Origin of the sequence: Micromonospora sp. NPDC049301 (assembly GCF_040678715.1) — a bacterium.
In the GTDB taxonomy this organism is placed as follows: domain Bacteria; phylum Actinomycetota; class Actinomycetes; order Mycobacteriales; family Micromonosporaceae; genus Micromonospora.
The window spans coordinates 1-57,671 of sequence record NZ_JBFAQO010000004.1; the positions used below are offsets into that span (position 1 = coordinate 1).

The 57,671-nt window shown below is 71.2% G+C and carries 46 protein-coding genes and 1 tRNA gene (1 of these 47 running past the window's edge); 24 read left to right on the forward strand and 23 right to left on the reverse strand.

Features of this window, described 5'->3' with window-relative positions:
• Positions 1–500 precede the first annotated feature (500 nt).
• Positions 501–1,445 (forward strand): diacylglycerol kinase family protein, encoded by a 945-nt coding sequence (locus AB0K07_RS13055; protein ID WP_363754352.1) that lies wholly within the window; start codon positions 501–503, stop codon positions 1,443–1,445.
• A 16-nt stretch (positions 1,446–1,461) separates the two neighbouring features.
• Here the strand turns inward: AB0K07_RS13055 and AB0K07_RS13060 are convergent, their stop codons facing one another.
• Both AB0K07_RS13060 and AB0K07_RS13065 read right to left on the reverse strand, forming a co-directional pair.
• Positions 1,462–1,893 carry a hypothetical protein gene (locus tag AB0K07_RS13060; protein ID WP_363754354.1) on the reverse strand — a complete coding sequence of 144 codons (432 nt, stop codon included), beginning with the start codon at positions 1,891–1,893 and terminating at the stop codon, positions 1,462–1,464.
• Between the two features lie 176 nt (positions 1,894–2,069).
• A complete protein-coding gene (locus AB0K07_RS13065; RefSeq protein WP_363754357.1) occupies positions 2,070–3,950 on the reverse strand; it encodes a Xaa-Pro dipeptidyl-peptidase in 1,881 nt (626 codons plus the stop codon).
• A 70-nt stretch (positions 3,951–4,020) separates the two neighbouring features.
• On the opposite strand from AB0K07_RS13065, the gene AB0K07_RS13070 reads away from it, so the two are divergent.
• Entirely contained in the window at positions 4,021–4,350 is a 330-nt protein-coding gene (locus AB0K07_RS13070) for a hypothetical protein (RefSeq protein ID WP_363754360.1), read from the forward strand.
• Positions 4,326–4,766 carry a DUF1801 domain-containing protein gene (locus tag AB0K07_RS13075; RefSeq protein ID WP_363754363.1) on the forward strand — a complete coding sequence of 147 codons (441 nt, stop codon included), beginning with the start codon at positions 4,326–4,328 and terminating at the stop codon, positions 4,764–4,766. The genes AB0K07_RS13070 and AB0K07_RS13075 overlap by 25 nt, the downstream gene beginning before the upstream one ends.
• A gap of 28 nt (positions 4,767–4,794) precedes the next feature.
• Here the strand turns inward: AB0K07_RS13075 and AB0K07_RS13080 are convergent, their stop codons facing one another.
• The 6 genes from AB0K07_RS13080 to AB0K07_RS13105 all read right to left on the reverse strand — a co-directional run bounded on the left by AB0K07_RS13080 (position 4,795) and on the right by AB0K07_RS13105 (position 13,465).
• Positions 4,795–5,289 (reverse strand): DUF2231 domain-containing protein, encoded by a 495-nt coding sequence (locus AB0K07_RS13080; RefSeq protein WP_363754365.1) that lies wholly within the window; start codon positions 5,287–5,289, stop codon positions 4,795–4,797.
• A gap of 182 nt (positions 5,290–5,471) precedes the next feature.
• Complete coding sequence (locus tag AB0K07_RS13085; protein ID WP_363754367.1) at positions 5,472–6,710, reverse strand: SGNH/GDSL hydrolase family protein; 1,239 nt, start codon at positions 6,708–6,710, stop codon at positions 5,472–5,474.
• 29 nt (positions 6,711–6,739) lie between these two features.
• The gene (locus AB0K07_RS13090; RefSeq protein WP_363754368.1) at positions 6,740–9,154 is read right to left on the reverse strand and encodes a glycoside hydrolase N-terminal domain-containing protein; all 2,415 of its coding nucleotides are present in this window, start codon (positions 9,152–9,154) and stop codon (positions 6,740–6,742) included.
• 86 nt (positions 9,155–9,240) lie between these two features.
• The gene (locus AB0K07_RS13095) at positions 9,241–11,091 is read right to left on the reverse strand and encodes a carbohydrate-binding protein (protein ID WP_363754369.1); all 1,851 of its coding nucleotides are present in this window, start codon (positions 11,089–11,091) and stop codon (positions 9,241–9,243) included.
• Positions 11,092–11,164: 73 nt separating this feature from the next.
• Positions 11,165–12,331, reverse strand: a complete 1,167-nt coding sequence (locus AB0K07_RS13100) for an ROK family protein (protein ID WP_363754370.1) — start codon at positions 12,329–12,331, stop codon at positions 11,165–11,167.
• An 84-nt stretch (positions 12,332–12,415) separates the two neighbouring features.
• Positions 12,416–13,465: an SEC-C domain-containing protein gene (locus tag AB0K07_RS13105; protein WP_363754373.1), complete on the reverse strand. Its 1,050-nt coding sequence runs from the start codon at positions 13,463–13,465 to the stop codon at positions 12,416–12,418.
• A gap of 184 nt (positions 13,466–13,649) precedes the next feature.
• On the opposite strand from AB0K07_RS13105, the gene AB0K07_RS13110 reads away from it, so the two are divergent.
• Positions 13,650–15,719 carry a phosphocholine-specific phospholipase C gene (locus AB0K07_RS13110; RefSeq protein WP_363754375.1) on the forward strand — a complete coding sequence of 690 codons (2,070 nt, stop codon included), beginning with the start codon at positions 13,650–13,652 and terminating at the stop codon, positions 15,717–15,719.
• A 171-nt stretch (positions 15,720–15,890) separates the two neighbouring features.
• Complete coding sequence (locus AB0K07_RS13115; protein ID WP_363754378.1) at positions 15,891–18,419, forward strand: alkaline phosphatase D family protein; 2,529 nt, start codon at positions 15,891–15,893, stop codon at positions 18,417–18,419.
• Between the two features lie 144 nt (positions 18,420–18,563).
• On the opposite strand, the gene AB0K07_RS13120 is transcribed toward AB0K07_RS13115, so the two are convergent.
• A complete protein-coding gene (locus tag AB0K07_RS13120; protein WP_363754380.1) occupies positions 18,564–19,400 on the reverse strand; it encodes an aldo/keto reductase in 837 nt (278 codons plus the stop codon).
• Positions 19,401–19,625: 225 nt separating this feature from the next.
• On the opposite strand from AB0K07_RS13120, the gene AB0K07_RS13125 reads away from it, so the two are divergent.
• The 6 genes from AB0K07_RS13125 to AB0K07_RS13150 all read left to right on the forward strand — a co-directional run bounded on the left by AB0K07_RS13125 (position 19,626) and on the right by AB0K07_RS13150 (position 27,331).
• Positions 19,626–19,955, forward strand: coding sequence for a YbaB/EbfC family DNA-binding protein (locus AB0K07_RS13125; protein WP_363754382.1), 330 nt, complete (start codon positions 19,626–19,628; stop codon positions 19,953–19,955).
• Complete coding sequence (locus AB0K07_RS13130) at positions 19,952–20,263, forward strand: WXG100 family type VII secretion target (RefSeq protein ID WP_363754384.1); 312 nt, start codon at positions 19,952–19,954, stop codon at positions 20,261–20,263. Before AB0K07_RS13125 ends, AB0K07_RS13130 begins: the two co-directional genes overlap by 4 nt.
• Positions 20,264–20,267: 4 nt before the next feature.
• Positions 20,268–20,435, forward strand: coding sequence for a hypothetical protein (locus AB0K07_RS13135; protein WP_363754387.1), 168 nt, complete (start codon positions 20,268–20,270; stop codon positions 20,433–20,435).
• A 64-nt stretch (positions 20,436–20,499) separates the two neighbouring features.
• Positions 20,500–20,964 (forward strand): hypothetical protein, encoded by a 465-nt coding sequence (locus AB0K07_RS13140; RefSeq protein WP_363754390.1) that lies wholly within the window; start codon positions 20,500–20,502, stop codon positions 20,962–20,964.
• 241 nt (positions 20,965–21,205) lie between these two features.
• On the forward strand, positions 21,206–23,143 hold the full coding sequence (nhaA, locus tag AB0K07_RS13145) for a Na+/H+ antiporter NhaA (protein ID WP_363754393.1): 1,938 nt from the start codon (positions 21,206–21,208) through the stop codon (positions 23,141–23,143).
• A 165-nt stretch (positions 23,144–23,308) separates the two neighbouring features.
• On the forward strand, positions 23,309–27,331 hold the full coding sequence (locus AB0K07_RS13150; protein WP_363754396.1) for a discoidin domain-containing protein: 4,023 nt from the start codon (positions 23,309–23,311) through the stop codon (positions 27,329–27,331).
• A 282-nt stretch (positions 27,332–27,613) separates the two neighbouring features.
• On the opposite strand, the gene AB0K07_RS13155 is transcribed toward AB0K07_RS13150, so the two are convergent.
• A complete protein-coding gene (locus AB0K07_RS13155; RefSeq protein ID WP_363754399.1) occupies positions 27,614–28,309 on the reverse strand; it encodes an NAD(P)H-binding protein in 696 nt (231 codons plus the stop codon).
• Positions 28,310–28,375: 66 nt separating this feature from the next.
• On the opposite strand from AB0K07_RS13155, the gene AB0K07_RS13160 reads away from it, so the two are divergent.
• From AB0K07_RS13160 to AB0K07_RS13195, 8 genes are all read left to right on the forward strand, one after another.
• Positions 28,376–28,960, forward strand: coding sequence for a TetR family transcriptional regulator (locus AB0K07_RS13160; RefSeq protein WP_363754401.1), 585 nt, complete (start codon positions 28,376–28,378; stop codon positions 28,958–28,960).
• Positions 28,961–29,109: 149 nt separating this feature from the next.
• Positions 29,110–30,327 (forward strand): MFS transporter, encoded by a 1,218-nt coding sequence (locus AB0K07_RS13165; protein WP_363754403.1) that lies wholly within the window; start codon positions 29,110–29,112, stop codon positions 30,325–30,327.
• Positions 30,328–30,412: 85 nt separating this feature from the next.
• Entirely contained in the window at positions 30,413–32,089 is a 1,677-nt protein-coding gene (locus tag AB0K07_RS13170) for an ABC transporter substrate-binding protein (RefSeq protein ID WP_363754405.1), read from the forward strand.
• Between the two features lie 6 nt (positions 32,090–32,095).
• A complete protein-coding gene (locus AB0K07_RS13175; RefSeq protein ID WP_363754407.1) occupies positions 32,096–33,052 on the forward strand; it encodes an ABC transporter permease in 957 nt (318 codons plus the stop codon).
• Complete coding sequence (locus AB0K07_RS13180) at positions 33,049–33,936, forward strand: ABC transporter permease (RefSeq protein WP_363754409.1); 888 nt, start codon at positions 33,049–33,051, stop codon at positions 33,934–33,936. The genes AB0K07_RS13175 and AB0K07_RS13180 overlap by 4 nt, the downstream gene beginning before the upstream one ends.
• On the forward strand, positions 33,933–34,982 hold the full coding sequence (locus AB0K07_RS13185) for an ABC transporter ATP-binding protein (protein WP_363754411.1): 1,050 nt from the start codon (positions 33,933–33,935) through the stop codon (positions 34,980–34,982). The genes AB0K07_RS13180 and AB0K07_RS13185 overlap by 4 nt, the downstream gene beginning before the upstream one ends.
• Complete coding sequence (locus tag AB0K07_RS13190; RefSeq protein ID WP_363754413.1) at positions 34,979–35,980, forward strand: oligopeptide/dipeptide ABC transporter ATP-binding protein; 1,002 nt, start codon at positions 34,979–34,981, stop codon at positions 35,978–35,980. The genes AB0K07_RS13185 and AB0K07_RS13190 overlap by 4 nt, the downstream gene beginning before the upstream one ends.
• The gene (locus AB0K07_RS13195) at positions 35,977–37,764 is read left to right on the forward strand and encodes a gamma-glutamyltransferase family protein (protein ID WP_363754416.1); all 1,788 of its coding nucleotides are present in this window, start codon (positions 35,977–35,979) and stop codon (positions 37,762–37,764) included. Before AB0K07_RS13190 ends, AB0K07_RS13195 begins: the two co-directional genes overlap by 4 nt.
• Here the strand turns inward: AB0K07_RS13195 and AB0K07_RS13200 are convergent.
• On the reverse strand, positions 37,746–38,441 hold the full coding sequence (locus AB0K07_RS13200; protein WP_363754418.1) for a GntR family transcriptional regulator: 696 nt from the start codon (positions 38,439–38,441) through the stop codon (positions 37,746–37,748). The two genes, AB0K07_RS13195 and AB0K07_RS13200, sit on opposite strands and share 19 nt — an antisense overlap.
• 71 nt (positions 38,442–38,512) lie before the next feature.
• On the opposite strand from AB0K07_RS13200, the gene AB0K07_RS13205 reads away from it, so the two are divergent.
• The gene (locus AB0K07_RS13205; protein ID WP_363754421.1) at positions 38,513–39,229 is read left to right on the forward strand and encodes a YoaK family protein; all 717 of its coding nucleotides are present in this window, start codon (positions 38,513–38,515) and stop codon (positions 39,227–39,229) included.
• A 30-nt stretch (positions 39,230–39,259) separates the two neighbouring features.
• Here the strand turns inward: AB0K07_RS13205 and AB0K07_RS13210 are convergent, their stop codons facing one another.
• Genes AB0K07_RS13210 through AB0K07_RS13225 form a run of 4 tightly spaced genes read right to left on the reverse strand, consistent with a single transcriptional unit; the run spans position 39,260 to position 42,526 of the window.
• The gene (locus AB0K07_RS13210; RefSeq protein WP_363754423.1) at positions 39,260–39,886 is read right to left on the reverse strand and encodes a response regulator transcription factor; all 627 of its coding nucleotides are present in this window, start codon (positions 39,884–39,886) and stop codon (positions 39,260–39,262) included.
• Entirely contained in the window at positions 39,883–41,139 is a 1,257-nt protein-coding gene (locus AB0K07_RS13215; RefSeq protein WP_363754425.1) for a histidine kinase, read from the reverse strand. The genes AB0K07_RS13210 and AB0K07_RS13215 overlap by 4 nt, the downstream gene beginning before the upstream one ends.
• A gap of 5 nt (positions 41,140–41,144) precedes the next feature.
• A complete protein-coding gene (locus AB0K07_RS13220) occupies positions 41,145–41,600 on the reverse strand; it encodes an ABA4-like family protein (protein WP_363754428.1) in 456 nt (151 codons plus the stop codon).
• The gene (locus AB0K07_RS13225; RefSeq protein ID WP_363754430.1) at positions 41,597–42,526 is read right to left on the reverse strand and encodes a hypothetical protein; all 930 of its coding nucleotides are present in this window, start codon (positions 42,524–42,526) and stop codon (positions 41,597–41,599) included. The genes AB0K07_RS13220 and AB0K07_RS13225 overlap by 4 nt, the downstream gene beginning before the upstream one ends.
• A gap of 166 nt (positions 42,527–42,692) precedes the next feature.
• Here AB0K07_RS13225 and AB0K07_RS13230 point away from each other — a divergent pair, with 166 nt between their 5' ends.
• Complete coding sequence (locus AB0K07_RS13230) at positions 42,693–43,442, forward strand: glyoxalase (RefSeq protein ID WP_363754433.1); 750 nt, start codon at positions 42,693–42,695, stop codon at positions 43,440–43,442.
• 89 nt (positions 43,443–43,531) lie between these two features.
• On the opposite strand, the gene AB0K07_RS13235 is transcribed toward AB0K07_RS13230, so the two are convergent.
• From AB0K07_RS13235 to AB0K07_RS13245, 3 genes are all read right to left on the reverse strand, one after another.
• The gene (locus tag AB0K07_RS13235; RefSeq protein WP_363754435.1) at positions 43,532–44,236 is read right to left on the reverse strand and encodes a permease-like cell division protein FtsX; all 705 of its coding nucleotides are present in this window, start codon (positions 44,234–44,236) and stop codon (positions 43,532–43,534) included.
• Positions 44,237–44,492: 256 nt separating this feature from the next.
• Positions 44,493–46,022 (reverse strand): TROVE domain-containing protein, encoded by a 1,530-nt coding sequence (locus tag AB0K07_RS13240; protein ID WP_363754437.1) that lies wholly within the window; start codon positions 46,020–46,022, stop codon positions 44,493–44,495.
• 484 nt (positions 46,023–46,506) lie between these two features.
• Positions 46,507–46,569, reverse strand: a tRNA-OTHER gene (locus tag AB0K07_RS13245).
• Positions 46,570–47,013: 444 nt separating this feature from the next.
• Between AB0K07_RS13245 and fdh the strand changes: the two genes are divergently transcribed.
• The 3 genes from fdh to nrfD are packed head-to-tail and all read left to right on the forward strand — an operon-like array spanning position 47,014 to position 52,403.
• Positions 47,014–50,289: a formate dehydrogenase gene (fdh, locus tag AB0K07_RS13250; protein WP_363754439.1), complete on the forward strand. Its 3,276-nt coding sequence runs from the start codon at positions 47,014–47,016 to the stop codon at positions 50,287–50,289.
• A gap of 3 nt (positions 50,290–50,292) precedes the next feature.
• Complete coding sequence (locus AB0K07_RS13255; protein ID WP_363754441.1) at positions 50,293–51,336, forward strand: 4Fe-4S dicluster domain-containing protein; 1,044 nt, start codon at positions 50,293–50,295, stop codon at positions 51,334–51,336.
• A complete protein-coding gene (nrfD, locus tag AB0K07_RS13260) occupies positions 51,333–52,403 on the forward strand; it encodes an NrfD/PsrC family molybdoenzyme membrane anchor subunit (RefSeq protein ID WP_363754443.1) in 1,071 nt (356 codons plus the stop codon). The genes AB0K07_RS13255 and nrfD overlap by 4 nt, the downstream gene beginning before the upstream one ends.
• A gap of 27 nt (positions 52,404–52,430) precedes the next feature.
• On the opposite strand, the gene AB0K07_RS13265 is transcribed toward nrfD, so the two are convergent.
• The 5 genes from AB0K07_RS13265 to AB0K07_RS13285 all read right to left on the reverse strand — a co-directional run.
• Entirely contained in the window at positions 52,431–53,987 is a 1,557-nt protein-coding gene (locus AB0K07_RS13265) for an OFA family MFS transporter (protein WP_363754446.1), read from the reverse strand.
• Positions 53,988–54,406: 419 nt separating this feature from the next.
• Complete coding sequence (locus AB0K07_RS13270) at positions 54,407–55,987, reverse strand: MDR family MFS transporter (protein ID WP_363754448.1); 1,581 nt, start codon at positions 55,985–55,987, stop codon at positions 54,407–54,409.
• A 74-nt stretch (positions 55,988–56,061) separates the two neighbouring features.
• Positions 56,062–56,670, reverse strand: a complete 609-nt coding sequence (locus tag AB0K07_RS13275) for a TetR family transcriptional regulator (RefSeq protein WP_363754451.1) — start codon at positions 56,668–56,670, stop codon at positions 56,062–56,064.
• 41 nt (positions 56,671–56,711) lie between these two features.
• The gene (locus AB0K07_RS13280; protein ID WP_363754454.1) at positions 56,712–57,554 is read right to left on the reverse strand and encodes an alpha/beta fold hydrolase; all 843 of its coding nucleotides are present in this window, start codon (positions 57,552–57,554) and stop codon (positions 56,712–56,714) included.
• A gap of 29 nt (positions 57,555–57,583) precedes the next feature.
• A protein-coding gene (locus tag AB0K07_RS13285; protein WP_363754456.1) for a DUF4873 domain-containing protein crosses the window boundary here: on the reverse strand, positions 57,584–57,671 show its 3' portion. Its footprint extends 185 nt past the window's final position; the window shows 88 of its 273 coding nt (coding positions 186–273); its start codon lies beyond the right edge, outside the window — the gene reads right to left on this strand; its stop codon occupies positions 57,584–57,586.

Here is a 57,671-nt window from a genome sequence, read left to right on the forward strand (position 1 = left end):
GTCCCGGGGATGTAACGTGGCGGCCCGCGGGGTGTTCCCCGGGGCTGCCGCACCGCGCCGGTCAAGCCGCGGTGATCTGCCAGGTATAACGACCCCGGCCGGCCCCCGATTCCACGCTGACGGTGGCCCCGCCCACCCCACACCGGCGCCGAAACCGGACACCACACCCACTGTGGCCGTCCGTGAACCGGACATCGGGCCACTCGCGTCCCTGGACGGTCTGTCACGGGTCAGCAGATCCGCATCACGCCACGCGACTCGCCCGTCAGTAGGCGGACGGCCGCCGGCAGCCGTCCGCCGGCGGTCGACCAGTTGGCCGAAGCCGGATATACCTCAGAGCGCTATACCTCAGAGGCATAAGTATGCCTCTGAGGTATAGGGCTTTCTGGTGCTGCTGCCGCCCGTGACCGATTTCCGCACAGCGACTTCAGTCAGGCGGCCAGCCCCGGGGCGGTGCCCCGGGGCGTAGCGAATCGGCCGGTTGGGTAACACCAGCGGCCATGAGCACGAGCGCCGCACCCTCCGCCGCACCTCCCGGCACGCCCGTGGCCGCCGCCCGGCTGGGCACGGTCGCGGTGGTCGCCCACCGCCGCAAGAGTCTCGGTGGCGGCCTCGACGAGCTGCGGGCGACCCTCGCCAGCGCTGGGGTCGACGACCTGCTCTGGTACGACGTGCCGAAGAGCCGCAAGGCGCCGAAGAAGGTCCGCAAGGCGCTGAAGAAGGGCGCCGGGCTGGTGTTCGTGTGGGGTGGGGACGGCATGGTGCAGCGCTGCGCGGACACCCTCGCCAACTCGGGGACCCCGATGGCCATCCTGCCCGCCGGCACCGCGAACCTCTTCGCCGCCAACCTCGGCATCCCGGAGGATCTCCAGGAGGCGGTGCGCATCGGACTGCACGGCCGACGACGCCGGCTGGACCTGGGCCGTCTCAACGGCGAGCATTTCGCGGTGATGGCCGGCGCCGGGTTCGACGGTGAACTGATCCGCGCGGCCGATCGGGACCTCAAGGGCCGGCTCGGCCGGCTGGCGTACGTCTGGACGGGGTTGCGGCACGTTCGGGGGGAGCTGGTGCACACGCGCATCCGGGTGGACGGGGTCACCTGGTTCGACGGCGAGGCCAGCTGCGTGCTCTTCGGCAACGTCGGCACGATCACCGGTGGCATCCCGGCCTTCGACGACGCCCGGCCGGACGACGGCTGCCTGGAGGTGGGTGTGTCGACCGCGAGCGGGGCGATCGACTGGGCCCGCACCCTCGGCCGGATGGCCGCGGGCCGCTCGACGGACTCGCCCTTCGTCCGGATCACCCGGGGCCGCCGGGTGCGGGTTCGCTTCGCCAACCCGCGGATGTACGAGCTCGACGGTGGCGCGCGTACCGCTGTACGGAAGCTCAAGGTGCGTTCGGTGCCCGGCGCGCTCACCGTCTGCTGCCCCGACCCGCCCGCCTGACCGACGCTGAGCGGTATCAGGCCTTCCGGGCCGTACGCCGGTTGCCGAACGACTCCATGGTGCTCGCCTTCTTGGCCGGCGCCCTGGTGGCGGACGTGGTGCGGGCCCGGGTCGCCGCGGCCTTCTTCGCGGGTGCCTTCTTGGCGGCGGCCTTCGTCGCGGGCGCCTTCTTCGGCGGAGCGTTCTTGGCGGTGGCCGCCTTCGCCGTCGGCCTGCGGGTGGGCGTGGCCGTGGTGGCGGACGTGTCCTTCTTCCGCGCGACGCGGGGCGTGGTCGGTGTGGGCTTCTCCCCGGCCGCCTTGGCCGCGGTCGCGCCGGCGGCCCGCTTCGTGGCGGTGGCGACCTTCTTCGCCGCGACCTTCCGGCTCGGCGGCATCTTCTTCGCCTCGGTGGCCTTGGCCGGCCCGGCCGACCTGCGCGCCGGGGTGATCGTCCTGCGTGGGCTCATCGTCACTCCTTCTCGGGTAACGCCGGCGTCGCCGGCACTGGCGGGCGACAGGTGTCGGCGGGCCGCCCGGCCCGATCGGCGACGTCTTCCCGCGCCCCGGCCCGCCAAACGCCGGACGAAAGGCGGATGGGGCAGCCCGACGCGTCGGACTGCCCCACCCGTTCGGGAAAACCGGTTCAGAACCCGAGTACGGCCCGACCCCCGACCACGGGCAGCCGCAGCTCGCTGTCGTTCGGCGCGACCCGCAGCTCGGTGCCGCCCAGCGGCAGCAGCGTGTACTCCTGGTCGCTGGAGAAGACGACCACCCCGATCCGGTGGCCCGCCGGGAAGATGTAGTCCTTCGGCTCCAGGGTCCACCGGTAGTCGTACAGCTTGCCCTGCTTCACCGGCTCGGTGCGGGCCGGACCCTTGCGGTTCTGCGGGTCCATCCAGCCCCGGGTCACCACGGTCGGCGCGGCGGTCGAGCCGGCCGGGCCGTAGTCGACCAGGTACGCGGTGAGGTTCGCGTCCGGCTTGTTGTCGATCGCCATCCGCAGCCGCATCTCCGGGCGTCCGGAGATACGGACGTTCTGGGTCAGCACGGGGGAGCGGTAGGCGAGTCGGTTGGGGCTGGCGGTGTCCGGGTTGGCGACCAGGGTGTCCGGGTGGATGGTCCGGCCCTCGTCGACGAAGCCCTGCTCGACCCGGGCCTTCGGCGGCTTGCCGGAGGTGAGCGCACCCGGGGCGGTCGCGTCGGTGGCGGCGAGGTTCACGCCGACGGTACGGGCCGCGGGGTCGGGCCAGTTGGCGTACGTGGTGTAGGCCCGGTCCTCCCGCTGGAGCACGGCGGTCGGCTCGTCCATGATCCCGTTGCGGACGTTCCACAGCCAGAAGTCGAACCAGCGGTTCTCGGTCTGCTTGTACGTCCACGTCCGCCCGTCGGGCAGGGTCACCGACGCGCTGCTGCCCGGGCCGCCGTGCCCGCCCTGGTGCAGCCAGATCTTGCGCGGCACGTCGCGCTTGGCGAGCTCGTCCCACCAACCGGCGAAGTGCTCGGTCTTCACGTTCCAGTCGTTGAGGCCGTGCACGACGAAGACGCTGGCCCGCACGTCCCGGGCGTCGAGGTAGTCGCGGTCCTGCCAGAACGTCGAGTAGTCGCCGGTGACCCGGTCCTGCTCCTCGGTGATCTTCGCGATCTCGTCGGCGCACTGCCCCTCGGCCCGTGCCTGCCCAGCGGTGTACTGGGCCAGGATGTCGGTGTCCTCACCCTGGAACGTCCCGGGGGCCACGACCAGGCCGTTGGCCCGGTAGTAGTCGTACCAGCTGCTAATCGCGGAGACCGGCACGATGGTCTTGAGGCCCTTGACCCCGGTGGTGGCCACCTGGTTGGGCAGCGTCCCGTTGTAGGAGACGCCGGTCATGCCGACCGCGCCGGTGGTCCAGCCGGCGGTGACCGGGGCGCCGTTCGCGTCGTACCCCTTCGCCCGGCCGTTCAGCCAGTCGATGACCGCCTTGGTGCCGAGCGTCTCGGCCTGGTCGCCGCTGGTCGGGCAGCCGTCCGAGTCGCCGGTGCCGACGCTCTGACCAAGCACCACCGCGTACCCCCGCGGTACGTAGTAGTCGTCCAGCGAGCCGGGCAGGTTGGCCTTCGCCTGGGCCCGCTGGGCTGCCGCGTCGCGCGCCCGCAGCCCGGAACGGTCGGTCAGACCGTTCTGCGGCAGGTCGTCGACCAGCACGCTCGGGTACGGCACGTCGCCCCAGGTGCCCTTGCGGTACGGGCTGTGCTCGAAGATGACCGGCACCTTGAAGCCCTGGGTGGCGGTCTCCCGGGGCCGGGAGATGTCGATCGCCACCCGGTCGAGGCGGCCGTCGTGGTCGGTGTCCACGGGGGTCTGGACGAACACCCGCTCCTCGATCGCGTCGGCGAGTGAGAACACCGGCTGGGTCATGCCGTCACTGACCACGATGCCGGTCGGCGTGGGTGCCGCGGGCGGGGTCGCCGCCGCGGCAGGGGCTGCGCTCAACAGCAGTGCGCCGGACACACCGACGCCGAGTAGTGCCAAGGGGGGTCGACGCACGCGCGTTTCCCTTCGGTCGGGCTGGTTGCCGGGGGTCGGCCGAGCTGGATCCCGAAGATCCATTCAGCTCATGCTAGGTCCGGGTTGGCGTCCCGTCGATCCCTTCAGGTCGGGTCGCGTCCACAGTCGATCCGGCCGTGCCTCGTTCGTCGTCGGAGTCCTCTTCCCCGCCCTGTCGTTCGGGCAGGCGTTCACCCGCAGCGGGTTCGACCTGCGCCGCCACGCCCTGAGCTCGCTCACCCTCGGCGACCTCGGCTTCGCCGTCGGAGCGGTGATCATCTCGGGCTGGCTCGTCGCCCTCTCCCGCCGGGCGCGCGAGGAGGTGGGCGAGCCGCGTGGCGGTGTCTCGTCGTACCGGCGTGCGAGCATCCCGTCATGGCGACATCGAAAGAGCCGGTGACGGTCCCGACCGAGGTCAGCGTGGACGATTTCCTGGCCGCGGTTCCCGATGAGCGTAGGCGGGCCGACGCGGGGCGGCTCCGCGCGCTCATGGGCGAGGTGACCGGCGAGCCGGCGGTGATGTGGGGGCCGAGCATCGTCGGCTTCGGCAGCTACCACTACACCTACGACAGCGGGCGTTCCGGCGACGCGCCACTGGTGGGTTTCTCACCGCGCAGACCACACCTCGTCGTCTACCTGGTGGGCGGTTTCGAGGATCGTTACGGCCAGATTCTGGAACGGCTCGGCCCACACCGCACCGGAAAGGGCTGCCTCTACCTGAAGCGGCTCGACAGCGTCGACGAGAGCGCGCTACGCGAGCTGATCGACCGCACCGCGCGGGTGCATCGGGGCGTCGACCGGGCCAGCGGACGCTGACGCTCGGTCGCTGCCCGGCCCGGCCAGGTCACTGACCCGTCCAGACCGCCTTCGCACCGGAGTCGCCGGTGCGGACCACGTAGTACACGGCGACGCCCGCGGCCACCACCGACAGCACCTGCAACGACAGGGTCAGCGCCCGGCCGCTGCCACCGGTCGCGCCCGCCTCGGCGGTGCGCGGCGGGACGAACCAGACCAGTGCCAGCGTCACGACCGCCAGCCCGATGGTGACCCAGAGCGTGATGTCGCCGAACTCCTGGTGCGCCTCCAGCTTGGGGAGGAACTCGGGGGTGACCCGGTTGGCCGAGCGCATGCGCTCGAAGAAGGCGTCACCGGAGAGCTTCGCCAACAGCGCGGAGACCGGCGCGCCCACGGCGAGCAGCGCCAGGACCCAGCGGGTGTGCGGCCGGACCGGCGCGACGAGCGCGTACGCGACCGCCAGGAGGGCCAGCAGCGGCACGAACACGACCGCGGCGTGCAGCACGAGAGGGTGGGCGGGGATGCCCATGAACTCCTCGAACACTGGCGTCTCCTCCGGTGGTGGCGGTCGGGCCTCTGATCGTTCCGGAAGCGACGCTATCGGTACCCGCCCGGTGTGTCAGCCCCCGATCCACGAGCGCTCGGACGGCCAGCGGCGACGGGCAGGGTGCGACGACAACGGCACATCCGGCCGGCCACCACCGTGGCCGGCCGGATGCGGTGTGCTCAGCGGTCGCAGCGCAGCGCCGACAGGTCGACGGCGTCGGCCATCGCCTGCATGCCCTTGTCGTTCGGATGCAGGTGGTCTCCGCCGTCGAAGAACGGCAGGAGCGCCTGCGGGTCGTACGGGCTGCGCGTGATCCGGTCCAGGTCGACGACGGCGTCGAACGCCCCGGCGTTGCGGATCCAGTCGTTGACGCCCTGACGCACCGCCTCACCGTCGGCGTCGTACTCGGACCAGCCCTTGTACGGCATGACCGTGGCGCCGACGACGCACTTGCCGGCCGCGTGGATCCGGTCGGCCAGGTCGCGGTAGCCGGCCACCAGGTCGTCGACCGTGACGCCGCTGTGCGCCTTGAGGTCGTTGATGCCCTCCAGCACCACCACCGTGCTGACCCCGGGATGGGAGAGCACGTCACGGTCCAGCCGGCGCAGCGCCGCCTGCCCCGCGCCGTCGGCGAGCACCTTGTTGCCCGAGATGCCCTCGTTGGCCACGCCCTTCACCGGGCTGTCCGGCGCGGCCTGGAGCCGTCGGGACAGGTAGTCGGGCCAGCGACGGTTGACGTCGGAGGTGGAGGCCCACCCGTCGGTGATGGAGTCGCCGAGGGCCACCACCGAGCTGATCGCCGTGGACGTCTCCACGCTGACGGCGTCCAACCAGTACCAGGAGCCGATCGGGTCGGTCCAGTTCGTCGCCGTCTCCTCGGCGGCGTGGTCGCCGGCGGTCGCGTAGGACGTCTGCATGGCCATGCCGTGACCGGTCGTCGGGCCCTGGGCGCCGGTGACGTACAGGCTGACGACCAGGTTGCTCTGGGCGGCCAGCTTCCCGGGCAGCGGGTCGCTGAGGATCGTCTCGCCGGCCGGAACGGTGACCGAGGGCTGCCCGCCGAACGTGAGGCGCCGGTTGCTGCCCCGGATCAGCTCGGCGCCCTGCCGCTGCAACCCGGCGTAGGCGTTGGCGAAGGTGACCGGGTGGTCGCCGAAGGCGTTGCTCAGGCGGATGCGCAGGGCACTTCCACCGACGCTGGTGCGTACCACCAGTCGGTAGCTGCGGTCGGCGGGCCCGGCGCCCTGCCGGTCGGCGCTGGCGGCCCAGGTGACCGCGAAGTGCCGATCCCGACCCGCCGGGGCGGCCGCCGCGTCGCGCTGCGCCCGCGCCTCGGCCGACGGCCAGGCCTGCGCGGCCGGGGCCGCCAGGGGTACGCAGACCGCCGTGACCAGCGCGGCCAGAATGATCGCCGACACGCGGCGGGGGTGGCCGTACCGGGCCGGCATCAGAGGCCCCGCACCGTGACGGACTCACCGGGCTTCAGGGTGAGCCGGCGTTCGGTGCCGCCGACGACCAGGGTGGTGCTGCGACCGCCGACGCTCGTCAGCCGCGCCTGGGTGACCGCGCCGTCGCGCCAGCTGAGATCGACGGTGAAGCCTCCTCGTACGCCCACGCCGGCCACCGAACCGGAGGCCGCCCACGCGGCGGGCAGCGCGGGCAGCAGCTCGACGTGGCCCGGCCGGGAGTAGACCAGCATCTCGACGACCGCGGCGGGGGTGCCGAGGTTGGCGTCGATCTGGAAGATGCCGCGGCCGGGGTTCGTCTCGTAGATGTCGAAGAGGTTCATCGCGGTGCCGTTGCTGCCGTTCGTCGACGGCCGCAGGTTGTTGACGATGAGCTGATACGCCTTCTCCGCGTCCTTGAGCCGCGCCCAGCACAGGCTCCGCCACGCGTTGGCCCAGCCGAAGCTGTTCATGCCGCGCGCGGTGAGCAGGGCCGTCGCCCCGGCGACGATCTCCTTCGGGGTGGACTCGTCCGGGCGGATCCGGTCACCGGGAAAGAGGCCGATCAGGGGGGAGAGGTGCCGGTGGGTGGTCTCGCCGAGGTTGTCGGGTGACATCCACTCCTGTAGCCAGCCGGAGGTGGGGCTGACCTCGGGCAGGTAGAGGCGCTTGCGGAGTTCGTCGATGGTCCGGGCGTAGCCGGTGTCCCGGCCGAGCACCTGGGTCGCGGTGTGGTAGTTCTCGAAGAGGTTCCACACCAACTCCTGCGAGTAGGTGTTGCCCTTGGTGTCCTGCGGACCGTGCTCGGCCGACCAGTCGCGGTCGGCGACCAGGAACTCGCGCGACGCCCCGGACGCGTCGGTGACGGTCGTGGTGATCAGCCGGCTCTCCCAGAACTCCACGGCACCCTTGATGACCGGGTAGACCTTCGCCAGGTAGGCGCGGTCCTGGGTGTACTCGTAATGCTCGAACAGGTTCTGGCAGAGCCACGCGTTGCCGCTCGGGTGCCACCACCAGCCGCTGCCGCCGTACGGGTTGGTGGAGTAGGCGACGGCCCATCCGGCGATCTTGCCGCTGGAGTTGCGGAACCTGTTGGTCGAGGTGTTGAAGAGCCGCTGGGTGACCTCGGTCCAGACTGGCAACTGCGCGACGCAGTAGTCCGCGTACGCGTCGAAGGTGTCGGTGAGGCCCGCCCGGTCGGCCAGCCAGTAGCACATCTGGATGTTGACGTCGGTGTGGTAGTCACCCATCCAGTCCGGGTCGTTGCCGTCCAGCCACGGGCCCTGCAGGCCGATCGGCAGGCTGCCCCGCGACCCGGAGATCATCAGGTAGCGGCCGAACTGCAGGTACGCGGCCTCGAGCTCCGGGTCGGGGACGTTGTCCCGCCAGCGCGCCTGCGCCCGTTCCCAGGTGTCCAGTTCGCGCTGGGTGGTTGACGACGTGCCGAGGTTGATGGCGAACTGCTCGAACGCCGGACGGAAGTCGGCGACGTGGGTGTGCAGCAGGTCGCGAGCGGATTCGCGGGCCGCCGCGAGGACCTTGGTCCGGGCGAGGCGCTCGGGGTCCACGGACGGGTTGCGGAACCCGGCGGCGGCGTCCGCCGCGTAGTTGGTGCCGCCGCTGACGACGACGGTGAGCTCCCGGCAGCCGGTGAAGGAGATCGACGTGCCGTTGACCGCCACCTTCCCCGTGCTGCTGTACGCGGTGACGGCGGCGCCGTAGCGCAGCCCGTTGGCGAAAGAGGCGCCGAACGACGCGTACCGGCCCGCGCCGTTCGCGGTGGTGGACTCGCCGTGGGTGCCGGCCAGAGAGACCGTGCCGTTGTACGTGCCGCGGCCCTGCTGCGAGAAGTGCAGGACGATGACGTCGTCGGGGCGGCTGGCGAATATCTCTCTCCGGTAGCCGACGCCGGCGATGTCGTACGCGGCGCTGACCAGGCCCTGCGCCAGGTCGAGGGTACGGCGGTAGTTGTCGACGGCGCCGAGGTCGTGCCCGGGGATGTCGACGGTGAGCGTGGCCAGCATGGTCAGCGAGCCGAAGTCCGCACGGCCGTAGGGGAACTGGCCGTCACCTTCCAGCGTGTCGTTGCGGCCACCGGTCCAGAGCGTGGCATCGGTGATCGTGAGCAGTTCCCGGGACGGGTCGTTGCTCGCGAGCGCGCCGAGGCGGCCGTTCCCGACCGGCAGGCCCTGCTCGATCATGGAGTTGGCGGAGCCGGGCGCCTGCCACCAGAGCTGGTTCTTTGCGGCGATGTCCGTGGCGAGCATCGGCGACGTGGTGGGACGTCGGGGTGCCGCCGAGGCGGCGAAGGCGGGCAGGCCACCGAGGGCGGTGGCCGCGCCGGTGGCGGCGGCCAACGCGAGGAAGCCGCGGCGGCTCGGGTGGATGTCGCGCGGTTCGGTGTTCCGGATATCCATGTCGGGTTCTCCAACCTGGGCGAGCTGTGGGGGCGGCGCGGAGAAGGTGCGCGGCCCGGCTGCTGCGTCGGGCCGCGCCGGGCACGTCAGAGGGTCTTCGGCACGTCGATCTTGTCGATGTCGGGGGAGTACCAGGTGCCGCTGTCGAACGTGATGGTGTTGGCGCCGGCCTTCAGGGCCAACTGCACGCTGACGGTCTCGACCGTGCCCCAGTCGCCGGTGGACGGGAACTTCAGGTAGGTGCCGTTGCCGCTGTTGGAGGCGACGTTCACCGAGCGGGCGTCGCCGCTGACGTAGGCGACGGTGACGGTGTAGAGGCCATCCTTCTGGACCGTGACGTCGTTGAACTGCACCTTGCCGCCGACGTAGAGGTTGCCCACCTTCTTGCCGCCGGAGCAGGCGTCACAGCCGTGGACGGAGGCGTTGCCGCTCAGGGTGTTGGCCGGGGACTCCGCCTCGTAGCTGGTGGGGACCACCGTGGTGCCGCCGGGCCGGACGGTGAACAGGCGGGAGCCGTGTGCCGGCAACGCCGCGGTGATCTTGTTCTTCTGCGTCCCGAGGTTCCTGCTGTTCCACACGTCACGGACCGACGCGTTGCCGGTGAACCCGAAGGCCGCCCAGTGGGCGGTGACGGAGGCCGGGGCGTCACCGAGGTTGAACAGCGCGACGGTGTAGCTGCCGTCGGGGTTCTTCGCGCCCCAGACCTGCTGGTCGCCGGCCGGAGTGACCGGCCGGGCGGGCACGCCGCCGTTCTGGTCGATGGCGATGACCTCGCGGTTGGTCAGCAGGGACAGCCCGTAGTCGTCGAGACGGGTGAGGTCGTCGCCGCTGTACAGCGGCGACTTCGAGATGGCCCACAGGGTCGCGTACGTCTGCCGCTCGGCCCGGGTGAGGCCGTCCATCTCGCCGTTGCCCACGTTGAGCGAGTCGAGGTCGTTCCAGCCGCCGGGGCCGGCCTTGCGGCTCCAGGCCGGCGCGTCGTCGAACCGGTCGTCGACCGAGTTCTCCCAGGTGACCAGGGTGTTGCAGTAGCACTCGACGTCGGTGTCGATCCGCCAGCCGTTGGAGTACCGCTTCCAGTCGGCCGCGTGGTTGATGTCCAGCGACCAGGACAGTTCGAGGTGGATCGGGCGGCCGGCGGTCGCGATGGCCTTCTGCCAGGCGGCCACGTCGGCGACGTTGTTGTAGTTGTCACCGGACTTGAACGAGCCCGGGCCGACGCCGTCGAGCTTGAGGAAGTCGTATCCCCAGTCGGCGAACATCTGCGCCTGGGAGTCGATGTACCTCTGCGCGCAGGGGTTGTCGAAGTTCAGCTTGTAGGCGCTGTCCCAGCCGTTGGTGGTGCGCAGGTCCGGGTAGACGATGTCGGCGGTGGTGCAGCCGGCGGCGTTCCAGATCGGCGCCGCGCCGTTGGCGTACGCCTCCTTCTCCAGACCGACGGGCAGGTAGATGCCGGCCTTGAGGCCCTGGGCGTGGATGTGGTCGGCGACGGGCTTCATGCCGCGGGGGAAGCGCACCGGGTCGGCCGCCTGCCGGGCGTACTGGTCGAACTTCGGCACCCACGCGTTGTCGCGCCACCAGCCGGCGTCGATGTTGACGTACTCGTAGCCGTACGGCTTCAGCTTGGCGGCGAGGGCGTCGGCCTGCTTCAGGACGTTCGCCTCGGTGAGGTAGCTGTAGTCGCCGTCGGGGTTCAGGCCCGGGTACCTGGAGGACTGCATGCTCCAACTGGTCCAGCCCATGAAGGGGCGCTCGGCGACGGCGGCCGTCGCGACGTCGTTCGAACCGGGCGACTCCGCCGGTGCGGCCTGGGCCGGGACGGCACCCGCGCCGAGGAGCACGGCCACCGCTGCGGCGACGAGGGGTGCGCCGGGTCGGCGTCGCCGCCGGCCGGCGGGTACCTGTGGCTCTCTACGTGGTGTGGACGGTGACTGCATGGTCAACCTCCTGGGGGCAGGGTGGGTCGAGTCGAGCGCTATGGACGGCCGAGGGCCGGGTTGACGCCGTTGGTCAGGGCAGAACGAGCGATTGGATGCTGACCGCCGCTGCTCCGCGGGCCCATTCCTCGAACGGCAGCGGACGGATGGAGAGGGGACACCGCGCGGCGGCGCCGAACGCCTGCCGCTCGAAGCTCGTGCGGATGTGGCTGTCGAACAGGTCGTACGCGGCCAGGCCCTCGCCGGACACGACGATCCGGGTGGGGCCGACCAGGTTCGCGACGGCCGCGATGCCGCAGCCGATGGCGTTGCCGGCGCGGGTGAAGACGGCCCGCACCTGCTCGTGGCCGCCGCGTGCCAGTGCCACGGCCTCGTCGATGGTGAGGTCGGGGCGGCCGGTGCGGTCGCGGGCCTGCCACACGATGGCGTCCGTGCCGGCGATCGACTCGACGCAGCCGCGACCACCGCAGTGGCAGTCCGGGCCGGCGGCGTCGACGGCGATGTGGCCGATCTCGCCCGCCACGCCGTTCGAGCCGGACACCAGTCGCCCGTTGACGACCAGGCCGCAACCGATGCCGGTGCCCACGGTGACCAGGGCGAACGACTCGGCGCCGACCCCCTCGCCGAACCAGTGTTCGGCGGCGGTCAGCGCCTTGACGTCGTTCTCGACCGTGACCGTGAGACCGGTGCGGCGCGCGGCGAGCGGGCCCAGCGGGACGTTGCGCCAGTGCAGGAACGGTGAGTACCGGACCAGGCCGGTGGTGCGGTCGATGTCGCCGGAGAGGGCGAGCCCGAGCCGGCTGATCCGGGCCCGGTCACCGGGGAAGGCGTTCAGCAGGTCGTCGGCGAGCCGGCCGACCTCGCCGAGCACGGCGTCGACGTCGGGGTCGTTCAGCGGCCGGCGGGCGGTGGCCCGCACCTGCGCGCGGAGGTCGCAGACGACGCCGATCAGCTCGTCGGCGGTGATCTTCACCCCGATGAAGAACTCCCGTTCGGCCCGGACCGCCAGTGGGCTGGCCGGGCGTCCGGCGCCCGGTCCGGTGCGTTCGGTGGCGGCCAGTTCGTGCAGGTAGCCCAGGTCGATGAGGGGGCGGGCGGCCTTGGTGACGGCGGCGGAGGAGAGCCCGAGTCGACGCGCGAGTGCGACCCGACTGGCCGGCCCCTCGGTCAGTACCGCCGTGAACACCGCCGTCGCCGCCGGTGGTCCGGCCGGCGCACCGGTGTCGCGCCCAGGAAACATGGACGCAATCTAAGGCGAATATTTAACTTCTTCAAGTATTGATTCCGCTCAGTGCTCCGCCCTAGAGTCGGCGGCGCGCGGTGCTCAGCTACGGGAGCGCGGCAGGCAGTCCTTCTTGTACTTGAGGCCCGAGCCGCACCAGCAGGCGTCGTTGCGCTCCGGTGGCCAGGGAATCCGCGCGCCGGGTCGAGCCGCCAGTTCGCCCGCGTAGCCCGCCCGGATCTGCGGGTCGGCCAGATCGCCGTTGCGTCGGTCGGCATGGGCGACCAGGCCGGCCACCGTCGCGGTGAGCACGGCCAGACCGGTCCCGCCGGCGTTCGCCAGGCCGACCAGCTTCTTCTCCAGCCGGGCCCGGTGCGCGTCCCAGTCCGGCCCGTACGCCTCGGTCAGGGCGGGGTGTTCGGCGAGCAGGCGGTCGAACTCGGCCCGGGGCCAGAAGAGCAGGTCCGGCTCACCGCCCTCGCGCTGCGCCGCCCGACGGACGAGCTGGGTCTCCAGCCGGTCCGCCAGATCGTCGTGCCGGTCGTGCGGCAGGTTGAGATCCCGGCGTACGCGATGCCGCTGTTGCAGCAGGAAGAACAGGACACCGGGTGATTCCGGCGGGCCGACCTCGACCGGAGGCTCGACGGCGGTGATGGCCTGCGCCGACGCCCCGGCGGCGGTGGCGCGCTCGCCGAGCAGGGTGTCGACCGCCTCACTCAGCCAGCGCTCGGCGATCGCCGAACGACCACCGGCGTCCAGCGCCGCGCTCACGTAGGCCGGGGCGTCGGGCTGGACGAGCAGGAACGGGCGGAGGGCGGTCAGCTCCGCCATCGCCTCGTCCTCCCGGCCGGCGGCCTGGAACAGGGCCCGGGCCCGCAGGGCGCGGGCGAAACCGGCCCGGGGGTCGTCCCCGGACGGGTACACCTCCAGGGCCCGCTCCGCGTACCGGAGCGCCGCATCCGGCCTCGCGCGGATCTCGGCGATCTCGGCGGCCAGGGTCAGCGCGTCCCCGGCGTCGTCCGGATCTTCCAGCCGGTCCTGCTCCACAGCCTCGGCGATCTCGGCGGCGACACCGAGCGGATTGGCCGTCCCGAGCGCCGAGCGGCGAAGTTCGGCGAGGTCAGCCTTGGTGAGTACGTCTTTCGTCGGCACGATCTCACGGTACGTCGGGGTGCACCCAGCATGCCGGCAGATCACCTGTAACGCGGCTCTCACGGGGCACGACGCCGGTTGCCGAGAGGTCGCGAGACCAACGGATCATGGTCATCTGCCGTCCACCCGCCGTCGGTAGCGTCCGATCGCCAGTTACTCGGATACACCGCACAAAGGGTGAGCTATGGGCATGGTGGATCGGCGTACGTTTCTCAAGGCGATGGGCGTCCCGGCGATCGGCGCGGCGCTTCCGCTGGACCTCAGCAAGGCGCTCGCCATCCCGGCGAACAACAAGACGGGCTCGATCAACGACGTCGAGCACGTCATCATCCTGATGCAGGAGAACCGCTCCTTCGACCACTACTTCGGCACCATGCGGGGTGTGCGCGGCTTCGGAGACCCACATCCGGCGACACTGCCGTCCGGTAAGGACGTGTGGCACCAGCCCGACGGGGCCGACGAGCTGCTGCCGTTCCGGCCCGAGGTGAAGGACCTCGGCCAGACCTTCCTGCCGGACCCGCCGCACGGCTGGAACGACGGGCACGCCGCCTGGAACGACGGTCGGTTCGACCAGTGGGTGCCGAACAAGGGCGTCACCGCGATGACGTACCACACCCGCCAGGACCTGCCGTACCACTTCGCGCTCGCCGACGCCTTCACGGTCTGCGACAGCTACCACTGCTCGCTGATGGGGCCGACGGACCCCAACCGCTACCACATGTGGAGCGGCTGGGTCGGCAACGACGGCAAGGCCGGCGGCCCGGTCATCACCAACGCGGAGGCGGGCTACGACTGGTCGACGTACCCGGAGCGGCTGGAGCGCAACGGCATCTCCTGGAAGATCTACCAGGACATCGGCACCGGCCTCAACGCCGCCGGCTTTTGGGGCTGGACCAACGACCCGTACATCGGCAACTACGGCGACAACTCGCTGCTCTACTTCCACCAGTACCAGAACGCGCAGCCGGGAACGCCCCTGGCGGACCGGGCCAAGACCGGCACCGAGGTCCGGACCCAGGGCCGCAACCCCGAGGCCCTGCTCGCCGACTTCCGGGCCGACGTCGAGGCTGGACGCCTGCCGCAGGTCTCCTGGATCACCGCGCCCGAGGCCTACACGGAGCACCCGAACTGGGAGCCGGCCTACGGCTCCTGGTACATCTCGCAGGTCATCGACATCCTCGCCTCGAACCCCGAGGTGTGGAGCAAGATGGCGCTCTTCATCACGTACGACGAGGAGGGCGGCTTCTTCGACCACGTGGTCCCGCCGACGCCCCCGCAGACGCGCGCCCACGGCCAGTCGACCGTGCCGACCACCAACGAGATCTTCCCCGGCGACGGCGACCACCCGGCCGGCCCGTACGGCCTCGGCATCCGGGTGCCCATGATCATCGTCTCGCCGTGGACGCGCGGCGGCTATGTCAACTCGCAGGTGTTCGACCACACCTCGCTCATCAAGTTCCTGGAGACGCGGTTCGGGCACGGCCGCACGGACCTGATCGAGTCGAACATCACCCCGTGGCGGCGCGCCGTCGTCGGTGACCTGACCACGGCCTTCGACTTCCGGCACCCGAACCGGTCGCGCCAGGTCACCCTGCCCGACACCGACGACTTCAAGCCCGAGGACCTGGTGCGGCACCCCGACGAGATGCCGGTTCCGCCGGTCGACCAGCGGCTGCCGAAGCAGGAGCGCGGGGTGCGCCCGGCGCGGGCGATCCCGTACACCCTGCACGCCGACGGCCGTGCCGCCGACGGCTCGTTCCGGATCGACTTCCGCAACACCGGCGGCGCCGGCGCGGTCTTCCAGGTACGCGAGGCCGGCAGCGCGGACGCGCCGCGCAGCTACACCGTGGAGCCGGGCAAGCACCTGACGGACACCTGGGAGGTCGGGTCCGACCACGACCTGTCGGTCCACGGGCCGAACGGGTTCTTCCGCCGGTTCACCGGCGGCCGGTCGGACCTCGACATCACCCCCTCCTACGACGAGCGCGACTACAAGCTGGGCCTCACGCTCACGAACCGTGGGTCGAAGCGGGTCGAGGTGACCGTCCGGGACGGGTACAACTCCCGTCCGGTCAAGCTGTCGCTGCGCCCCGGCGAGTCGGAGCGTGCACAGTGGACGTTGTCGCGTACGCACGGCTGGTACGACCTGACCGTCACCGTCGCGGGTGACGCCGGCTTCGCGTACCGCTGCGCCGGCCACGTCGAGAACGGCAAGGACAGCATCAGCGACCCGTCCCTCGGCGGGCTCGTCTAGCCGGTCGCGGGGTCGAAGGACGGCATTCGTCTTTCGACCCCCGCCCCCGGACGTCGGGCGGGATCTTGCCACCCGCCGTACCCACGCCCTTCACATGATCTTCAGTAGTCAGGCGGACGGACTGTCGAGGCTGTCGGGACGATCTTCGTCTCGATCAAGGCAGGTGTGTCAGTGCCCGACCCATCCACCATCAGCCGTCGACGGTTCCTGACCATCGCGGGCGGTACCGCCGGCGTGATCGCGGTGAGCCAACTGGTCGCCGAACTCCCCGCGGCGTACGCCGACGAGCTGGACCCGGCGCCGTTCGCTCTCGGCGTCGCCTCCGGCGAGCCGGACCACAGCAGCGTCGTGCTGTGGACACGGCTGACACGCGACCCGCTCAACGCCGCGGACGGGGGCATGCCGGCGGAGCCCGTCCCGGTCCGCTGGGAGGTGGCGCGGGACCAGGAGTTCCGCCACGTCGTCCGTTCCGGCGAGGTGACGGCCACGCCGACGACCGCGCACACCGTGCACGTGCTCGTGGACGACCTGGCCCCCGACCGCTGGTACTGGTACCGCTTCGTCGCCGACGGCGTGACCAGCCGCACCGGTCGTACCCGAACCATGCCGCCGCCCGGCGCGAAGGCCGACCACATGCGGTTCGCGTTCGTCTCCTGCCAGTCCTGGGCGGGCGGTCCGTACCCCGCCTACCGCGACCTCGCCGAGCAGGAACTCGACTTCGTCGTGCACCTGGGCGACTACATCTACGAGACCACCAACGGCAGCCTGACCGAGTTCCGTCGGCTGCACGCGCTCTACAAGACCTCGCCCGACCTGCGGGCCGCGCACGCCCGGTTCCCGTTCATCATGACGTGGGACGACCACGAGGTGCAGAACAACTACGCCGGCGCGGTCCCGTCCGGGGCGGGCGACGGCCGGCCCTTCCTGGAGCGCCGCGCCAACGGCTACCAGGCGTACTACGAGCACCTTCCGCTGCGGCCCGAGCAGCGCCCGACCGGGCCGGACATGCTCATGTACCGGAGGGTCGACTTCGGCCGGCTGGCCCAGTTCAGCGTGCTCGACACCCGGCAGTACCGCAGCGACCAGGCACTCGGCGACGGGCGCAAGGAGCCGACCGGCGAGGTCTTCGACCCGACCCGCACCATGACCGGCCCCGAGCAGGAACGCTGGCTGCTCGACGGGCTGCGCCGGTCGAAGGCGCGCTGGAACGTCATCGCCCAGCAGACCATCATGGCGGCCTTCGACTACGACCTGGGGCCGGGGCAGATCGTGAACCTCGACCAGTGGGACGGATACCCGCCGGCCCGCTCCCGCATCCTCGACTTCATCGCCACGCACCGGGTCCCGAACCCCGTCGTCCTCGGCGGAGACTGGCACACCCACTGGGTGAACGACCTGAAGACCGACTTCACCGACCCCGCCGCGAAGACGATCGCCACCGAGTTCGTCGGCACGTCGATCTCCTCCGGCGCCGGGTGGGACGCCGACGTGCGGGCCGGTCTCGCGGCCAACCCGCACGTCCGGTTCTACAACGGCAGCTACCGCGGCTACGTGATCTGCGACGTCACCGAGCGGCGCTGGCGTGCCGACCTGCGCATCGTGCTGGACGCGCGGGACGCCCTCTCACCCGCGTACACGATCGCGGCGTTCGAGGTGCGCGACGGCGTGCCGGGCGCGTACCGGATCGACGCCGGCGACGGCATCGTCGGGCGGGTCGCCGACGCGGCCACCGGCGCAGCCCTGCCGAACGTGCAGGTGACCGTGCTCCGGGCCGACGGCAGCCGACTCGTGGAGAGCACCACCGACCCGTCGGGCGAGGTTCTGGCCTTCGCGCCGCCCGGCAGCTACACCGTGGCCGTCAACGGGGTCGGCTACGAGCCGGTGACCCGACCGGCGACGGTCGTCCAGGGCGCGCCGACGAAGCTGGACCTGCGGCTGACCCGGGCGGCGACCAGGGCCGGCGCCGGCCGCGTCATCCCCGGGCCGCAGGCCGAGGCGAAGGCGTCCGACCTGGTGCTCAGCAACGACCTGGTGACCCTGGCCGTCTCGGCCGGCACCGACGACCCGCAACTGTCCGGGGTCACCGTCGGCAAGCCCCTGGACCTGGCCGCGGTCGGCCGCCTCGACCAACTCGACTGGATCAACCTGCCGTACGCCTCGGCGACGCAGCCCCGCGGCAGCAACGCCTGGCAGCAGCGAACCGTCCGCTCCAGCGTCGTCGAGGTGCTCTCCGCGACCGGCCCGCTGGCGACCGTCCGCGCCACCGGCGTCAGCACGGCCGTCGCCGACCTCCAGGTGGTCACGACGTACGCCATCCGGCCGAACGAACCGTGGGTGCTGGCGGAGAGCGTCTTCACCAACGTCGGCACGGCGTCGCGTACCTTCTGGACCGGCGACGCGCTCGACCACGACGGCGCCGGCCAGCGCAGCGGAATCCCCGGCCACGGCACCATCACCAGCAGCACCCCGGCCGACTACCCGCCGGCCGCGCCGTGGATCGGCATGACCGGCTCGGACCGGCAGACCTACGGCCTGCTCTACGAGGACGCCGGCTTCGTCGCGTACGCCGCCTACAACTGGGTGATGAGCCAGCGTCAGGTGACCCTCGCCCCGGGTGGGACGTTCACCCTGCGGCGCCGGATCGTCGCCGTGGACAGCGGCCCCGGCGCCGACCCGTTCGCGGTGCTCGGCCAGCTCTGACCGACACGCTCCGGCCGCTCTCTCTGGTCGGCGGTGGACGTACTGGTGAGCGTTATGACTCTCAGGTATATCTATACCTCAGAGTCATAACGCTCGTCACGGCGTCCCCTCGCGCGGACATCACGCTCCGTATTCCCGGGCCGGTCAGAACTCCTCGTACACCGCCGGGTCCTGGTCCGCGAGGCGCCCGTCCGGGCGGCCCAGCGCGGTGATGGCCTCGACCTCCGCGTCGGTGAGCTTGACGCCGAAGACGTCCAGGTTCTCGACCTGCCGCTGCGGGGAGGCGGCCTTGGGCAGCGGGATCACCTGGCGGGCCACGTGCCAGGCGAGGATGGCCTGCGCCGGGCTGACGCCGTGCGCGGTCGCGATCTCCGCGACGACGGGGTGCTGCTGCAGGTCGTTGCCACGGCCGAGCGGGCTCCAGCCCTGCACGAGGATCCCGTGCTCCCGGTGGTAGTCGATCGCCTCCTGCTGCGGGAAGTACGGATGCACCTCGATCTGGTTGACCACCGGAACGACCCCGGTCTCGGCCACCAGTCGGTCGATGTGCTCGGGCAGGAAGTTGGAGAGGCCGATGTGCCTGACCAGACCACGCTCGCGGGCCTCGATCAGTGCCCGCCACGCCTGCACGTACAGGTCGACCCTGGGGTTCGGCCAGTGGATCAGGTACAGGTCGACCCGGTCGAGGCCGGTGCGGAACACGCTCTCCTCGATGGTGGTCAGCGCCTCGTCGTAGCGGTGGTGCCGTCCCGGCAGCTTCGAGGTGACGACCAGCTCGTCCCGCACGTCGCCCGCCGAACGGGCTGCCCGACCCACCGCGCCCTCGTTCTCGTAGTTCACCGCGGAGTCGAGCAACCGGTAACCCACCCGGATCGCCTGACCGATCGCGTCGACACCCGCCGAGCCGTTCAGGCGGTAGGTGCCGAGCCCGATCGCCGGCAGCGTGGTGCCGTCGGCGGCCGTCAGGTGGGGAATTGCCATGGTTGATCTGCCTTTCGTCGACCGTGACTGGACCCTACCCGCACGAGCCGCGCACTGAGCCAGGCCGGCAGTCATACGCGGCTTCGGCGGGTCATCACGGATGGTGCTCGGCTGGTATCTTGCGGTGCTGTGCCGAACAATGCTCATTTGACCGGTCTGGATGCTCTGCTCAGCGAGACGCGACAGGCACTGGAGTCGGCGCGATCCCGCGCACGCGGTGAGGCTGTGATTGACGACGAGGAGCAGCCCGTCGGCCACGGCGAAGCGCTCGATGGCCTGGTTCGGGCCGAGGTTCGCGGCGGCCGCGTCGACGAGCTGGTGGTTGACCCAAGGCTGATGCGGCTGCCGGCGCAGGATCTGACGGAGCACATCAGGGCGGCGGTCAACGCGGCGCTCGACGACCTCGGCAGTCAGCGGCCTGAGCTACCGACCGTGGAGCTCGACAGCCTGGCGGGAGGGCTTCAGGAGGTACAAGATCGCTCGCTGCGGCAGATGGCCCAGATGAACGAGGCACTCCAAGACGTCGTTGCCCTGCTGCGGGAACCACGCCGGTGAGGCCATTGGATGTCGACCCGGAGCAGTTACGGCAGGCGGCGGGCGGCGTGCAGCGGGCAGGTGAGCGGCTTGAGCAGCAGTGGCAGCGGTTGCAGGCGACTGCAGGCGGCATGGGTGACATCTTCGGCGGTGACGACGTGGGTGGACTAATCGGCGCGTCCTACCACGCGGCCCAGCAGATCGCGGAGCAGTCGGTCATGTCGGTGGTCGCGGCCTTCGCCGGCTTCGGCGACGGGCTCGCCGGCATGGGTGCGGCGTACGACGAGGTCGAGGCGCGTAACGCTGCTCTCTTCGAACGGCTGGTCTGATGCGATGGGCATTCAGATCCCTGGCGAGCTCTCTGGACTGCTGAACGAACTCGGCTATCTGTGGCCGGAGAGCGACGAGGAACGGCTCTTCGAGCTGGGTCAGGCGTGGATCGCGTTCGGTGCCGAGGCGGACCGGCAGCCAAGGCGGCCATGGCCCGAAACCCGTTCCTGACCGAGGCCGCGCAGGCGCGGGCCCTCGACGTGTTTCGCCATCACAAGAGCTACCGGGGGTAGACGTGCTTTACCAGATCCACTTCGAGGAAGAATTGTCCGCGGACGCGCTGCGCCGGCACCTGCAGCAGGATTACGGCATCGCCCCCGACGCCGTCTACGTCGGTCGGGTAGAGGACCGGGCGGCGGACGATCCACGTCCGGTAGCCATGTTCACCCCGCCCGACGAGGACGAGGGATTCGGCTGGATTCTCACCGGTGACACCGAACTCGCCGACGCCACCGGGCGGAACGAGCGGGATCTCGCCGTCAGCCTGGCCCGTACCTTCGGGGTGCGGGCCCTGGTCGACGACGGCAGCATCTATCCCGACCGTTGGCTCCTGGTCAGTGCCGACGGAAGCAGCGGACGAGTCATGACCGATGAGGACGCCGCTGCCGACGGAGACCTCCGGGTCGTGCACGCGCTCGAGCCGATCTCCGGGGAACCGCAGCTCGCCGTGGTGCCACCGCCGGAGTGGGCGCGCGGCTAGCACGCCGTCGTACGGCCGGGGCCCTCTCCGCCGGTCGGGTGTTGCGCTCCTCGGCCGGCTCATCTGTGGAGCGAACGATTCCCGAGTGGTCGGTCCACCGTCGTTCCTCATGTCCACAGCGGCAGGATTCCGGTAGCGGTGCAGCGGACGCGTGATCATGGACAGCCCGGTCCCGGATCGGCCGGCCGCCTTGTGCCCGAATCCGAACCAGGTGGCGATCACGTCCAGGAAGATTGCCCACGTGACGAGCGACAACGCGCACCGGGGATGGTCCGCCCGGACCACCTGGGCCGGGCGGTTCAACGCTCCGCTGCGCTCGTTCCTGCAGACCGAGACCGGCGGGGCACGGGTGGTGCTGGTCGCTGCCGTGCTGGCGCTCCTGTGGGCCAACCTCCACCCGTCGTCGTACGAGTCGGTCTGGAGCACCTCCCTGTCCGTCCAACTCGGCGACTGGCACGTGTCACACGACGTGCGTACCTGGGTCAACAGCGGGCTCATGACGTTCTTCTTCCTGGTCGCCGGGCTGGAACTGCGCCGCGAGTTCGACATCGGCGAGTTGCGGGAGCGGCGTCGGCTTGCGTTGCCGATGCTGGCCGGGCTCGGAGGAATGCTGCTGCCGATCGCGATCTACCTCGCGTTCAACGCCGGGCGCACCACCGCCGCGGGCTGGGGTGCGGTGATGGCCACGGACACGGCGCTCGCGCTCGGCGCGCTGGCCGTGTTCGGGCCGCGCTTCTCGGACCGGTTGCGGGGCTTCCTGCTGACGGTCTCCGTCATCGACGACCTGGTCGCGATCGCGGTGCTGGCGATCGCCTATCCGAAACATCCTTCGTCAACGGCGCTGATCGTCGCGGCGGGAATCTTCGCCGTCGTCCTGCTCGTCCGGGGCTGCGGCGTCCGGTTCGGGCCGGTCTACGCGCTGCTGGGGGTGGCGGCCTGGCTCGCGGTTTCGGAGTCCGGTGTCGACCCGGTCGTGGTGGGCCTGGTGATGGGGCTGCTGACCTACGCCTACGACCCCGGTCGCAACGAACTGCAGTGGGCGAGCGACCAGTTCCGCCTCTTCCGGGAACAGCCCACCCCGCAGCTTGCCCGTATGGCCCGGGCCGGCCTCACCTCGGCGCTGTCACCGAACGAGCGGCTGCAGTCCCTCTACCACCCGTGGGCGAGCTATGTGATCGTGCCGCTCTTCGCGCTGGCGAACGTCGGGATCGTGATCGACGGCGAGCTTCTGTCCAGGGCCGTGGCCTCACCGGTCACGCTCGGCGTCGTGGCGGCGTACGTTGTCGGCAAGCCGGCCGGGATCGTGGCCACCTCGTGGCTGGTGGCCCGTCTGAGCGGCAACCGGCTCCGGCCGCCGGTCGGTTGGGGCGCCGTCGCGGGCGTCGGCACGGTCTCCGGGATCGGGTTCACCGTCGCCCTCCTGATCGCCACCCATGCCCTGAGCGGCCCGGCGCTGGATGAGGCGAAGCTCGGCATCCTTGTCGCCACGGTTGGTGCGTCCGTCGTCACCTGGCTGGTGTTCAGCTCCGTCGCCCGGCTCTCGCCGGCGCGGCGTGCGCGCGCGTTGCTCGGCGTCGCCGAGGGGATCGTCGACCTGAGGCTTCCCGTGGACTCGGAGCGCGACCACATGCGCGGGTCGCTCGACGCGCCGGTGACGGTCGTGGAGTACGGCGACTTCGAGTGCCCCTACTGCGGGCAGGCCGAGCCGGTGGTCCGGGAACTGCTGGCAGACTTCGCCAACGTCCGGTACGTCTGGCGGCACCTGCCACTCACCGACGTCCACCCGCATGCCCAACTCGCCGCCGAGGCAGCGGAGGCCGCGGGGGAGCAGGGCGCGTTCTGGGAGATGCACGACCTGCTCCTCACCCACCAGGACGCGCTCAGTCCCACCGATGTGCTCGGCTACGCCGAACAGCTCGGCCTGGACCTCGACCGGTTCCGGGAGCACATGGTCAAGCGCAGTGGCGTCGACCGGATCGCCGAGGACGTCGACTCCGCCGACCTCAGCGGCGTCACCGGCACCCCGACCTTCTTCATCAACGGCCGGCGCCACCATGGCGCGTACGACATCGCGGCGCTCTCGGCGGCGGTGAAGTCGGCGTTCGCGAGCGCGAAGCTTCGCCCCGAGTACCACCGCCGGGATCGCGGGCGCCGCGACGAGGGCGGATCGGCGAGCTGAACGCCGAGCAGCAGCGGCGTCACGGTTCCGAGCGCGGAACGTGTTCGTGGAATCACGGCGCACGCGAGGTCTTGACTCTCCTGAAACATGCGACCACGATCTGACAACGTTGTCTAAGGCGACAACGTTGTCACGTCTGGAGGCAAGATGTCCGAGCCATCGCCCATGTCGCGGCGTACGTTCCTCTCCGCCGGCGCCACGCTGCTCGCGTCGGTCGGTGTGACCGCAGTGCTGCCGGACGCCCTCGCGTCCGCCGCGCCTGCCACGCCCGCGACGCCGGCGGCCACCGACCTCGCCCGGTACCGCCCGGTGGCGGTCTCCTCGACGGACTACGCGCCGACGCCCGGCACGTTCGCCGTGGACGGTCTGCCGCAGGTCGGCGTGCGGGGCAGCGGTTGGCGGGCCGCGAACGGCGATCCGCAGTGGATTTCGGTGGACCTCCAGGCGCCGTGCCGCATCGAGGCCGTCACCCTGGTCTTCGAGGCCACGCTCGCCGACGGGCCGTTCGACGGCAACTACACCGACACCGACGGCGACGAGATCCTGTCCAGCGCCGCGACGGCGTACCGGATCGAGGTCTCCGCCGACGGCCGGGACTGGCGGTCGGTGTACGAGACCACCGAGGGTCAGGGCGGTGTCCAGGCCATCAAGCTGCCGGAGCCGGTGACCGCGCGCTGGATCCGGATGACGGCCACCAGGCGCTCGAACGGCAACCCGGTGGGCCTCAACGGCTTCCAGGTCTACGGCATCCCACTGGCGGGCCGGCCGAAGGCCGCGGGCTGGACCAGCTGGGAGGGCGGCAACACCGGCGCGGCGCCCGAGCTGAAGGTGGCCGCCGACGGCACGGTGCCGCTGGAGTCCGGCTGGTCGCTGACGATGGACGACTTCGCGGGCACCGCCGACGGCGCCGTCCTCTCCACCGGCGGCGTCGACGTCCGGTCCTGGTTGCCGGCGACCGTGCCCGGCACCGTGCTCGGGACCCTGGTCGAGCAGGGTCACCTGCCCGACCCCGTCGCCGGATTCAACAACATGCGCATCCCGGAGGCGCTGTCCCGGCACACCTGGTGGTACCGGCGCGCGCTGCGGCTGCCCCGCGACCTCGACACCTCGGCCGGTCGCCGGATCTGGCTCGAGTTCGACGGGATCAACCACGAGGCCACCGCGTGGGTCAACGGCGTGCAGGTCGGCAGCGTCGCGCACCCGTTCGCGCGGGCGGCCCTCGACATCACCGACGCCCTGGCCGGTCACCGCGGCGAGCACGTCCTCGCCGTCCGGGTCACCCCGATGCCGCACCCGGGCACGCCCGGCGACAAGGGCACCGACGGCCGGACCTTCCTCCAGTCGGCCCACCACTACCTGGACGCGCCGACCTACCTGGCCGTGTCGGGATGGGACTGGATGCCCGCCGTCCGCGACCGGGTCACCGGCCTCTGGGACCACGTCCGGCTGCGCAGCACCGGCGCCGTGGTCGTCGGCGATCCGCACGTCACGACCACCCTGCCGGACCTGCCGGACACCGGCACCGCCGAGGTGAGCATCAAGGTCCCGGTGCGCAACGCGGCCGACACCGCCACCACCGTCACCGTGCGGGCCGAGTTCGACAAGGTACGCGTCGAGTCCACGGTGACCGTGCCCGCGGGCGGGACCAGCACCGTCACCTTCGCGCCGGACCGCTTCGGCGCGCTGCGGCTGCGCAACCCCCGGCTCTGGTGGCCCAACGGCTACGGCGAACCCCACCTGTACGACCTGAAGCTCACCGCCACCGTCCGCCGGTCGGTCAGCGACCGGCGCCAGCTCCGCTTCGGCATCCGCCAGTTCGGCTACGACTGGCACCAGCCGATCCAGATCTCGCCGCCCGCCGCGCCTCCGCTGGAGTTCGTCGACGGCGCCGCCACGCAGACCGTCACGTTCGACCGGCAGCACGCGCGGCACGTCCGCATCCAGGCCGGCCAGCGTGCCACCGGGTGGGGCATCTCGATGTTCTCGCTGTCGGTGGCCGACGGCGCAGGCCCGGACCTCGCCCTGCACCGGGACGCGACCGCGTCGTCGGCGGAGAACGACACCAACGTGGCCGGCAACGTCGTCGACGGGGACCGGGCGACCCGCTGGGCGTCGAAGTCCGAGGACAACCAGTGGATCGCGGTCGACCTGGGCGCGGCGGCCGACTTCGACCGGGTCACCATCCTGTGGGAGCAGGCGTACGCCCTCGACTACCGCGTCCAGGTCTCCGCTGACGGGGATGCCTGGACCGACGTGAAGTCCGTCAGCAACGAGACCCCGCTCGGCAGCCGCGCCACTCAGGTCGAGACCTTCCCGACCCAGACCGCCCAGCACCTGCGCATCCAGGCCGGCGCACGGGTGACGTCGTGGGGCGTGTCCATGTGGACGCTTTCCGTGCAGCGGCAGGCCGAGCCGGACGTCGACCTGGCCCTGGGCCGCACCGCCACCGCGTCGTCCGTCGACGGCGACTCGAACGGCCCGGAGCGGGCCGTCGACGGCAACCCGCGTACGCGGTGGTCCTCGACGTTCGAGGACAACCAGTGGATCCAGGTCGACCTGGGTGGGCCGGTCAGCTTCGACCAGGTCACCATCGTCTGGGAGCAGGCGTACGCCCGCGACTTCGTCATCCAGGTCTCGGACGACGGGCAGCGGTGGACCGACGTCACGTCGGTCAGCAACGCCGTCGTCCAGCTCAAGATCAGCGTGAACGGTGTGCCGGTGTTCGCCCGGGGCGGCAACTGGGGCTGGGATGAGCTGCTGCGCCGGGTGCTGCCCGACCGGCTGGCCGACACGGTCGAGATGCACCGCGACATGAACTTCACGATGATCCGCAACTGGCTGGGCAGCAGCAACCGCGAGGAGCTGTACCAGGCCTGCGACGAGCAGGGCATCCTGGTGTGGAACGACTTCTGGCAGGCCGGCCAGTTCCTGCCCAACCCGCCCGGCTACGTGGACATCGCCGCCGACACCATCCGGCGGTTCCGCCACCACCCCAGCATCGTGATCTGGTGCGGCGCCAACGAGGGCGACCCGCCGCCGATCGTCGACGCCGGGCTCAAGCACGCGGCGGCCACCGAGGACCCGGAGATCCTCTACATCCCCAACTCCGCCGGCGGCATCGTCAGCGGCCACGGCCCGTACCACTGGGTGGAGCCGGGGACGTACAACAACCGGAACACGTACGACACCGGTGCCTTCGGCTTCCACACGGAGATCGGCATGCCGGTGATCCCGGTCGTCGAGAGCATGCGCAACCTCGTCGGCGACGCGCCGGAGTGGCCGGCCGGCGAGGTCTGGAACTACCACGACTGGTCGACCATCGGGAACCAGCGTGTCGGCACCTACCAGGCGGCGATCGACGCGCGGCTCGGCGAGTCCGGCTCGCTGGACGAGTTCGCCAGCCGCGCGCAGTTCGTCAACTACGAGAGCCACCGGGCGATGTTCGAGGCGTGGAACGCCAACCTGTGGCAGGACGCCACCGGCCTGCTGCTGTGGATGTCGCACCCCGCCTGGCACAGCACGGTGTGGCAGACCTACGACTACGACCTCGACGTGAACGGCGCCTACTACGGTGCCCGCAAGGGCTGCGAGCCGCTGCACGTCCAGGCCGACCCCGGCACCTGGCAGGTGCGGGTGGTCAACCACACCACCGCAGCGGTCAGCGGCGCCACCGTCACCGCCCGGCGCTACGACCTGAACGGGCGGTCGCTGGGCACGCCCCAGCGTCAGCGGGTGGACGTCGCCCGCTCGTCGACGTCGGCGGTCTTCCCGCTCGCCACGCCGGACGGTGGCGGGCTGCACCTGGTGCGGCTGGAGCTGCGCGACAACCGCGACCGGCTGCTCGCGGAGAATACCTACTGGCGGTACGACGAGGCCGAGCAGATGCGGGCGCTCAACGACCTGCCAACGGCCCGACTGTCGACGTCGACCGGCGTCGTCCGCGTCGTCGACGGCCGGTGCACCGTCACCACGACGGTCCGCAACCAGGGTCGCGCGGTCGCCGCGCTGGTCCGGCTGGCCGTGCGCGACGAGCACGGTGACCGGGTGCTGCCCGCCCGCTACGACGACAACTACTTCTGGCTCCTGCCGGGAGAGACGCGTCAGGTGCGGATCTCCTGGCCCGCGCGGTCGGGCCTCGCCCGCCAGGTCGAGGTGACGGCTCAGGCGTACAACTCGGCCGGCAACTAGGAGGTTTCGGTGGGAAACGGCGCCCCGGCCGCTTCCCACCGCGGCCCGGCCGACTCTGCCGTTCCCGAGCGCGGCGACGCCCGCGGCGCTGGCAGAGTTGATCAGCCCCGTGGCATCCGAAACGGGCCGCGATGAGCCCCCGGCGAGGTTGTCAAGGAGCGTTATACCTCAAAGTCATATTTATGACTCACAGGTATCGCGCCCACAACACCGACGGGGCCCGGCCGCGTCCACGGCAGGGAGCAGACAGACCGGCGACCACCAGGGGGGCGGGCTGGCGCGTCACTTCTTCCGCATGACGGCCTCGCGCCAGATCAGGCCCGCGATACTCGGCCGGACCTCGGTGGTGATCACCGCCATGGCCCGCCGGACGAACCGGTCGTCGGTCAACTGCGCCACCATGCTCGCCGCCAGATCCGCACGTGCCGTGAACAGGCCGTCCGCGACGTTCTCCGCCACCTGGTAGCGCGTGGCGGACGGGTGGTCGAACAGCCCGGACGGCCGGGCGATGGTCCAGTCGAGGTCGCTGTCGCGTACGAGGGACTCCATGCGACGCATGTCCTCGTGCGCGGTGCGGCCCACCCTGCGGTTGAACAGCGGATCCAGCACGTTGTTGAAGAGGAACTCGCCGGTCGGTCGCCAGGTGGGATCCATGACGCTGGAGCTGACCGTGACAAGGCGCTTCACTCCGTGGCGATGCATTGCGGCCACGATGTTCGCATTGCCCCGCGAGTACACGGTGATCGGCTTCGGGGTGAGCGGGACACCCAGGCTGGACAGGACGGCATCGCCGCCGGCGACGGCCCGGTGGACGGCGTCCGGGTCCGCGACGTCGGCGCCGACCACGGTGAGCCCGAGGCGGGGCTGAAGGTTGCGCGGGCGGCGGGTGACCGCCACGACCTCGTGGCCCGCGGCCAGGGCCTGCTCGGTGATCTGGCGGCCGGTGGGGCCGGTGGCGCCGAAGACGACAGTGCGCATGTGCTCGCTCCTTGTTGCGGGGTTGATGGCGTTGACCGTGCCACTGCGGAGGAGCATTATCCAACGGTGTTGAATAAAACTCGGGGTCGACCTCGAGGCAATCCCGATACCAAGGCCCGCATCGCCGAGGTCGCCCGCGAGCTGTTCCTGAAGCACGGTTATCCGGGCACGACGGTGCGGGCGATCGCCGCCGCGGCGGGCGTCGACTCGGCGCTCATCAGCTACCATTTCGGCTCCAAGCAGGGCCTCTTCAGCCAGTCGCTGACCCTGCTGTGCGTCGATCCCACCGCTCTCGACCAGGCTCTGCGGGGTGACCAGGCCGGCCTGGCCGACCGGCTGCTCGACTCGGTCACCGGCCTGTGGGACGCCACCGTGCCCGCCGAGAACCGGATGGCCGTGCAGGACGACGACACGATGCGCGCCCTGCGCGACTACCTGGACGGTGAGCTGCGCCTCCGCATCGCTGAATTTCTCGGCGGGCCCGACGCGACGCAACGCGCCACCGCGGCGGTCGGCGTGCTGGGCGGGCTGATCTTCACGCGGTACCTGAACCCGATCCGTTCGATCGGTGGGCTGTCACCGGCCGATGTCCGGCGCGTCTTCGGGCCGACGCTGCGGGCCGCCCTGTACGGCCGACCCCGCCTGCCGTGAGCCCTGCGCCACCTGATGAGGGCGTTTAGGGCCGTTACCGCACCTCGGCCGAGGGCCACGTCCGATGCTGCACGGAGGGTGGGTGCCGCGACGGGCGGGCGCGGGCGGCGACGGCCCGCAGCAGGGGTCCGAGCCCGGAGGGACCGATCATGTCCAACGCCGATGGCGCAGCGACCCGATCCGGTTCCACCTCGGGCGCGGTGCGGGTCGCCTACGCCTTCTGGATCACGCTGGTGGGAACGACCGTGCCGACCCCGCTCTATCCGCTCTACGAGGCGGAGTTCGGCTTCTCGTCGTTGACCGTGACCGTTGTCTACGCGGTGTACGCGCTCGGCGTGGTCGTCGGTCTGCTGGTCTTCGGCCGGCTCTCGGACCAGATCGGCCGCCGGCCGGTCATCCTCACCGCGCTGGTCCTCTCGCTCGCCGCCGACGCGGTGTTCCTGGCCGCCGTGGACCTGGCGATGATCGTCGTGGGCCGACTGCTCGCCGGCCTCTCCGCCGCACTGGTCATCGGAGCGGCGACCGCGGCGCTGGCGGAGCTCATCCAGGATCCACGGCATCCGAGGCGGGCCGCCACGGTGGCGATCTTCGCCAACCTGGGTGGCCTCGCCGTCGGCACCCTGCTGGCTGGGATCGTGTCGGACGTGGCGCCGGAACCGTTGCGGCTGCCCTGGGCGATCGTGCTGGTCCTGGCGGTCATCGCGATCGTCGCGATGGTGGGTGTGCCGGAGACGGTGGCGCAGCGTTCCCCGGTGACCGTGCGGATTCAACGGCTGTACATACCGCAGCACATCCGCGGCGAGTTCCTCCGCTCCGCGGTCACCGCCGGCGCCGGTTTCGCCGCCCTCGGCGTGCTCACGGCGGTGAGCGGACTCTTCCTCGGCATGGTCCTGCACGAGACCTCGCACACCCTGGCCGCGCTGGTGGTCTTCCTGGCGTTCACGGGTGCCGCGTTCGGCCAGCTCCTGACCCGCGTGCTGTCCTCACGTACCGCGCTGGCCTGCGCCTGCGCCGGGCTGATCGTGGCGTCCGGCCTGCTCGCGTTCAGCATGTGGATGGCGGCGCTGGCGACCCTGCTCGTCAGCGCGACGATCAACGGCGTCGCGGCGGGCGTGGCGGTCGGCGACGGCATCGCGACGATCACCATGAAGACCGCTCCGCAGCGCCGGGCCGAGGCGGTGTCGACGTTCTTCGCCATCCTGTTCACCATGCTCGGCCTGCCGGCGGTGGGGGTGGGGCTGCTGATCCAGGTCGTCGGCCTGCGTCCCGCCGGCGAGGTCTTCAGTGCGGTGGTGGCGGTGCTCGCGCTGGTCGTCCTGCTCAGTCTGCTCCGGGCCGGCCCGACGCGGGCGCGACCCGCCGGCTGACCCGGTTCGGCCATACAGGGAGGTCTTGCGTCGGTCATCGTATACAACATACGCTCCCCGGCATCGCCCACTCGAGGAGCTCTCCATGACGAACCTCTCCGCCAGCGAAACGAGCCTGTTCCGGCGCCGTCCACTCCGGGCCGCGATGGCCGCGGTCGCTGTTGCCTGCGCGGTCGTTGCCTGCTCACCGGTATCGGACAGCGGAGGCGGCAACCAGTCCGGCGACAACCAGTCGGCAGGCCAGGATTCCTTCGGTACGCCGGCAGACCCCGCTGCCGTGAAGCAGGGCGGCAAGCTCGTCATCGCCCTCTCGGCGGAGCCCGACGCGCTCGACCCGACGCTCTCGCGCAGCCTCTACTCCCGCTACGTCTTCCAGGCGATGTGCCAGAAGCTCTACGACGTGAACGAGCAGGCGCAGGTCGTACCGCAGCTGGCGACCGCCCTGCCCACGACGAGCAGCGACGGCCGGACGGTGACCATCCCGCTGCGCCAGGGCGCGCGCTTCGCGGACGGGACGCCGTTCGACTCCGCAGCGGTGAAGGCCACCATCCAGCGACACCTGACCAACGCCCGGTCGGCGCGCAAGAGCGAACTCGGTCCCATCGACGGCGTCGACACCCCGGACGCGCAGACCGTCGTCCTCCGGCTCAAGCAGCCGTTCGCGCCCCTGCTCGGCGCCCTCGCCGACCGCGCCGGCATGATCATGAGCGCCAAGGCGTTGCAGAGTCTCGGCGACGACTTCGCCTCGGCGCCGGTCTGCGTCGGCCCCTTCAAGTTCGCCAAGCGGGTGCCGCAGAACTCCATCGACGTCGTGAAGGACCCGAACTACTACGAGGCCGGCAAGGTCCACCTCGACGCCATCTCGTGGCGCATCCTCAGCGACGCCAGCATCCGCGCGGCCAACCTGCGCTCCGGCGACGCCCAGGTCGCCGACAGCATCTCCACCCAGGACGTCGACTCCCTGCGACAGGACTCCGCGGTCTCCGTCCTCCAGTCGCAGTCCCTCGGCTACCAGGGCCTCACGATCAACATCGGCAACGTCGACGGGATCGGCACCGCGCCCAAGCCGATCAACCGCCCCCTCGCGCAGAACGCCAAGGTCCGGCAGGCCTTCGAGCACGCCATCGACCGCAAGGCGCTGGTCGACGCCGTCTTCAACGGCATTCACACCGCCGCCTGCTCACCCATCTCGCCCGCGAGCCCGTTCTCGTCCCCGGAAGCGCAGACCTGCCCGGCGCACGACCCCGCGAAGGCCAAGCAGCTCCTCGCCGAGGCGGGCGTGCAGACGCCGTACACCGTGACGATGCTCGCGTCGAACACTCCCGACACGCTGCGGCTCGCACAGGCGCTCCAGTCCATGCTCAAGGACGGCGGATTCGATCTGAAGATCAACCCGGTGGAGTACTCGTCCCTCCTCGACGAGCAGGACCGCGGCAACTTCGAGTTGCTGCAACTCGGCTGGAGCGGGCGGATCGACCCGGACGCCAACATCACCAACTTCGTCGGCACCGGCGCGAGCCAGAACGTCGCCGGCTACAGCAACCCGCAGCTCGACACCCTGCTCACCCAGGCCCGCCAGTCCGGTGACATCGAGGAGCGCAAGAAGCTGTACGGGCAGGCGGTCACCCTGCTCCAGCAGGACGACGCGCTGGTCTACCTCTACCGGCAGCGGAACCTGACCGCCGTCAGCAAGCAGATCCAGGGCCTGCAGGTCTTCCCGGACGGCGTGATCCGCGCGGCCTTCGCCGGTTTCACCAAGTAGGTCGCCGTGGCCCGGTATCTCCTCACCCGCGCCTGGCAGTCGGCGCTGACCCTGCTGTTGTCGACGATCGTGGTGTTCTTCGGCGTACGGGCGCTCCCCGGTGACCCGGCCCTCGCGCTGGCCGGCGAGGACCGGTCCCCGGAGGCGCTGGAGGCCATCCGTCGGCACTACGGGCTCGACCAGCCGCTGCCACTGCAGTTCGCGCAGTACGTGGAACGCATGGTGCAGGGCGACTTCGGGGTGTCGATCCGCACCGGTACGCCGGTCTCGTCGATGCTCACGACGGCCCTGCCGGTGACCGCCGAACTGTCGATCCTGGCGATCCTCATCGCCACGGCGCTCGGCGTCGGCGCCGGGGTGCTCGCCGCCGTACGCCGCGGGCGCCCGGCGGAGTGGGTGGCCAACGGCCTGGCCCTGATCGGCCTGTCGGTGCCGCACTTCTGGCTCGGGCTGCTCGCGATCCTCTACCTGTCCGTGGCCACCGGGCTGTTCCCGGCCTCCGGCTTCGTGCCGTTCCTCGAGGACCCGATGGACAACCTGCACCACATCGTCCTGCCGGCCGTGATCCTCGGGACGGGTCTCGCCGCCATCATCATGCGGCAGACCCGTTCGGCGATGCTGGATTCGCTGTCCTCCGACTACGTGCGGACGGCGAAGGCGAAGGGCCTGCGGCCGCGCGCCGTCATCACCCAGCACGCGCTGCGGAACAGTCTCATCGTGGTGGTGACCGTCGTGGGTCTCCAGCTCGGGGGTCTGATCTCGGGCGCGGTCGTCACCGAGCAGATCTTCGGGCTCCCGGGCTTCGGCAAGATGACCATCGACGCCGTGTTCCAGCGGGACTACCCGGTGATCCAGGCCGTCGTCCTGCTCACGGCCACGGCGTACATCGTGATCAACTTCTTCGTGGACCTGCTCTACTCGGTCATCGACCCACGAATCCGGGTGACGGGAGATCCGGCATGACCGTCCTCACCGTTCCGATGGCGGAGACCGGTGCCGCCAGCATCACGCGGCGCACCCGCGTCCTGCGGCGGTTGCGACGCAACCCGCTCGCCGTCGTGAGCTTCGTCGTGCTCGCGCTGGCGGCCGGCATCGCGCTGCTCTCGCCGTGGATCGCGCCGTACTCCGTCGACCAGACCGACTTCGCCCGCACGTTCGCACCGCCCGGCAGCCCCGGTCACCTGCTCGGCACCGACGACCTCGGTCGGGACGTCCTGTCCCGGATCATGCTCGGGGCGCGGGCGTCGCTCCAGGTGGGACTGCTGGCGGTGGCCACCTCCCTGGTCATCGGTGTCCCGCTCGGGCTCGCCGCCGGCTACTTCCGGGCCTGGGACGCCGTGATCTCACGCTTCACCGACCTGCTGCTCGCGTTCCCGTTCCTGATCATGGCGGTCGGGTTGGCGGCCATCCGCGGGGCCAGCCTCGGCAACGCCGCCGTGGCCATCGGCATCGCCCAGATCCCCGGGGTGATCCGGGTGGTGCGCTCGGACACGCTGCGGCTCAAGTCGCTCGACTTCGTCGCCGCCGCCGTCGTGGACGGCGCCAGCGACCTGTGGGTGCTCGCCCGGCACATCCTGCCGAACGCCACATCGGTGATCCTCGTCCAGGCGACGGTCGCGATCCCGGCCGCGATCCTGGGCGAGGCGGTGCTGTCGTTCCTCGGCCTCGGCATCCAGCCCCCGGCCCCCAGCCTGGGCACCATGCTGGCCACCGCCCAGCAGTTCGCCGCCCGAGCCCCGTGGGCGGCGGTCCTCCCCGGTGTCGTGATCATGGGGCTGGCGCTCGCCTTCAACGTCTTCGGCGACGCCCTCCGGGACGCCCTCGACCCGAAGGGAGACCGGCGATGACCACGGCCGAACGGGCGGGAAGCGCCGCCACGCTCGACACACCCGTCCTCGCGGTCCGCGACCTCTCGGTGTCGTTCCCGACCGAGACCGGGACCGTCTCGGCGGTCGACGCGGTCAGCCTGGACCTCGCACCCGGGGAGATCGTCGGGATGGTGGGCGAGTCGGGCTGCGGGAAGAGCGTCACCGCGATGAGCATCGCGGGCCTGCTCCCCGGCAGCGCCCGGATCACCGGCTCGGTGCGGCTCAACGGCACCGAGCTGGTCGGCACCCGCGAGTCGGCGCTTCGCCGCGTACGCGGCAAGGAGATCGCGTACATCTTCCAGGAGCCGATGACGTCTCTCAATCCCGTGCTCACCGTCGGGCGGCAGATCGGGGAGGTGCTCCAGATCCACGAACGGATGTCCCGGCGAGCCGCCCGGGCCCGCGCCGTCGAACTGCTGACGCTCGTCGGGATCCCGTCCGCCGCCAAGCGCGTCGACAACTACCCGCACCAGCTCTCCGGTGGCATGCGCCAGCGCGTCATGATCGCGATGGCGGTGGCCTGCGGCCCGAAGGTGCTGGTGGCCGACGAGCCGACCACCGCGCTGGACGTCACCGTCCAGGCCGGCATCCTCCAGGTGCTCCGGGACCTGCGCGACAGGCTCGGCACGAGCATCCTCATCATCACGCACGACCTCGGCGTGATCGCCGACATCGCGGACCGCGTCGTCGTCATGTACGCCGGGCGGGTCGTGGAGCGGGCAGCGGTCACCGACCTGTTCGCGCACCCGTACCACCGGTACACGGCGGGGCTCCTGTCGGCGTCGCCGACGCCGGGCAGGCACGCGGGCACCGACCGTCTGCAGGAGATCCCCGGTCTGGTGCCCGTCCTGTCGACCCAGCCGGACGCGTGCACGTTCGCGGACCGGTGCCCGGCGGCGGACGCCCGGTGCCGTGAGTCGGCACCGCCCCTGGAGGTGGTGGCAGCCGGCGGCACCGACCACCTCGCGGCATGCTGGCACCCGTGCCCGTCGCCGCGATCCCACCCCGAGGAGGCGAACCGATGACGGCCCAGCCGGACGCCCTGGTGATCGAGGACCTGGTGATGCACTTCGGCCCGGTACGCGCCGTGGACGGGGTCTCCCTCACGATTCCGAGGGGCCGGGTCACGGCCCTGGTGGGGGAGAGCGGCTCCGGAAAGTCGACAGTGGGCCGCTGCGTCGTGCGGCTCGTGGAACCGACCGCGGGCGTGGTCCGGATCGCCGGCACGGACGTCACGCACCTGTCCCGGCGACAGCTGCGCCCGCACCGCAGCGAGGTGTCGATCGTCTTCCAGGACCCGGCCGCGTCACTGGACCCGCGAATGCTGGTGGGTGAGGTCGTGGCGGAGCCGTTGCGGCTCTCCGGGAAGCGGATGCCACGGCGCGACCGGGAGGCCCGGGTCGCCACGGAACTGGAACGGGTGGGTCTGCGCGCCGAGGTGGCCCGCCGGTACCCCCATGAGCTCTCCGGCGGGCAACGCCAGCGGGTGAGCATCGCCCGGGCCCTGATCTCCGAGCCCCGGTTGCTCATCGCCGACGAGCCGACGAGCGCGCTCGACGTCTCGGTGCAGGCGTCGGTGCTCAACCTCCTCGCCGACCTGCAACGCGACATCGGGTTCGCCTGCCTCTTCATCACCCACGACCTGTCGGCGGTCGAGTACCTGGCGGACGACATCGCCGTCATGTACCTCGGTCAGCTCGTCGAGAAGGGCTCCCGCGAGCGGATCTTCGCCCGGCCCGCCCACCCGTACACCCAGGCGCTGCTGTCGGCCGCACCGGTGGCCGACCCGGTCCGTCAACGGCAGCGTCAGCCGGTGCTGCTCGGCGACGACCTGCCGTCCGCGCTCGACCCGCCGTCCGGCTGCCGGTTCCGCACCCGGTGCCCGCTCGCGTTCGACCGGTGCGCGACGGAGGTGCCGGCGCAGGTGGCGATCGGCGACGGCATGGCCGCGTGCCACCTGGTCCAACCGGACGGCAGCGGCCCCGACGTCCGGACCGCAGACACGAGTGAGGTGTTGTCATGACGTTCACCACCAGACCGACGATCCAGGGAACCTTCGGCATGGTGTCCTCGACGCACTGGCTCGCCAGCCAGGCGGCCATGGGGATCCTCGAACGCGGCGGCAACGCCTTCGACGCCGCCGTCACCGCCGGGTTCGTCCTGCACGTCGTCGAACCGCACCTCAACGGGCCCGGCGGCGAGGTGCCGGCCATCGTGGCGACCGCCCAGGACCCGACCCCGAAGGTGCTGTGCGGGCAGGGGCCGGCGCCGGCCGGTGCCACCATCGCGCACTTCCGGTCCCTCGGGATGGACCTCATCCCCGGGTCCGGCCCGCTCGCGGCGGCCGTCCCCGGGGCCGTGGACGCCTGGCTCCTCCTGCTGCGCGACCACGGCACGCTCTCGCTCGACGAGGTGCTGGCGCCGGCGATCGGCTACGCCGGCGCCGGCCACCCGCTGGTGGGCAGGGTCGGGGACACCGTGGCGGCCGTGCGGTCGCTCTTCGAGGAGCACTGGCCCACCTCCGCCCAGCTCTGGCTGCGCGACGGCCGGCCCCCGGCGGCGGGGGAGTTGTTCGCCAACCCGACCTACGCGCGCACGCTGGAGAGGCTGGTGCAGGCCGGGCAGGCGGCTGGCGCCGACCGGGAGGCGCAGATCGAGGCCGCGCGGCGGGCCTGGAGTACGGGGTTCGTCGCCGAGGCGATCGACCGGTTCAGCAGAGAGCCGTTCCAGGACTCCAGCGGGAGCCCGCACGCCGGGCTGGTCACCGGCGCCGACCTGGCCGCCTACTCGGCGACCTGGGAGGAACCGGTCACCCTCGACTGGCACGGCTACTCGGTGGCGAAGACCGGCTTCTGGGGCCAAGGCCCGGTGCTGCTGGAGGCGCTGTCCGTCCTCGACGCGCTCGACGACCCCGGCGCCTACGACCCGTCGACCGCGGCCGGCATCCACGCCCAGGTCGAAGCGCTCAAGCTCGCCTTCGCCGACCGGGAGGCCTGGTACGGCGACGGCGACGTACCCGCCAAGGCGCTGCTCTCCCGGGAGTACGCGCGGGAGCGGGCCGCCCTGATCGGCGAGCGGGCGTCGACCGAGCTGCGCCCGGGCCGTCCCGACGGGGCGGAACCCCACCTCGCGGCCCACGTCCGACCCGGCGCCGCACGTCGTGCCGACCCGACGGATCCGACGACGGGGGAGCCGACCGTGCAGTCGGACGGGGTGACCCGCGGCGACACCTGCCACGTCGACGTGGTCGACCGCTGGGGCAACATGATCTCCGCTACGCCGAGTGGCGGCTGGTTGCAGAGTTCGCCCACCATTCCGGACCTCGGCTTCCCGCTGGGCAGCCGGTTGCAGATGTTCTGGCTGGAGGAGGGCCTCGCCTCGTCGCTCGCTCCCGGGCGGCGACCGCGCACCACGCTGAGCCCCACCATGGTGCACCGCGACGGGGAACCGGTGCTGGCGTGCGGCACACCCGGCGGTGACCAGCAGGACCAGTGGCAGCTGCCGTTCCTGCTCCGCCACCTCGCCGGCGGCCAGTCCCTCCAGGAGGCCATCGACGCGCCCGCGTGGCACACCCTCAGCCTGCCGGGGTCGTTCTACCCGCGCGAGATGGAGCCGGGCGTCCTCGTGGTGGAGGACCGGTACGACGAGGACACGCTGGCGGCCCTGCGGGCGTACGGGCACGAGGTGCGGCTCTCCGACGCGTGGAGCCTCGGCCGGCTGTGTGCGGTGACCCGTGACCCGGCCACCGGCGTGCTCGCCGCCGGCGCGAACCCGCGGGGCATGCAGGGCTACGCGTGCGGGCGTTGACGGCTGCCGTAGCCGCCCTCGGCGTTCTCGTACGCCGCCGCGGACGCCGCGTCGAGGTGGGCGAGTGCGGCCCGCTCGGCGCGGTCCCCGTCACCTGACTCGATGGCGTCGACCAACTGGATGTGCTCGGCCCACGAGTGTGGTGCGCGTTCCGCGGCCCCGAGCCGGAAGACCCACTGGACATGGAGGTACAGCGCCTTGGCGATCGACGACAGCCAGGGATTTCCGCTGATCTGGAGGATCCGCAGGTGCAGGGCGCTGTTCAACTCGGCGACCCGGCGCAGGTCCTGCCGGTCCGTCGCCTCGCGGCCCTGCTCCAGCAGCACGCGCAGGGCGGCCACGTCCGCCGCGGTCGCCCGCTCCGCCGCCAGCCGGGCGGCCAGGGCCTCCAGGCGCTCGCGGACGACGAACATGTCGGAGATGGTGCCGCTGCTCGGCGAGGCGACGACCGCACCCCTGCGGGGGAGGATCACGACGAAGCCCTCCGCCTCGGCGACGCGCAGCGCCTCCCGGACGGGGTTGCGGGAGACGCCGAAGTCCTCGGCCAGCCGGTCCTCGGTCAGCCGCTCGCCGGGCAGGTAGTCGCCGTCGATGATGGCTGTCCGCAGGGCGGTGAGGACCTGATCGCGTAGCGGCAGGTGTTGCGCGCCGAGCTTGTCCCGCAGATCTTCAGCCACCTGGATCGCCTCTCCGTGAATCGTCCAGGGCAAAGTGTATACGAAGAACAATCTTTGGAGGTCAGCCGACAGTGTCGAGCACAGTGCCCCACGTCATCAGCCCCTCCACCACCGCGCCGGGACGGCAGCGCCTCCTGCGGCGCCGGCACGCCCTCGTCGTCGTGCTCACCTTCCTAACCGGGAGCGCCGACGCCATCGGCTTCCTCTCCCTCGGCGGAGCCTTCTCCAGCGTCATGACCGGCAACATGGTCCTGCTCGGCCTCTCCGCGGGTCGAGGTGACGCCGAGCTGGCACTGACCTCGGGCTGCGCCATCGTCAGCTTCATCGTCGGCGTCCTCGCGGGCGCCCGCCTCGTCGGCTCGGCCCAGCCCGACGATCCCGTCTGGCCACGGCGGGTCACCTGGGCGCTCGTGCTGGAACTCCTGGTGTTCGTCGTCTTCCTCATCGTCTGGGAGGTCAACCTTCCCCACCACGACGAGCACGTCGACCTCGCGCTGCTGCTGCTGTCCGCCGCGGCGCTGGGCGTGCAGAGCAGCGCCATCCAACGCTTCGGCGTGCCGGGCCTGTCCTCCACGTACCTGACCGGCACCCTGACCAGCCTGATCGCCGGCGTCGCCGCGCGCAGCCCGTGGGGCAGCCTACGGCCCAAGGCACAGGTGCTGCTCGCCCTGATGACCGGCGCCGCGGTCGGCGCGCTGGTCGCCCTGCACCTGCCGGTGGTCGCGCCGGGTTTGCTGATCGTGCCGCTCGTGCTCGTCATCGCCGTGTCCGCGCGGATGCGGTCCTAGCCCTCCACCCGGGCACCGGACGCGCGCAGCTCAGGCGCCGCGCGCGAACAGGGCCAGGCGGACCCGGTTGGGGCTGTCGGTCTTGGTCATCAGGTTGGTGATGTGCGTCTTGACCGTGGTGACCCCGATGTGCAGCCGGTCGGCGATCTCAGTGTTGGACAGGCCCTCGGCGACCAGGCTCAGGACGTCCTGCTCACGGGCGGTCAGCCCCTGCACCGGCCGTGGCGTCTCGGCGCGGGCGTGCACCGCGCGCTGCACCAGGCGTTGCAGCACCTCCGGGCTGAACGGGCTGTCACCCCCGGCGGCCCGGCGGATGCCGTCCAGCAGCTCGGCGGGTGGCGCGTCCTTGAGCAGGAACCCGCAGGCGCCGGCGGTCAGGGCGGGATAGAGGTGGTCGTCATCCCCGAAGGTGGTCAGCACCAGGATCCGGGTGGCCGGGCGCTCGGCGAGGATCCGGCTGGTCGCGGTGATCCCGTCCACGCCGGGCATGCGCAGATCCATGACGACGACGTCGGGGAGGAGCCGCGCGGCGAGCGAGATGGCCTCGCGACCGTTGTCGGCCTCGCCCACCACGTCGACGTCGGGCTGGGCGTCGCAGAGCATCCGCAGGCCCGCGCGGATGAGGTGCTGGTCGTCGACCAGCAGGACGCGGATCATCCCAGCTCCGGCGCGGTCGAGGCCGCGCGGTCGCGGGGGGCCGGCGGCGCGGTGACGTCGGCCGTCGGCGCGGAGCCGGACCTGCTGGCCACGGCCGGGAGAACCGTGCGCACCCGCCATCCCGTACCCGTCGGACCTGCCTCCAGCCGGCCGCCGAGGACCTCGACGCGCTCGCGCATGCCGGTGATGCCGTGACCGCCTCCGGACGGCACCGCCGCCGGCACCGCGCCGCGCCCGTTGTCCGAGACCTCCCAGTGGACGGCTCCGTCCCGAACGGCGACCACGAGGTGCGCCAGCGCGGACGTCCCGGCGTGCTTGGCCACGTTCGTCAGGGCCTCCTGGGTCAGTCGCAGCACGGCCAGGCCGCGAACCGCGTCGAGTGAACCGACCGTCGGGTCGATGTCGGCCTCCACGGTGATGCCCGACTGGCGGGCCCGGTCGACCGTCGCACCGAGTGCCGCCGGGAGCGCCGACGGCTCGATCGCGGTCAGCGCGGCGTCACCGCGTACCCCGTCGGGGTTGCGCAGGACCTCGACCAGCCGGCGCAGCTCCGCCAGCGCGGCGGTCCCCGTGCCGTGCACGTCGTCGAACACCTCGCCGACCCGGGGGTCCAGGTCCGTGAGCACGTGCCTGGCCACGCCGACCCGCAGCACCATCGACGCCACGTGGTGCGCGACGACGTCGTGCAGCTCGCGGGCGATGGCGCTGCGTTCGTCCGCGCGGGCGGCACGGCTCTCCGACTCGTGCCGGCGCTGCTCCGCCGCCGCCCGCTCCACGGCCTGCCGACCCAGCTCCCGGTTGCTCCGGATGAGCAGACCGAGCAGCAGAGGTACGCCGACCTCCAGGGTCAATCCGAAGACGCCCGAGGCGAACCGGCCGAGTGGATCACCGATCGAGTCGGTCAGGTCGACCACGGCGAGCAGCCCGGTGGCCAGCCAGATCGTCCGTGCTCGGCGCGCCCGCATGGTCACCTCGAGCAGGGCCCAGCTGGCACCGACCTGGTTGATCGTGAGGTCGTCGACCAGGGGGATCGCGATCGCCAGCAGCCCGGCCTGCAGCACCAGGTTGACCAGCGGCCGACGGTGGAACACCAGCCCGAGGGTGAACGCGACCACCGCGAGGACCCACTGCGTGGCCGTCGGCGGGCGGCCAGCATGGGGGCCGAACACCAGATATCCCAGGCCGCTGAGGTCGAGCAGCGCCATCCGCACGAGCGTGTCTCGCGCGTCGAACAGCCGTCCCGCCCACCCCACGGGGGTCAGCCTAGGCGCTGCGGCTCGGGGGCACGAGCGACCGTCGGCCGCGGCCACCGGGCTCGAACCCCGAGGTAGGCGGCCAGCCCGAGCGGTCCGAGCAGGATGGTCAGCACCAGCACCGGAGCCATGACCAGCGCCGGTACCCCCCGTTCCCGGCTGTCCAGCCACGCCCACCGCCCGACGAACAGGTCGAACGCGATCATGTGCGCCCACCCCGCCGCCGCGCCGTCGGAGGTGCCGAGCAGGTCGCGCACCCCGCCCAGGGTCGGCGACGTCACGGCCGGGAGCACGTCGCCGAACGCCGGGATCACCAGCAGCGCGTAGATCGCCACGACCGGCAGCACGATCAACGGCGAGGAGATGATCCGGGCGGTCCACGACCAGTGCGGCAGCAGGATCATCAGCGCCCAGAACGGCGCGGCCACCGCGAACGTCAGGGTGAACAGCGTCGCGGTCATGCGGCGAGCGCCAGTTCCGGGTTGCGGCGGCGAGCCAGCACCAGGCCGGTGGCGGTCGCGGTAGCGACCGCCAGGGCCGCGACGGCGGCCAGCGTGAGCGCGTCCGGGCGCAGCAGCGGCTGTCCCCGCAGCGCCTGCCAGGTCAACAACACGGTGAGTACGCCGTACGCCCCGCCGGCGACGACCACCAGTCGTGCCCGGGTGCGCTCGTCCAGCCGTGTCCCGAGGAACCGGGTCAGCAGGATCGCCAGGATGGGCAGCGCCTGGAGGGCGTGCAGCCCCACGAAGTGCCCGATCCGCAGGTCTCCACCGGTGGTGCTCCACCCGACCACCGGCAGCCCTGGTCCGCCATCGAGTACGCCGACGGCGTGCGCCCCGGAGATCCCGTCGATTCCCGGCTCCTGCATGGGCAGCACCATCGGCACCGCCGCGAGCATGCCCAGCAACGACAGGCCGAGCCCCCACCCGACCGCGCGGGCGGCGACCCGGTCGGGGATCCGCCGGATCAGCACCACGATCCCGATGACGAGGTGCGCGACGAACAGCACCATGATCGCCGCGCCCATCACCGCGAAGAGGGCGGCGTTCAGTGGGCTGGTTCCGTTGTAGTGGCTGGTCGTACCGCGGAGCACCTGCCCGACGATCACCACCATCTCGATCACCGCCATCGCGACGACGACCGTGGCGGCCCACTCCGCGATCCGACTGCGCCGCGGCAGCAGGGAGAGCATCCAGGCGAGGGTCGTGCCGTACACCACGAAGGACACGGCGAACTTGAACGGCTTGAGCCAGATCGGCGATCCGGTGAGGACGCGCGAGTCGACGAGGATGCCGACTTCCGCGATAACGGTGAGCACCGCCATCGCGTAGACGAAGACCATGAGTGGGCGGTGCCAGTGTGCCGCCCGGCGCAGCGCGATAGTCATGTCTGTAGATGCTCCCGACCACGCCCGCCGATCGCGTCCGACCGCGAGCCCCGGTTGCGGCCGACGGTCGGAGCGCGCCTCCTCCCTGGGTAGGAGGCGAAACCCGGTCGTGGCTCCTCGCCGGCGCTGGCACAATGGCCGGCCTGTCGAGCGGACCGGAGTGGCGATGACGACGAACGAGGACCGTGTCCAGCCGAACGAGACCACGGTGCCGCTGCTGCACTGTGTGTCGCCGGAGGAGACCCTGGCGTTCTGGCGTGCTCTGGGGTTCGAGGTGACCTACGAGCAGACGAAACCGTACGTCTACCTGGCCTTTCAGTGGAGCGGGTTCGCTCTGCACTACGACCGTGCGCCGAGCGGCCTGGACCCGTCGGCGGAGAACACCGGCGGCTGCCTGGTGATGGTCGACGCGGTCGCGGCGTACCACGCGGCGTTCACCGAGGCGATGCGCCGTGCCTACGGCAAGGTGCTCGTCAAGGGCCTGCCGCGGATGACCCGCTACCGCGCCGGGGCGTCGCGGTTCAGCGTCGTCGACCCCTCCGGCAACACGATCATCTTCATTCAGCGCGACGAGCCGGTGGACGTGGAGTACGGCGGGTCGAAGGAGTTGCAGGGGTTGGCCCGAGTGCTCGACAACGCGCGGGTCCTGCGCGAGTTCAAGATGGACGACCGGCAGGCGTTCCGGGCGCTCAACTCGGGGTTGCGCCGACACGGCGACGACGCGCCGGCGGTCGAGCAGGGGTTGGCGCTCGCCGGGTTGATCGAGCTGTCGCTGTCGCTCGATGAGCCGGAGCGCGTGCCCGACTGGGGGAGCCGGCTGCAGAAGCTTCCGCTGACCGCTCAGGAGCGTGAGCGGGTGCGCGGCGCGGTGGCCGATCCCACCGTTCTCGGGCCGTGGCTGCCCGACGCGAACTGACCTACAGGAAGCCCGACGAACCAGCCAGCAACGTGCCCCAAGGCATGATCCACCAGACCAGCTGCTCCGGTCCGGCGCGCAGGGAGCGCCTACACCATCGCCACCGGGACCAGTCGCACCACGTCGACCCCGTCGAGCTTCATGAGCCCGGCCAGTCCCGGTCCCGTCGGCTCCAGGGGCACCTGGAACCGTACCGACGCGAGCGTCATCTGCGGACCGAGCTGCGTGGCCAGGTCGCCCTTGCCCCGGGACTGCCTGCGCAGACGCTCGTACGCGGCGTCGCGCTCCTCGAACTCGACCGACTCCGCGTGCGGTAGTTCCCGGACGGCCTTCTCAACAGTGGCCCGCTGCTCGTCGGTCACCGTCGACTTGAGCCGGACGATGACCCCGATGCGCTCCGGCAGCGGGTCGACCTGTGCGGTCCTGAGCGCGACGTCGTCGACGCCGTCGACCCCCGCCATCACCAACTCCACCGCCTCGGCGATCGAGGCATCGGTGACTGTCGCCCGGAACGACTCCGGCAGAATCTCCGGCCTCAGGTCCGCCAGCAGGTCCGGGTTGTCCTTCAGCGACTCCTTCAAGGTCTCGTACGCCTGCTCCCGGCTCTCGAGGGCCACGTCCGCAACGCTGGGCATCGATCGTAGTCGCTGCTCCACCGTGCCCTTCGTCGTTGCCGTCACGTCGTTGTCCAGGAAGACGGTCAACGTGCTGCGGCCGGTGTCCTCCGGCTCCGAGGTGCAGGCGGACAGGGCCAACAGGAGCACGAATGCCAGTAGCGGTGCGACTCGACGCATGGGGCCAGATCGTAGGCGAGCTCCGGCCGAGGTGCCGGGGCAGCGCTGGTGGCCAACGGTGCCTACTCTTCTACCCGTGGGAGCGATCAAGCCGTGGCACCTGTCCGTCCTGACCCTCTGCTGTCTCCTGCCGACGGCGGCGGCAATCGTCGGTGGAATCTGGGCAGTGCGCCGAGGCCGCACCCGCCGCTGAACGGTCGATGCGGCGGGCGGGCGGCCGACCCCGCCGCGAGGCAGGTTCAGCCTCGCAGCGGGATCAGAAGGGCCACTGGTCGCGGACCCCGGCCTCGATCAGCGGGATCATCGCGAACGCGGCGTCGGACAGACCACCGAAGGTGTGCCGGTTGCCGGCGGTCGGGGTGTGCCCGACCCGGTAGCCGGCCAGGTTCCAGGTGTACACCGGCACCTCGGCGGGCACCGCGGCCGTGACGTCCACCGCGCCGTGCCAGTGGGCCTGCTCATCGGTGAGGATGACCACCCGGTCGTGCCGGTCGTAGTGCTCGCGTACCGCCTTCTCGGTGTCGGTTCCCATGCCGTAGAAGTAGCCACCGTCCTTGAACCGGCGCACCGCCGCCAGGACCGACTCGCCCGCCACCGCGGGGAACACCCGGCTGGCATTGGAGAAGGACACCACCGTGGCCGCCTGCGCCCGAGCGGCCAGCGCGAGACCGAACACCGTGGCGCCGTCCCAGCAGCGCAGCGCGCCGTCCTTGCTGAACGGGCTCTGCATCGAGCCGGACGTGTCGATCAGGATCAGGGTCCGCCCGGCCAGGCTGGGCACGTTCGCCAGGGCGTGCTGCAACGCCCTCTCCAGCGGGTACGCCCACCGCAGGCTGGGCGCCGCGTTGTACGCCGACAGGAAGCGCATCGGCAGTGCCCGTGAGGTGGCGACCTCGCCCGGGTCGGAGAGCTTGGCCGCAACGGTCTCCGCGACGGAGTCGCTGACTCCGGCCTGGTCGAAGTTGCGCAGGTTGCGCAGCAGCGCCAGGTATCCCATGGTCGGGATGACGGACTCCCACGCCGCGGCGTCCATCGCGGTCTGCCGCCAGCCGGCCAGGGCCTCCCACGTCATGCCAGCCGCGCCCAGCACCGCGGGATCGGTGACCTCCCTGCGCTGCTCGACCGGCATCGCCATGAGCGCGTCCCGCGCCGCCAGCATCCGGAGCGACGCCGGCAGCGGGTTGTCCCGGCGGTGCCGCCGATCCAGCGCGTGCCGGAACAGGTCACTCTGCCGCTCGTCCTTTGCGCCGGGGTGGGTCAGGTCGACGACGTCACCGAACCGCACCGCGCTGCCGACGGAGTCGTACTTGAGCAGACTCCGCTCGGTGTACAGCCGGACCGCCGCGTCGGCGATGCCCCGCTTCACCGGCTTGGGCAGCGCCCGGCCATAGCGACCCAGCCAGTACGCCAGAGCCTCACCCGGCTCGTCCGCACGCTGCAACGCGGCACCGACGATCGCCCGCGAACCCGGAATCGTCGCGGCGACCTGGGCGCGCGCACCCTCCACGGCCGCCACCACGGACGCCGAGCGCATCATCGCGCCGGACCGCAGCCACGGTACGAAGCGGGCGAACCAGTCGGGGTCGGACACGGCCACGGCGGCGACCAGGTCCCGGAAGCGTGCGTCCCGGTCCGTGGCGCCCTCGTAGAAGGTGTCCTCGCCGACCATGTTGGACACACCGAGCAGGAACAGTTCGATGCGCGGCTCACGGGTGAAGCCGGGTGCGCCCTCGGCGGTCACCGGCTGGTGTCGTCTCTTGCGCAGCCTGATGTTGAACTTGGCCATGACGTCCCCCACGTCAGTCGGCCGGGAAGGCGCCACCACACCGCACACCCGAGATCAGAATCGGCCACGGACTAGTCCGCCGTTCTGTCCGTTGAACTATCCACCCGAAGGTGTCGGGGGATTCGAACCCCCAGCTGCGGAACCCTGAAGTAACCGTTGCCTGCGCACCGGGTGTGCGGCGTGGTCGCGCTTCCCGAGATCGATAAGTGCGGTCATGACCGTAGTGGCGGTGGAGCCGGCCGAGCAACGGAGTTTGCGATCTTGTTGAGCGGGTGGAAGTAGCTCACGCCGCACGCCCGAGATCAGAGGTGGACGCGGCGTCCGCGGGTTCGAACCGCGAGCCCTTGCAGGGCCTTTGCCAGAAGTAGCCGTGTCCGTCGCACCGGGCGTGCGGCGTTAGCGCGCCTCCCGAGATCGAAGCGGTGACGGCAACCGGCCCTTGCGGGCCAAGGTGACCTGGGCCGCTGGTCGACGCCACCGGAAGTGGCGGTGGGATTCGAACCCACGTCTCCCCTTTTGGAGAGGAAGTAGCCGTTACCTGCGCACCGGGAGGTGCCCCACGACGGTAGGCGCGGACCCCGGGACCGGCAAGCGGAATTCGGATCGCGGTGCCGGCACCTGGACACCTCGCTCCACGCCCCTTTGCTCTGCTTCAACCCGCGCAACAGTCGGTGTCCGCTATCCGGACAGTGCCCGTTGCGTGGGCGTAAGCAGAGCAAAGGCTGCACGAGAGGCTGCACGAGAGGCAGGCCCCCCGGCGTGGGCCGGACCCTGACGAGTACGTCCGAGAGGAAGAGCTGCTATGCCGCCGCACCACGACGGATTTCCGCTCCACCCCTGGCCGAGCCACGGGCGTCCGCACGGCCGGCCTGGTTCAGGGAACTGACCCTCTCGGGACGGTCCTTGCTGCGGGATCCGCTGCGGGCCGACCCGCGACTCGTCTAGTGTCAGGCTGTTCACATTTAGTCGCTTTCGTCGGAAAGGTGCAGCGATGGGGGTGCGCCGCTGGGTCGAAAGCTGGCCGCTCTACCGTCAGCTCACCGGCACCGACCCGCTCGGTCGGGGTGCGGCGGCCAAGTCCGCCCGCTCCATGTCGCTCACCGCCCGCACCGACACCGCCGACTCGGTGGCCCGGTCCGTCTGCCCCTACTGCGCCGTCGGCTGCGGCCAACGGGTGTACGTCGAGGACGGGCAGGTCAGCCAGATCGAGGGCGATCCGGACAGTCCGATCTCGCGGGGGCGGCTCTGCCCGAAGGGCGCTGCCAGCAAGAGCCTGGTGACCAGCCCCCTGCGGCAGACGAAGGTGCGCTACCGCCGTCCGTACTCCACGCAGTGGGAGGACCTCGACCTCGACACGGCGATGAACATGATCGCCGATCGGGTGTTGGCGGCCCGCGACGAGACGTGGGAGGACGTCGACGGCGAGGGTCGGCCGCTCAACCGGACGTTGGGTTTCTCCAGTCTGGGTGGGGCGACGCTGGACAACGAGGAGAACTACCTCATCAAGAAGTTGTTCACCGCGATGGGGGCGCTGCAGATCGAGAATCAGGCCCGTATTTGACACTCCGCCACCGTCCCCGGTCTGGGGGCCAGTTTCGGTCGTGGCGGTGCCACCGACTTCCAGCAGGACATCGCCCACTCTGACGTCATCGTGATTCAGGGTTCGAACATGGCCGAGGCGCATCCGGTGGGCTTCCAGTGGGTGATGGAGGCCAAGCGGCGCGGCGCGAAGGTCTTCCACGTCGACCCGCGGTTCACCCGCACCAGTGCGCTGGCCGACAGCTACCTGCCGATCCGGGCGGGCACCGACATCGCCCTGCTCGGTGGGGTGGTCCGCTACATCCTGGAGAACGAGCTGGACTTCCGCGAATACGTGGTCGCCTACACCAACGCCGCGACGATCCTGACCGAGGACTTCCGCGACACCGAGGATCTGCACGGGGTCTTCTCCGGCTTCCAGGAGGACAACGCCAGCTACGACCAGACCAGCTGGCGGTACGAGGGGCAGTCGCAGAACATCCCGACCCGGGACACGGAGACCCAGCGGGAAACCGCGGCCGGGCTGGAGCACGAGTCGCACGGCGCACCGGTGGCCGGTCAGACCAAGCGGGACGAGACGTTGCAGCACCCGCACTGCGTCTACCAGATCCTCAAGCGGCACTTCGCCCGCTACACCCCGGAGATGGTGGAGCGGGTCTGCGGCATCCCGCAGGAGAGGTTCCTGGAGCTGGCCGAGGCGTGGACGGCGAATTCCGGGCGGGAGCGCACCGGGATGCTGATCTATTCGGTGGGCTGGACGCAGCACAGCGTGGGTGTGCAGTACATCCGCACCGGTGCGATCATCCAGCTGCTCCTGGGCAACATGGGTCGCCCGGGTGGCGGGGTGATGGCGTTGCGCGGGCACGCCAGCATTCAGGGCTCGACGGACATTCCGACGCTGTTCAACCTGCTGCCGGGTTACCTGCCGATGCCGCACCACGCCGACCACCCCACGTTCGACGAGTGGGTCGACAGCATCCGCCACCCGGGGCAGAAGGGCTTCTGGGGCGACGCCCGCGCCTACGCGGTGAACCTGCTCAAGGCGTACTGGGGTGACGCGGCCACCGCCGACAACGACTACTGCTACGGCCACATGCCCCGGATGACCGGCGACCACGGGACGTACCAGCAGGTGCTGAACATGATCGACGGGAAGGTCAAGGGGTACTTCCTGCTCGGGCAGAACCCGGCGGTGGGTTCCGCGCACGGCCGGGCCCAGCGGCTGGGCATGGCCAACCTGGACTGGTTGGTGGTCCGGGACCTCTTCATGATCGAGAGCGCGACGTTCTGGGAGCACTCGCCGGAGATCGAGACCGGCGAGATCGTGCCCGAGGAGTGCCGTACCGAGGTGTTCTTCCTGCCAGCAGCCTCGCACGTGGAGAAGGAGGGCAGCTTCACGCAGACGCAGCGGCTGTTGCAGTGGCGCGAGAAGGCCGTCGAACCGCCGGGCGATGCCCGTTCCGAGTTGTGGTTCTTCTACCACCTGGGCCGCATCGTCCGGGAACGGCTGGCCACGTCGACCCTGCCGCGCGACCGGGCGCTGCTCGACCTGAACTGGCACTACCCGACGCACGGGCCGCACGCGGAGCCGAGCGCGGAGGCGGTGCTGTACGAGATCAACGGTTACGAGGTGGCCAGCGGTCGGCCACTGTCGACGTTCACCGAGATGAAGGACGACGGCTCCACCGCCGGCGGCTGCTGGATCTACACCGGGGTGTACGCCGACGGCGTGAACCAGGCGGCCCGGCGCAAGCCCCGCCACGAGCAGGACTGGGTGGCCGCCGAGTGGGGGTGGGCGTGGCCGGCGAACCGGCGCATCCTCTACAACCGCGCGTCGGCGGACCCGGAGGGTCGACCGTGGAGTGAGCGCAAGAAGTACGTCTGGTGGGACCCGGAGAAGGGTGAGTGGACCGGCTACGACGTGCCGGACTTCGAGAAGACCAAACCGCCGTCGTACCGGCCGCCGCCCGGCGCGTCCGGCCCGCAGGGCATCGCCGGCGACGACCCCTTCATCATGCAGGGCGACGGTAAGGGCTGGCTGTACGCGCCGAGCGGCGTTCTGGACGGGCCGATGCCCACCCACTACGAGCCGGTCGAGTCGCCGGTGCGCAACCCGCTCTACCGGCAGCAGGCCAACCCGACCCGCAAGGTGTACACGCACCCGATCAACACGCTCAACCCGAGCCCACCGGAGCCGTACAGTCAGGTCTTCCCGTACGTCTTCACGGTCAGCCGGCTCACCGAACACCACACGGCGGGTGGAATGAGCCGCATGGTCCGCCCCCTGGCCGAGCTGCAGCCGGAGATGTTCGTCGAGGTGTCCCCGGAGCTGGCTGTCGAACGCGGCCTGGACCACCTGGGCTGGGCACACGTGGTCACCACCCGCGCGGCCATCGAGGCGCGCGTCCTGGTGACCGACCGGCTCACCCCCCTGCGGGTGGAGGACCGGATCATCCACCAGCTCTGGCTGCCGTACCACTTCGGCTTCGAGGGCCTCGTCACCGGCGAGTCGGCCAACGACCTGTTCGGGATCAGCCTCGACCCCAACGTCCTCATTCAGGAGAGCAAGGTCGGCACGTGCGACGTCCGACCCGGCCGACGCCCGCGAGGACAGGAGCTGCTGGACCTCCTCGTCGACTACCGACGTCGGTCGGGGGATCTCGGCCCGCACTATCCACCGCAGGTCACGACCGACGCCGCCGACAGCGGCCGCGACCCGGAGGTCTGACCGATGCCCCACGTCAACAGCCTGTACGGTCCCGTCGACCCGGCGCCCGACGCCGGCTACGTGGACGCCCCGCCGCGGATGGGCTTCTTCACCGACACCAGCGTCTGCATCGGCTGCAAGGCGTGCGAGGTCGCCTGCAAGGAATGGAACGACGTCCCCGGCTCCGGCCTGGACCTGCTGGGCATGTCGTACGACAACACCGGCGCGCTGACCGCGAACTCGTGGCGGCACGTCGCGTTCATCGAGCAACCCCGCCCGGCCGGCTGGGCGACACCGGCGTTCGAGCAGGAACCGGACGGGCCGCCGGTCAGCCCGATCACGGCGGCGGCCGGCGCGCGTACCGGCACCGACACCGGGACGGTTCCGGGCCTGGCGCCCGGCTCGCCGGCAGCGGCCGCTCGGATGTCGGGTGGGCCGGAGTTCCTCGGGATGCCGGGTGCGCAGCCGCCGGGCCGGGGCACCGGCGCGGAGGGGCGCACCGACTTTCGCTGGCTGATGATGTCGGATGTGTGCAAGCACTGCACCCACGCGGCGTGTCTGGATGTGTGCCCGACGGGTTCGCTGTTCCGGACCGAGTTCGGCTCGGTGGTGGTGCAGGAGGACATCTGCAATGGCTGCGGCTACTGCATCTCGGCGTGCCCGTACGGGGTGATCGACCAGCGCAAGGAGGACGGTCGGGCGTGGAAGTGCACGCTCTGCTACGACCGGCTCGGCGCGGGCATGACCCCGGCGTGTGCGCAGGCGTGCCCGACGGAGTCGATCCAGTACGGGGCCCTGGACGAGTTGCGGGAGCGGGCCGCCGCTCGGGTGGCGACCCTGCACGAGCAGGGCGTGCCGGATGCGCGGCTGTACGGGCACGACCCGAACGACGGGGTGGGTGGTGACGGGGCGTTCTTCCTGTTGCTGGACGAACCCGAGGTGTACGGCCTGCCGCCGGACCCGGTCGTGACCACCCGCGACCTGCCGGCCATGTGGAAACGCGCCGGCCTGGCCGCGCTGGTCATGGCCGCCGCCACGACGGTCGCGTTCCTCGGCAGGCGGCCATGACGGACACCACACCACCCGAGCCGACCGGCGCCCGGTTCCGGGAGTTCCAGGCCCGCCTCGGCCGGGCCAAGGGGCAGCGCGACCGCCAGCCCGGTCGAGGGCGCGGCCACGGCGGCGAGCAGCTCGCCGTGCCGCCGGCCGACTTCAGCTCCTACTACGGCCGGCCGATCCTCAAGCCGCCGGTGTGGAAGCACGACATCGCCGGCTACCTGTTCACCGGCGGCCTCGCCGCCGGCAGTGCCCTGATCGGCGCGGGCGCCCAACTGACCGGGCGGCCCCGGCTGCGTACGGTGGGCCGCTGGACCGCCCTCGGCGGTGTCGCCGCCAGCACCTACCTGCTGGTGCACGACCTCGGGCGCCCGGACCGGTTCCACCACATGCTCCGGGTCGCCAAGCTGACCTCGCCGATGTCGGTCGGCACCTGGATCCTCACCGTGTTCGGGCCGCTGGCCGGCGTGGCCGCGGTCGCCGAGCTGGCGCCGCTGCTCCCGCAGCACGGTGCGCTCGGCCTCGCCCGCCGGCTGGCGCCGCCCATCGGCAACGTCGCCGGACTGGCCGCCGCCGCCACCGCGCCGGCGCTGGCCACGTACACCGGGGTGCTGCTCGCCGACACCGCCGTGCCCTCCTGGCACGACGCGTACCCGTCGTTGCCGTTCGTCTTCGCCGGCAGCGCGCTCGCCGCCGCGTCCGGGGTCGGCCTGATCGCGGCGCCGCCTACGGAGACCGCCCCGCTGCGCCGGCTCGCCCTGGCCGCCGCGACCATCGAACTCGCCGGCGGTCGCCACTTGGAGCGCCTGGGCCTGACCGGCGAGCCCTACGGGCACGGACGCAGCGGCCGACTGGTCCGGGCGGGACGCGCGCTCCTGGCCGTGGGCACCGCGGCCGCACTCGTCAGCCGGCGCAGCAGGATCCTGTCGGCGATCTCCGGCGCGGCCCTCGTGGCATCGTCCGTCGCCACCCGGTTCGGCGTCTTCGAGGCGGGCAGGGCGTCGGCAAGCGATCCGAGGTACACCGTTCTGCCGCAACGGGAGCGGCTCGACCAGCACGGCTCGGCCGCCGTCGGCTAGCTCCGCGGCCCGCGGGCGCCGATAACCTCAGCCGGTGAACAGCTTCGCGGCGGTGATGGCGGTCTGGACGATGCCGTACCCGAGCAGCACCGCGACCAGCAGCCACGACAGCCAGAGCCGCCCCGTCTGGTTGCCGACCTGCTTCGGCACCGGGGGTTGGCTGTCCGGGCCGAGGGCGACCGGCTCGGTGACGGTGGCGCGCGCCACGGGAGACGTCGGTCCCCGGTCCGGCTCGTGGAACCGGTCCGGCACGGCACGGACCAGCAGGTTGGCGATGAACCCGATGGCGAGGACGCCGACCATGGTGAACAGCGCGGGCCGGTACGCCGACGCGGTGAGCGTGCCGGGCTTGCCCTGCGTGTCGAGGATCCCGTTGACGATCAACGGGCCGGCGACGCCCGCCGCGGACCACGCGGTCAGCAGCCGGCCGTGGATGGCGCCGACCTGGAAGGTGCCGAACAGGTCCCGCAGGTAGGCGGGGGCAGTGGCGAAGCCGCCGCCGTAGAACGAGATGATCGCGGCGGCGATCAGCACGAAGACCGCCGTGGCGGCGTGACCGGCGATGGCGAGCAGTGCGTAGAGCACCATGCCGACCCCGAGGTAGACCATGTAGATGGGCTTGCGGCCGATGAGGTCGGAGGTCGTCGACCAGACGAACCGCCCGGCCATGTTGAACAGCGACAGCACTCCCACGAAACCGGCCGCCGCCGACACCGAGACGGCGCTGACCCCGTTGTCCCGGAAGAAGTCCTGGATCATCGGGCTGGCCTGTTCCAGGATGCCGATGCCCGCGGTGACGTTGCAGAACAGCACGATCCACAGCAACCAGAACGAACGGGTGCGCACGGCGTTCGACGCGGACACGCTCGCCTTTGTCACCAGTGGCTTGGCGGCGACGCGCGCGGGGTCGAACCCTGCGGGCCGCCAGTCCGGCGCGGGGACGCGCACGTTGAACGGCCCGAACATCATGATCACGAAGTACCCGATGGCGAACGTGACGAAGAGCGCCACCAGGGCATGCCCGGACGCCACCGCGGCGGGGTTGGCGGGGTTGTAGTCGGGGTCGTAGAGCGAGAGCAGTTGGCGCGCGAGCGGGCCGGCGACCAGGGCGCCGCCGCCGAAACCCATGATGGCCAGCCCGGTGGCGAGGCCGGGCCGGTCCGGGAACCACTTGATCAGCGTGGAGACGGGCGAGATGTAGCCGATACCGAGGCCGATACCGCCGATGACGCCGTACCCGAGGTAGAGGAGCCAGAGCTGGTGGGTCGCGATACCGAGCGCACCGACCAGGAACCCGGTGGCCCAGAAACAGGCGGAGACGAACATCGCCCGGCGCGGTCCGTTTCGCTCCACCCACCGGCCGCCCACGGCGGCGGACGAGCCGAGCATGACGATGGCGATGCTGAAGATCGCCCCGATCGCGGTCTGGCTGGTGTCGAAATGCGCGATGAGGGAGTTCTTGTAGACGCTTGTCGCGTAGACCTGGCCGATGCAGACGTGCACGGCCAGCGCCGCGGTCGGGATGAGCCAGCGGCTGTATCCCGGGGGAGCGACGGTGTGCCGAGGATCGAATACCGACAGCATGGTCGTCCGCACCTCCTGCGGCTGAGTGGGCCGGAGGCGGCGCAGAGCTGTCCGAAGCCTTGCACCGGACTCCCGGCAGTCGGCCGAGTGGCTCTCGTCGCCACAGCGGCGGCTTGACGCAGGTCCGGCGTCAGCCGTTGATCGGCTGTACCCCACGTTACGTGCCAACCGGTTCGCGGCTCGTCGTTACGGCAAAACGCGACCACGTCATCGGCCCGCCGCTCGCCTGCGGAGGAGCCAGTGCTCAGCTGGCACCCTTTGCTCTGCTTCAACCGACGCAACACTCACCGCCCGAAACCGTTGCGTGGGTTGAAGCAGAGCAAAGGTGAAGGTGGCAGGGGTTGCCCCGGCCGGTGCAGCGGTGCGGACGCGGAACGGGGGCGGGCCGACCGGCCCGCCCCCGACTGCTGTCGTACAGCTCAGTGAGTCGCGGCCTGTGCGGCCGCTTCCTCCTGGGCGCGTCGTTCGTCCCCGCTGAGGGTGTGCAGCGGCTTTTCCTTGATGAACAGCACGACGATCAGCGCGACCAGTGCGATCGGTGCGCCGATCAGGAACAGGTCGGCGGTGGCGGTGCCGTACACGTCCTGCACGATGCGCAGCACCGGCTCGGGCAGGGTGGACAGGTCCGGCACCTCGGCCGAGCCGCCGCCGGCCGCCGCCGGGCCGAGTCGCTCGGTCGTCAGCGTGGTCACCCGGTTGGCCAGGACCGCGCCGAGGGCACTGACCCCGATGGCGCCGCCCATGCTGCGGAAGAACGTCAGCACGGAGGTGGCGGCGCCGAGCTCGTGGGCGGGCACGTCGTTCTGCGCGGCGAGCACGAGGTTCTGCATGAGCATGCCGACGCCGACACCCAGCACGGCCATGTAGATCGACAGGACGACGACGCTGGTGCCGGCGTCGATGGTGCCCAGGAGCAGCATCCCGACGGTCATCACGGCGGCGCCCGCCACCAGGTACGCCTTCCACCGGCCGAACTTCGTGATGAGCTGGCCGGCCACCGTCGACGAGACGAGCAGACCGAAGATCATCGGAAGGCTCATCAGCCCCGCGACGGTCGGCGACTTGCCCAGCGAGATCTGGAAGTACTGGGACAGGAAGACGGTGCCACCGAACATCGCGACGCCGACCAGCACGCTGGCGGCGGTGGCCAGCGAGACCGTGCGGTTGCGGAAGATGTCCAGCGGGACGATCGGCTCCGCCGCCCGCGACTCGACGAGAACGGCCAGCGCCAGCAGGACCAGACCGCCGAGGACCATCACGGCCGTCCAGCCCGAGGCCCAGGCGAACTTGTTCCCGGCCAGGGACGACCAGACCAGCAGGGTGCAGACGCCCGCGGTGATGAGCACGGCACCAAGCCAGTCGATCTTGAACTTGCGGCGGACGACCGGGAGGTGCAGGGTGCGCTGCAGCAGGACGATGGACAGGATGGTGAACGGGACGCCGATCAGGAAGCACCACCGCCAGCCCAGCCAGGACGTGTCGACGAGCAGGCCGCCGATCAGCGGACCGGCGATGGTGCCGACACCGAAGACCGCGCCGAAGATGCCGGCGTAGCGGCCCAGCTCGCGCGGCGGGATCATCGCCGCCATGACGATGGTGGCCAGCGCCGTCATGCCGCCGGCGCCGATGCCCTGCACGACCCGGCTCACCAGCAGCACCTCGACGTTCGGCGTGAAGCCCGCGATCAGCGAACCCACCACGAACAGCCCCAGCGACAGCTGGATCAGCAGCTTCTTGCTGTAGAGGTCGGCCATCTTGCCCCAGAGCGGCACCGTCGCCGTCATGGCGAGCAGTTCGCTGGTGACGATCCAGGTGTAGACGGTCTGGCTGCCGTTCAGATCGGCGATGATCCGCGGCAGAGCGTTCGCCACCACCGTGGAGGCGAGGATGGACACGAACATGCCGACCATCAGGCCGGAGAGGGCCTGGAGAACCTCCCGACGCGACATGCGCGTGCCGACGTCGGCAGCCTCGGTGGGCGGCGGGGCGGTGGTGGTCATTGACGCTCCCTTGTCAGGGTTGAATCGGAGTGGCTGACCCCGGAGACCGGTGCACCGGGGCGGGACTGGTGTGGTCAGGAGGGATCCGGCAGGCCGGCCGCGACCGCGGCGAACGCCTCGTCGACGAAGTCGCGCAGCGGCCGGCTGTCGTCGGCGGCCCAGCGCAGCATCGCGGTGCGGAAGGTGGCACCGGCCACGGCGGTGACCAGCGCCGGGTGGCCGTGGTCGGGTTCGACGCCGAGCCGGGCGGCGAGAGCCGCGACCATGGCCGCCTCGGTCTCGATGTTCCCGGCCATCAGCCGGGGCAGCAGCGCGGGATTCTGGGCGATGACCGCCAGCCGCAGCCGCCACAACTCCCGGTCGGCCTGCATCGTGTCGATCGCCTCGTCGAGGGCGAGCCGGACGGCCTGCAACGCCGGCACCTGCGGCGGGGCGGCGGCCAGCCGCGCCACCACCGGCGTCCCGTCGAGTGCCGGGTCGTCGGTGAGCGCCTCGTCCTTGCAGGTGAAGTAGTTGAAGAAGGTGCGCGAGGAGACGTCCGCGGCCTCGCTGATCTCCTCCACCGTGACGTGCTCCAGGCCGCGCTCGGCGACCAGGCGTAGCGCGGCGGCGGTCAGCGCGGCTCGCGTCTGCCGCTTCTTGCGGTCCCGGCGCCCGGTGGCGGCCTGGTCGGAGTCGGTCACGCGGGCGAGATTAGGGCGGAGTTTGCGTACCCTGCAAGTTTTTATTCTGTGAAGTGATGTTCCCGACCCACCCGGTCCGGTCGGTCGGTGCGGGGCGCCGCCCCCGTGGTCTCCAGGATGAGCGCGGCGACCAGGTCCGGATCGTCGCTCATCGGCACGTGCCCGCAACCGGGAAGCGTCACCACCCGAGCCGCCGGCAGGCCGGCCCGGGCGCGCTCGGCCTGGTGGACGCCGAAGACGCGGTCGCAGTCACCCCAGCCGATGGTCACCGGCACCGTCGCGTCGGCCAGCCGCAGGCCGTCGAAGCGGTAGTCGCGGGCGGCCCGGGCCACGGCGCTGAAGCCGAGCCCGCGCCGCAGGGCGAGCGCGTCGCCCAGGGCGCGGTCGGCGTCCAGCAGCCGGGGGCGGGCCACCAGCGGCGCGAAGCACATCGCCCGCAGGTACGCCGAGCGCAGCGCGGCCCGCATGATCGGGGTGGGCAGGTACGAGTTGACCCGCAACATCCTCAGGATGGTCAGTGCCCGCCGGCGCTCGGCCGGGGTGAAGAACCCGGCGGGGGAGAAGGCGGTGGCCGAGGCGACCGCCCCGGTGGCGGCGAGCTCCAGGCTGATCGCCCCACCGAGGCTGTAGCCGGCCACGTGCGGGCGGTCCAGCCCCCACTCGGCCAGGACCGGCAGTATCCCGGCGACGGTCGCGGCCATGTCGACGGGCATGCCGGCCTCGGGCACCGGGGAGTTCCCGAAGCCGGGCAGGTCGAGCGCGATCACCTCATGGTGGGCGGCGAGTCGGTCGAACACCGGCTCCCACGCCTGATGGCGGTGACCGATGCCGTGGATGAGCACGAGCGGCTCGCCGCTGCCCGCACGACGAAAGTGAACTGCCATGACCACCCCTCCACCGACGTCGATCTCCATCACTCCTCCAGAGGCTCGGGCCAGGGCGGGTCGCCCACGCCGGTGATCCGTACGCCACCCCACGGGTCGACCTCGGCCAGCCGGGCG

Coding starts and splice junctions, on each gene's coding strand:
- AB0K07_RS13180 (WP_363754409.1), top strand. CDS start 33,049: ATGACCGTCCTCACCGTTCCGATGGCGGAGACCGGTGCCGCCAGCATC.
- AB0K07_RS13220 (WP_363754428.1), bottom strand. CDS start 41,600: ATGACCGCGACGCTGTTCACCCTGACGTTCGCGGTGGCCGCGCCGTTC.
- AB0K07_RS13095 (WP_363754369.1), bottom strand. CDS start 11,091: ATGCAGTCACCGTCCACACCACGTAGAGAGCCACAGGTACCCGCCGGC.
- AB0K07_RS13225 (WP_363754430.1), bottom strand. CDS start 42,526: ATGACTATCGCGCTGCGCCGGGCGGCACACTGGCACCGCCCACTCATG.
- AB0K07_RS13090 (WP_363754368.1), bottom strand. CDS start 9,154: ATGGATATCCGGAACACCGAACCGCGCGACATCCACCCGAGCCGCCGC.
- AB0K07_RS13280 (WP_363754454.1), bottom strand. CDS start 57,554: ATGGCAGTTCACTTTCGTCGTGCGGGCAGCGGCGAGCCGCTCGTGCTC.
- AB0K07_RS13185 (WP_363754411.1), top strand. CDS start 33,933: ATGACCACGGCCGAACGGGCGGGAAGCGCCGCCACGCTCGACACACCC.
- AB0K07_RS13170 (WP_363754405.1), top strand. CDS start 30,413: ATGACGAACCTCTCCGCCAGCGAAACGAGCCTGTTCCGGCGCCGTCCA.
- AB0K07_RS13110 (WP_363754375.1), top strand. CDS start 13,650: ATGGGCATGGTGGATCGGCGTACGTTTCTCAAGGCGATGGGCGTCCCG.
- AB0K07_RS13120 (WP_363754380.1), bottom strand. CDS start 19,400: ATGGCAATTCCCCACCTGACGGCCGCCGACGGCACCACGCTGCCGGCG.
- AB0K07_RS13235 (WP_363754435.1), bottom strand. CDS start 44,236: ATGCGTCGAGTCGCACCGCTACTGGCATTCGTGCTCCTGTTGGCCCTG.
- AB0K07_RS13150 (WP_363754396.1), top strand. CDS start 23,309: ATGTCGCGGCGTACGTTCCTCTCCGCCGGCGCCACGCTGCTCGCGTCG.
- AB0K07_RS13270 (WP_363754448.1), bottom strand. CDS start 55,987: ATGACCACCACCGCCCCGCCGCCCACCGAGGCTGCCGACGTCGGCACG.
- AB0K07_RS13165 (WP_363754403.1), top strand. CDS start 29,110: ATGTCCAACGCCGATGGCGCAGCGACCCGATCCGGTTCCACCTCGGGC.
- AB0K07_RS13210 (WP_363754423.1), bottom strand. CDS start 39,886: ATGATCCGCGTCCTGCTGGTCGACGACCAGCACCTCATCCGCGCGGGC.
- AB0K07_RS13055 (WP_363754352.1), top strand. CDS start 501: ATGAGCACGAGCGCCGCACCCTCCGCCGCACCTCCCGGCACGCCCGTG.
- nrfD (WP_363754443.1), top strand. CDS start 51,333: ATGACGGACACCACACCACCCGAGCCGACCGGCGCCCGGTTCCGGGAG.
- AB0K07_RS13190 (WP_363754413.1), top strand. CDS start 34,979: ATGACGGCCCAGCCGGACGCCCTGGTGATCGAGGACCTGGTGATGCAC.
- AB0K07_RS13255 (WP_363754441.1), top strand. CDS start 50,293: ATGCCCCACGTCAACAGCCTGTACGGTCCCGTCGACCCGGCGCCCGAC.
- AB0K07_RS13100 (WP_363754370.1), bottom strand. CDS start 12,331: ATGTTTCCTGGGCGCGACACCGGTGCGCCGGCCGGACCACCGGCGGCG.
- AB0K07_RS13155 (WP_363754399.1), bottom strand. CDS start 28,309: ATGCGCACTGTCGTCTTCGGCGCCACCGGCCCCACCGGCCGCCAGATC.
- AB0K07_RS13070 (WP_363754360.1), top strand. CDS start 4,021: ATGCTAGGTCCGGGTTGGCGTCCCGTCGATCCCTTCAGGTCGGGTCGC.
- AB0K07_RS13075 (WP_363754363.1), top strand. CDS start 4,326: ATGGCGACATCGAAAGAGCCGGTGACGGTCCCGACCGAGGTCAGCGTG.
- AB0K07_RS13135 (WP_363754387.1), top strand. CDS start 20,268: ATGGGCATTCAGATCCCTGGCGAGCTCTCTGGACTGCTGAACGAACTC.
- AB0K07_RS13230 (WP_363754433.1), top strand. CDS start 42,693: ATGACGACGAACGAGGACCGTGTCCAGCCGAACGAGACCACGGTGCCG.
- AB0K07_RS13060 (WP_363754354.1), bottom strand. CDS start 1,893: ATGAGCCCACGCAGGACGATCACCCCGGCGCGCAGGTCGGCCGGGCCG.
- AB0K07_RS13265 (WP_363754446.1), bottom strand. CDS start 53,987: ATGCTGTCGGTATTCGATCCTCGGCACACCGTCGCTCCCCCGGGATAC.
- AB0K07_RS13195 (WP_363754416.1), top strand. CDS start 35,977: ATGACGTTCACCACCAGACCGACGATCCAGGGAACCTTCGGCATGGTG.
- AB0K07_RS13240 (WP_363754437.1), bottom strand. CDS start 46,022: ATGGCCAAGTTCAACATCAGGCTGCGCAAGAGACGACACCAGCCGGTG.